At 61.8% G+C, this 45,062-nt stretch carries 43 protein-coding genes and 1 pseudogene (1 of these 44 cut by a window edge); 27 read left to right on the plus strand and 17 right to left on the minus strand.

Features of this window, described 5'->3' with window-relative positions; all coding sequences use genetic code 11:
* The 3 genes from GTP46_RS16060 to GTP46_RS16070 all read left to right on the plus strand — a co-directional run.
* Positions 1-430 carry the end of an ABC transporter transmembrane domain-containing protein gene (locus tag GTP46_RS16060; protein ID WP_161007639.1) on the plus strand. The gene continues 1,325 nt to the left of window position 1, outside the view, so only the last 430 of its 1,755 coding nucleotides appear in the window; its start codon lies off the left edge, out of view; its stop codon occupies positions 428-430.
* Positions 420-2,198 carry an ABC transporter ATP-binding protein gene (locus tag GTP46_RS16065; RefSeq protein WP_161007640.1) on the plus strand — a complete coding sequence of 593 codons (1,779 nt, stop codon included), beginning with the start codon at positions 420-422 and terminating at the stop codon, positions 2,196-2,198. The genes GTP46_RS16060 and GTP46_RS16065 overlap by 11 nt, the downstream gene beginning before the upstream one ends.
* A 180-nt stretch (positions 2,199-2,378) precedes the next feature.
* Complete coding sequence (locus tag GTP46_RS16070) at positions 2,379-4,439, plus strand: tetratricopeptide repeat-containing diguanylate cyclase (RefSeq protein WP_371869676.1); 2,061 nt, start codon at positions 2,379-2,381, stop codon at positions 4,437-4,439.
* Here GTP46_RS16070 and GTP46_RS16075 read toward each other — a convergent pair whose 3' ends face one another.
* Positions 4,440-4,712 carry an apolipophorin gene (locus tag GTP46_RS16075; RefSeq protein WP_161007642.1) on the minus strand — a complete coding sequence of 91 codons (273 nt, stop codon included), beginning with the start codon at positions 4,710-4,712 and terminating at the stop codon, positions 4,440-4,442.
* A 65-nt stretch (positions 4,713-4,777) separates the two neighbouring features.
* Positions 4,778-5,230 carry a hypothetical protein gene (locus GTP46_RS16080; RefSeq protein WP_161007643.1) on the minus strand — a complete coding sequence of 151 codons (453 nt, stop codon included), beginning with the start codon at positions 5,228-5,230 and terminating at the stop codon, positions 4,778-4,780.
* Between the two features lie 138 nt (positions 5,231-5,368).
* Between GTP46_RS16080 and GTP46_RS16085 the strand changes: the two genes are divergently transcribed.
* Positions 5,369-6,397 carry a M29 family metallopeptidase gene (locus GTP46_RS16085; protein WP_161007644.1) on the plus strand — a complete coding sequence of 343 codons (1,029 nt, stop codon included), beginning with the start codon at positions 5,369-5,371 and terminating at the stop codon, positions 6,395-6,397.
* Here the strand turns inward: GTP46_RS16085 and GTP46_RS16090 are convergent.
* Positions 6,394-7,320 carry a LysR family transcriptional regulator gene (locus GTP46_RS16090; protein ID WP_229258971.1) on the minus strand — a complete coding sequence of 309 codons (927 nt, stop codon included), beginning with the start codon at positions 7,318-7,320 and terminating at the stop codon, positions 6,394-6,396. The genes GTP46_RS16085 and GTP46_RS16090 overlap by 4 nt on opposite strands.
* Positions 7,321-7,419: 99 nt before the next feature.
* On the opposite strand from GTP46_RS16090, the gene GTP46_RS16095 reads away from it, so the two are divergent.
* Both GTP46_RS16095 and GTP46_RS16100 read left to right on the plus strand, forming a co-directional pair.
* Complete coding sequence (locus GTP46_RS16095; protein WP_161007645.1) at positions 7,420-8,259, plus strand: phytanoyl-CoA dioxygenase family protein; 840 nt, start codon at positions 7,420-7,422, stop codon at positions 8,257-8,259.
* Positions 8,259-9,074, plus strand: a complete 816-nt coding sequence (locus GTP46_RS16100; RefSeq protein WP_161007646.1) for a sugar phosphate isomerase/epimerase family protein — start codon at positions 8,259-8,261, stop codon at positions 9,072-9,074. The genes GTP46_RS16095 and GTP46_RS16100 overlap by 1 nt, the downstream gene beginning before the upstream one ends.
* Here GTP46_RS16100 and GTP46_RS16105 read toward each other — a convergent pair.
* Both GTP46_RS16105 and GTP46_RS16110 read right to left on the minus strand, forming a co-directional pair.
* Positions 9,065-10,987: a CHASE domain-containing protein gene (locus GTP46_RS16105; RefSeq protein ID WP_161007647.1), complete on the minus strand. Its 1,923-nt coding sequence runs from the start codon at positions 10,985-10,987 to the stop codon at positions 9,065-9,067. The genes GTP46_RS16100 and GTP46_RS16105 overlap by 10 nt on opposite strands.
* Before the next feature lies 1 nt (position 10,988).
* Positions 10,989-12,074, minus strand: a complete 1,086-nt coding sequence (locus GTP46_RS16110) for an HD-GYP domain-containing protein (RefSeq protein ID WP_161007648.1) — start codon at positions 12,072-12,074, stop codon at positions 10,989-10,991.
* A gap of 114 nt (positions 12,075-12,188) precedes the next feature.
* Between GTP46_RS16110 and GTP46_RS16115 the strand changes: the two genes are divergently transcribed.
* The 9 genes from GTP46_RS16115 to GTP46_RS16155 all read left to right on the plus strand — a co-directional run bounded on the left by GTP46_RS16115 (position 12,189) and on the right by GTP46_RS16155 (position 23,280).
* Positions 12,189-12,647: a MarR family winged helix-turn-helix transcriptional regulator gene (locus tag GTP46_RS16115; protein WP_161007649.1), complete on the plus strand. Its 459-nt coding sequence runs from the start codon at positions 12,189-12,191 to the stop codon at positions 12,645-12,647.
* 7 nt (positions 12,648-12,654) lie between these two features.
* Positions 12,655-13,395, plus strand: coding sequence for a 2OG-Fe dioxygenase family protein (locus tag GTP46_RS16120; protein ID WP_161007650.1), 741 nt, complete (start codon positions 12,655-12,657; stop codon positions 13,393-13,395).
* 53 nt (positions 13,396-13,448) lie between these two features.
* Positions 13,449-14,798, plus strand: coding sequence for a hybrid sensor histidine kinase/response regulator (locus tag GTP46_RS16125; protein WP_161007651.1), 1,350 nt, complete (start codon positions 13,449-13,451; stop codon positions 14,796-14,798).
* A 200-nt stretch (positions 14,799-14,998) separates the two neighbouring features.
* A complete protein-coding gene (locus tag GTP46_RS30365) occupies positions 14,999-16,228 on the plus strand; it encodes a GGDEF domain-containing protein (protein WP_161007652.1) in 1,230 nt (409 codons plus the stop codon).
* 143 nt (positions 16,229-16,371) lie between these two features.
* Positions 16,372-17,070 carry a CerR family C-terminal domain-containing protein gene (locus GTP46_RS16135; protein ID WP_161007653.1) on the plus strand — a complete coding sequence of 233 codons (699 nt, stop codon included), beginning with the start codon at positions 16,372-16,374 and terminating at the stop codon, positions 17,068-17,070.
* Positions 17,067-18,563, plus strand: a complete 1,497-nt coding sequence (locus GTP46_RS16140; RefSeq protein ID WP_161007654.1) for an efflux transporter outer membrane subunit — start codon at positions 17,067-17,069, stop codon at positions 18,561-18,563. The genes GTP46_RS16135 and GTP46_RS16140 overlap by 4 nt, the downstream gene beginning before the upstream one ends.
* Positions 18,564-18,578: 15 nt before the next feature.
* Positions 18,579-19,712: an efflux RND transporter periplasmic adaptor subunit gene (locus tag GTP46_RS16145; RefSeq protein WP_161007655.1), complete on the plus strand. Its 1,134-nt coding sequence runs from the start codon at positions 18,579-18,581 to the stop codon at positions 19,710-19,712.
* Positions 19,713-19,721: 9 nt separating this feature from the next.
* Entirely contained in the window at positions 19,722-22,847 is a 3,126-nt protein-coding gene (locus tag GTP46_RS16150) for an efflux RND transporter permease subunit (RefSeq protein WP_161007656.1), read from the plus strand.
* Positions 22,819-23,280 carry an AraC family transcriptional regulator gene (locus GTP46_RS16155; protein ID WP_161007657.1) on the plus strand — a complete coding sequence of 154 codons (462 nt, stop codon included), beginning with the start codon at positions 22,819-22,821 and terminating at the stop codon, positions 23,278-23,280. Before GTP46_RS16150 ends, GTP46_RS16155 begins: the two co-directional genes overlap by 29 nt.
* Here the strand turns inward: GTP46_RS16155 and GTP46_RS16160 are convergent.
* From GTP46_RS16160 to GTP46_RS16175, 4 genes are all read right to left on the minus strand, one after another.
* Positions 23,270-24,652 (minus strand): efflux transporter outer membrane subunit, encoded by a 1,383-nt coding sequence (locus tag GTP46_RS16160; protein WP_229258972.1) that lies wholly within the window; start codon positions 24,650-24,652, stop codon positions 23,270-23,272. The genes GTP46_RS16155 and GTP46_RS16160 overlap by 11 nt on opposite strands.
* Positions 24,649-25,845 (minus strand): HlyD family secretion protein, encoded by a 1,197-nt coding sequence (locus GTP46_RS16165; protein WP_161007658.1) that lies wholly within the window; start codon positions 25,843-25,845, stop codon positions 24,649-24,651. Before GTP46_RS16165 ends, GTP46_RS16160 begins: the two co-directional genes overlap by 4 nt.
* A 5-nt stretch (positions 25,846-25,850) precedes the next feature.
* A complete protein-coding gene (locus tag GTP46_RS16170; protein ID WP_161007659.1) occupies positions 25,851-27,473 on the minus strand; it encodes an MFS transporter in 1,623 nt (540 codons plus the stop codon).
* 130 nt (positions 27,474-27,603) lie between these two features.
* Positions 27,604-27,957, minus strand: coding sequence for a hypothetical protein (locus tag GTP46_RS16175; protein WP_161007660.1), 354 nt, complete (start codon positions 27,955-27,957; stop codon positions 27,604-27,606).
* 179 nt (positions 27,958-28,136) lie between these two features.
* On the opposite strand from GTP46_RS16175, the gene GTP46_RS16180 reads away from it, so the two are divergent.
* The gene (locus tag GTP46_RS16180) at positions 28,137-29,516 is read left to right on the plus strand and encodes a hypothetical protein (RefSeq protein ID WP_161007661.1); all 1,380 of its coding nucleotides are present in this window, start codon (positions 28,137-28,139) and stop codon (positions 29,514-29,516) included.
* 2 nt (positions 29,517-29,518) lie between these two features.
* Here the strand turns inward: GTP46_RS16180 and GTP46_RS16185 are convergent, their stop codons facing one another.
* Entirely contained in the window at positions 29,519-29,668 is a 150-nt protein-coding gene (locus GTP46_RS16185; protein ID WP_161007662.1) for a hypothetical protein, read from the minus strand.
* Between GTP46_RS16185 and GTP46_RS16190 the strand changes: the two genes are divergently transcribed.
* Both GTP46_RS16190 and GTP46_RS16195 read left to right on the plus strand, forming a co-directional pair.
* A complete protein-coding gene (locus GTP46_RS16190; protein ID WP_229258973.1) occupies positions 29,655-30,446 on the plus strand; it encodes a substrate-binding periplasmic protein in 792 nt (263 codons plus the stop codon). The genes GTP46_RS16185 and GTP46_RS16190 overlap by 14 nt on opposite strands.
* Positions 30,447-30,544: 98 nt before the next feature.
* Positions 30,545-31,666, plus strand: a complete 1,122-nt coding sequence (locus tag GTP46_RS16195; RefSeq protein ID WP_161007663.1) for a branched-chain amino acid ABC transporter substrate-binding protein — start codon at positions 30,545-30,547, stop codon at positions 31,664-31,666.
* Between the two features lie 3 nt (positions 31,667-31,669).
* On the opposite strand, the gene GTP46_RS16200 is transcribed toward GTP46_RS16195, so the two are convergent.
* On the minus strand, positions 31,670-32,650 hold the full coding sequence (locus GTP46_RS16200) for an isopenicillin N synthase family dioxygenase (RefSeq protein WP_161007664.1): 981 nt from the start codon (positions 32,648-32,650) through the stop codon (positions 31,670-31,672).
* Between the two features lie 385 nt (positions 32,651-33,035).
* On the opposite strand from GTP46_RS16200, the gene GTP46_RS16205 reads away from it, so the two are divergent.
* The 4 genes from GTP46_RS16205 to GTP46_RS16220 are packed head-to-tail and all read left to right on the plus strand — an operon-like array spanning position 33,036 to position 36,980.
* Positions 33,036-33,995: an ABC transporter substrate-binding protein gene (locus tag GTP46_RS16205; protein WP_161007665.1), complete on the plus strand. Its 960-nt coding sequence runs from the start codon at positions 33,036-33,038 to the stop codon at positions 33,993-33,995.
* A gap of 11 nt (positions 33,996-34,006) precedes the next feature.
* Positions 34,007-34,774, plus strand: coding sequence for an ABC transporter ATP-binding protein (locus tag GTP46_RS16210; protein ID WP_161007666.1), 768 nt, complete (start codon positions 34,007-34,009; stop codon positions 34,772-34,774).
* A complete protein-coding gene (locus tag GTP46_RS16215) occupies positions 34,771-35,565 on the plus strand; it encodes an ABC transporter permease (protein ID WP_161007667.1) in 795 nt (264 codons plus the stop codon). The genes GTP46_RS16210 and GTP46_RS16215 overlap by 4 nt, the downstream gene beginning before the upstream one ends.
* Entirely contained in the window at positions 35,562-36,980 is a 1,419-nt protein-coding gene (locus GTP46_RS16220) for an amidohydrolase family protein (protein WP_161007668.1), read from the plus strand. Before GTP46_RS16215 ends, GTP46_RS16220 begins: the two co-directional genes overlap by 4 nt.
* Here GTP46_RS16220 and GTP46_RS16225 read toward each other — a convergent pair.
* The 3 genes from GTP46_RS16225 to msrA form a co-directional block, all read right to left on the minus strand.
* Positions 36,968-37,984, minus strand: a complete 1,017-nt coding sequence (locus GTP46_RS16225) for a cupin-like domain-containing protein (RefSeq protein ID WP_161007669.1) — start codon at positions 37,982-37,984, stop codon at positions 36,968-36,970. The genes GTP46_RS16220 and GTP46_RS16225 overlap by 13 nt on opposite strands.
* A 51-nt stretch (positions 37,985-38,035) precedes the next feature.
* Positions 38,036-38,434, minus strand: coding sequence for a DUF1842 domain-containing protein (locus GTP46_RS16230; RefSeq protein WP_161007670.1), 399 nt, complete (start codon positions 38,432-38,434; stop codon positions 38,036-38,038).
* A gap of 108 nt (positions 38,435-38,542) precedes the next feature.
* The gene (gene msrA / locus GTP46_RS16235; RefSeq protein ID WP_161007671.1) at positions 38,543-39,046 is read right to left on the minus strand and encodes a peptide-methionine (S)-S-oxide reductase MsrA; all 504 of its coding nucleotides are present in this window, start codon (positions 39,044-39,046) and stop codon (positions 38,543-38,545) included.
* Positions 39,047-39,216: 170 nt separating this feature from the next.
* Between msrA and GTP46_RS16240 the strand changes: the two genes are divergently transcribed.
* The gene (locus tag GTP46_RS16240) at positions 39,217-39,621 is read left to right on the plus strand and encodes a response regulator (protein ID WP_161007672.1); all 405 of its coding nucleotides are present in this window, start codon (positions 39,217-39,219) and stop codon (positions 39,619-39,621) included.
* Between the two features lies 1 nt (position 39,622).
* Here GTP46_RS16240 and GTP46_RS16245 read toward each other — a convergent pair whose 3' ends face one another.
* From GTP46_RS16245 to GTP46_RS16255, 3 genes are read right to left on the minus strand one after another with little or no spacing between them, the layout of a single operon-like run.
* Entirely contained in the window at positions 39,623-40,279 is a 657-nt protein-coding gene (locus tag GTP46_RS16245; RefSeq protein WP_161007673.1) for an energy transducer TonB, read from the minus strand.
* Positions 40,276-40,428 carry a hypothetical protein gene (locus GTP46_RS16250; RefSeq protein WP_161007674.1) on the minus strand — a complete coding sequence of 51 codons (153 nt, stop codon included), beginning with the start codon at positions 40,426-40,428 and terminating at the stop codon, positions 40,276-40,278. Before GTP46_RS16250 ends, GTP46_RS16245 begins: the two co-directional genes overlap by 4 nt.
* A gap of 25 nt (positions 40,429-40,453) precedes the next feature.
* Positions 40,454-41,347 (minus strand): LysR family transcriptional regulator, encoded by an 894-nt coding sequence (locus GTP46_RS16255; RefSeq protein WP_371869677.1) that lies wholly within the window; start codon positions 41,345-41,347, stop codon positions 40,454-40,456.
* A gap of 112 nt (positions 41,348-41,459) precedes the next feature.
* Here GTP46_RS16255 and GTP46_RS16260 point away from each other — a divergent pair, with 112 nt between their 5' ends.
* From GTP46_RS16260 to GTP46_RS16275, 4 genes and pseudogenes are all read left to right on the plus strand, one after another.
* Positions 41,460-42,509 carry an FUSC family protein gene (locus GTP46_RS16260; protein WP_161007675.1) on the plus strand — a complete coding sequence of 350 codons (1,050 nt, stop codon included), beginning with the start codon at positions 41,460-41,462 and terminating at the stop codon, positions 42,507-42,509.
* A 99-nt stretch (positions 42,510-42,608) separates the two neighbouring features.
* Positions 42,609-43,685, plus strand: a complete 1,077-nt coding sequence (locus GTP46_RS16265; protein WP_161007676.1) for a DMT family transporter — start codon at positions 42,609-42,611, stop codon at positions 43,683-43,685.
* A gap of 126 nt (positions 43,686-43,811) precedes the next feature.
* Positions 43,812-44,170: pseudogene (locus GTP46_RS16270) on the plus strand (type II toxin-antitoxin system RelE/ParE family toxin).
* Positions 44,167-44,451: a helix-turn-helix domain-containing protein gene (locus GTP46_RS16275; RefSeq protein WP_161007678.1), complete on the plus strand. Its 285-nt coding sequence runs from the start codon at positions 44,167-44,169 to the stop codon at positions 44,449-44,451. Before GTP46_RS16270 ends, GTP46_RS16275 begins: the two are co-directional and overlap by 4 nt.
* The last annotated feature ends 611 nt before the right edge of the window (positions 44,452-45,062 follow it).

Raw genomic sequence — 45,062 nt, forward strand, 5'->3', positions numbered from 1 at the left:
AGTGGAACACGCGGCCAATCTCGCCGCCATCCACGACGATATCCGGCTGTTCCCGCAAGGGTACGACACCCAGGTCGGCGAGAAAGGCATCACGCTGTCCGGCGGCCAGCGCCAGCGCGTCGCCATCGCCCGCGCGCTGTTGGCCGATAACGATTTGCTGCTGCTCGATGACGCCCTCTCCGCCGTCGATACCGGCACCGAAACGCGCATTCTCCAGCATCTCGAAGAGCTGCGCGAAAAACGCAAAGGCCGCAGCGCAGTCATCGCCAGCCATCGCCTCAGCTCCGTGGTCAGCGCCGATGTAATCATCGTGCTGCGCGACGGCCGCATCACCGAAACCGGCAATCACGAACAACTGCTCGCACTGGACGGCTGGTACGCCAGCCAGTGGCGCTATCAACAATTGGAAGCCAGTCTCGATGAAGCCTGAATATCAATCCACATCCGGCCAGATGCGGCAGGCCATCGACCTGCTGCACCGCGCCGCCCGCCCCGACCAGCACCATCTCGGCTGGGCCATCCTATGGCTGGCCCTCGCCGCGCTGCTGGAAGTGATGGGGCCCATCATGGGCAAGGCGCTGATCGACGAGCACCTGCTGCCGCACCATCTCGACTGGCCGCGCATGGCCGGCCTGCTGGCCGGCGTGGTGCTGACCGGCTGGATCGCCAGCGGCTTGCGCTACCTGCAGCTGGTACGCTTGTCTGGCCTCGCCATGCGTTCGGTGATGCGCTTGCGCGAGATGGTCTACACCCACGTGCTGCTGCTGCCGATGGCCTTCTTCGACCGCGCCATCACCGGCCAGCTGGTGTCGCGCGTCACCAACGACACCGAAGCGGTAAAGAGCCTGTACATCCAGGTGCTGTTCGTGATGCTCGATTCAACCATCGTTTTAATCGGCACCATGTGCGCGATGGCGTGGCTGGACTGGCGCCTGATGCTGATCGTACTGGCCCTGCTGCCGGCGGTGCTGCTGATCGTCTGGCTGTACCAGCGCTGGAGTGCGCCGGCCGTCACCCGCGCCCGCGCACTCCGCAGCGAGATCAATGGCCAGATGGCGGAATCCATCGGCGGCATGAGCGTCCTGCAAGCCAATAATGCCGAGCAGCGTTTCGGCCAGCGCTTTGCCAGCACCAACCAGGACCACTACACCGCGCGCCTGTCCGAGCTGCGCGCCAATGCGTGGCTGCTGCGCCCAGCGCTGGACCTGTTCAACATCATCCTGCTGGGCGCCGTGATTTTCATGTTCGGCCACCGCGAGATGACGGCCACCGAAGTCGGCATCTTGTATGCCTTCATCAGCTATCTCGCGCGCGTGATTGAGCCGCTGATCCAGATCACCATGCAGTTCAGCCAATTGCAGCAATCAGTAGTGGCCACCGCGCGCGTGGCGACGCTGCTGGATGAAGGCGCGGCGCAGGAACACACGGACCATGCGGTGCACGCCGAAGCGGCCAACGACAGCAACGCTCCCGCCGTCGCCATCCGCCATCTCAACTTCGCCTACAACGAAGGCCAGCCGGTGCTGCATGATTTGTCGCTCGATATTCCGCAGGGCGATTTCGTCGGCATCGTCGGCCACACCGGCAGCGGCAAATCGACTTTGCTGTCGCTGCTGCTACGCTTTTATCCAGCGAAGCACGGCAGCATCATGGTGCACGGTATGCCGCTCGATGCGATCGACAACGAACGCTTCCGCGCCGAGTTGGGGCTGGTGCCGCAGGACCCGTTCCTGCTGGCCGCCTCCGCGCGCGAGAACATCGACATGGGCCGCGGCCTGACGCAAGCACAAATCGAAACCGCCGCCCGCGCCGCCCACGCGCACGACTTCATCGCCGCGCTGGACCAAGGCTACGACACGCCGCTGGGCGAAGGCGGTTCGCGCCTGTCGGTCGGCCAGAAGCAGCTGATCGCCATCGCCCGCGCGCTGGCCGGCACGCCGCGCATCCTGCTGCTGGACGAAGCCACCTCGCACATCGATTCGCAAACCGAGCAAATCGTGCAGCAGGCGCTGGATGAACTGCGCGGCAAGGTGACGGTGATCGCGATTGCGCACCGCCTGTCGACCATCCGCGACGCCAATCGCATCATCGTTCTGAATCATGGCCGCATCGCCGAAACCGGGCCGCACGAGCAGCTGATGCAGATCGACGGCGGCTTGTATCAACGTCTATATCTTTTGCAACAATTGGCAGCCTGAGGGCTGGTAAAAGGCCGCTGGAGGCCAGTAAATCTGTGCATTTTGCGCAAAAATTAAGCTAGCTTGAGGCTTTCTCGTCTGCAACAGGCATATAATTGTCTAGACATTGCAAGGCACTCCGGGGGCGTCAAGTTGGCAGGTTCTAGAAATGGCGGATGGTGGCAAACGAAACGGCGGGCCTTGGTTGTCGCCGTCGCGTTGACGCTGGCCCCTGCTCTGGCGCTGGCCCAGGCCACGCTCGACGACCGCATCCTCGACATCCGCGAGCAAAGCCGCTTCGTGCCAGACAAGGCGCTGGCGCAGCTGCTCAAACTGCAGCCGGAACTGGCTGCCGCACCGTCCAACACCCGCGCCGAATTCCTCAGCCAGATGAGCGCCGCGCGCATGCGCCTCGGCCAGAACGACATCGCCATGGAGACGGCCGAACAGGTCATCTCCTTCGGCAAATCGCTGCACGATAACGCCATCGTCGCCAAGGGCATGCTGGCCAAGGCCTATGTGCTGTCGGCGCAGGCCGATGTCGAAACAGCGCACCGCATCGCCTTCGACGCCGAGAAGCTGGCGCTCGCCACCACCGACACTGCGCTCAAGGTGCAGGCCACCATCACTGCCGGGCAAAGCTACGCGGAGCAAGGCAACTTCCCTGCAGCGCTGGTCAAGCTGCAGCACGCGGTCGACATGGCGCGTCCGCCGACGGGTGACGCCATCAGCCTGGTGGCGGCGCTGAATGCGCTGGCCACACTGCACGTGCAGATGAAGGAGTACGAGAGCGCTTCCGAAACACTGGACGAGCTGCTGGCAGAAACGGAAAAACTCAAATCGCCCGGCCGCATGTCAATGGCGAAGAATACCGAGTACGCGCTGTCGATCGATTCGGGGCAGCCGAAGCGCGCCTTGCGCGCGCTGCTGCAAAGCCTGGACCTTGAACGCAAGATGGGCGCCGAACGCATGGTCGGCATCACGCTGGTCAACCTGGCCGACAGCTACCTGAAAGAGCACGACTACGCACGCGCTGCGCAGTACGCGCAGGATGCGCTGCGCTCCACCGAGCAGACCAAGGATAAATCCGCCGAGGCGACAGCGCGCATCAACCTCGGGCAGGCTTACCTCGGCATGGGCCGGCTGGCCGAAGGCAAGAAGCATTACGAAGCCGGCATGACGCGCTACGAGCAGGAAAACAACCGGCCCGATTTACAAGCGGCCCTGCGCGAATATGGCGAAGCGCTGGAACGCGCCGGTGACCTGGCCGGTGCAGTATCGGCTTATCACCGCGAGCGCGCGATCTCCAATGAGCTGTTTGAAAAGCGCCGCCAGCAAGCCATGCTGGAACTGCAGGAAAAATACGAGACCGAGAAGAAGCAGCGCCAGATCGAACTGCTAAGCCGCGAGAACCAGGTCAAAGGTACGGAAATCGACAACCGCCGTTTGCAGCAGCGCGTGTGGTGGCTGCTGGCGTTGGTGTTTGCGCTAGCCGCTGCGGTGGTCGGGCTGTTGTACCGCAAGGTGCGGCACACCAACGCGCAGCTGGAGGTGAAGAACCTGGAACTGAAAGCACAGTCCACGCTCGATCCATTGACCTCGCTGTACAACCGCCGCCACTTCCAGGAATTCATGCGCGGCTTGAATATGCAGGAAAAGCGTTCCGACGATATCGTCGGTGCGCTGTTCCTGCTGGACGTCGACCACTTCAAGCATATCAACGACAACTACGGCCACGCGGCCGGCGATGCGGTACTGAAGATGATCGCCGAGAACCTCCGCATCGCGCTACGCGAGACCGACATGATCGTGCGCTGGGGCGGCGAAGAATTCCTCGCCTTTCTGCCGGCCATACCGCGCCATGGCGTGGATGAAGTAGCGCGCCGGATTTTGACGGGCATCTCGTCACAGTCGTTGAAATACCAGGAGCACCAGATTTCGGTGAATGTGTCGGTGGGCTTCTCGCCGTTCCCGCTGGTGCCGGGCGGCGAGCCGCTGCCTTGGGAGCGCGCGGTGAATCTGGTCGACATGGCGCTGTATCTGGCCAAAGCGCATGGCCGCAATCGCGCTTACGGTGTACGCGGTTTCTCAAACTTCCACCTGACTTCAATGGAAGTGATTGAGCAGGACCTGGAACGCGCGTGGCGCGGCGGCTTTGTGGATTTAAGCGTGGTGCTGGGCGGCGATCCGGGCACACACCCGACCACGCCGACCGAGCACACCAACGTGGTCTCCATCAAGCAGGCCACGCAGAAGCACTGATTATTTTTTCTCGTCTTTTTTCGAATCGCGCTCGTCGGCAGCGGCCTCGATCTTCTGGCCCGCCTCCTCCAGCTTGCGACCGGCTTCCTTGCTGGCTTCGTTGAGTTTATCGCTGGCGCGCTGGACCGAGTTATCCAGCTTCTGGCCAGCCTGCTCAGTGGCTTGATCCAGTTTGCGACCCGCGCGTTCCGCCGGACCGGCTTCGCTCGGATCTTTCTTCTGACAACCGCCCAGCAGCGCCAGCGCGGCCAACATCATCACCAGATAACGCATAAAATCTCCTGAAAGAATGAGTTCTTTCCACGAGCATACAACGTCCCGGCCACCGGCAGCGCACGTTATTCGGCGACGATTTTCTTTGGCGGTGCTGGCGGCGCGAAGTCGATGGTTTCGGATTGGGGCGCGCTGTCGAGGGCGTCGGATTTTTCCAGCCAGGTCATCAGCTTTTCCATGCGGCGAATCAGGATGCCTTTGTTGCTGATGTAGCCTACTTGCTCGAAATTCTCCGGCTTGCTGACCATCTTGGACACGGTCGGCAGGTTTTCCGCCAGCCGTTCAAACGCCTTGCGCGCTTTTTGCTCCCATTTGACGAGGTTGGACTCGTTGAAACGGTTGCTTTCGTAGTAGATGGTTAAGGTTCTGTCATGGTTGCCATAGCCGACGATAGCCGCGCCCATGCGCACGGCATCCAGCACATCACCCTTGATCGCCGCGGTCGGCACAAACAACGCTGCGCGCCCGGTGATATCCGGTCGCTCCAGCGGCAAATCCTGTCCCATTAATACGGTCATCTTGCTTCCTGTTGTTATTGCCATGAAGTTGCTGGTAGGCTATTTTTTAATTCTATATCGCTGTTCAGGGCATTACAAGGAGAAAGCGCAGGCAGGCCACCCCTTATAATGCAGGCTGATCCATCTGAGCCACGCATTATGACGTCCACCCTGCCCCCATCCACAGTCGATAGCGCCGAACGCAACCTGCGCGACACCCTGAACCACGCCATCGAGCACCGGGCGCCGCATGCCGCGCTGATCGTCTATGACACCCGCACCGAGCTGAATCGCGTGCTGACCGAGGCCTATCGCCGCGTGGTGCCGGATGCACAGTTCATCGATTTCGACAGCGTGGAACCGGCTGCGATCCTGGCTATTTTCGAGCGCATGCAGGCTGGTGATCTGGTGGTGCTGGTACAGTCGAGCAGCTTCCGCATGGACGCCTACCGCATTCGCATTGAATTGTTCAAGCGCGGGCTGAAGGTAATCGAGCATGTGCACTTATCGCGCATGCCCGGCGAGCAGGGACTGCATTACATCGATTCGCTGGCTTATGACCCGTCCTACTACCGTGGCGTGGGCCATGCATTGAAGGCGCGCATCGACAACGCGCAGCAGGGCGTGGTCGATAGCGGCAATGGCGAGCGGCTGGTATTTGCCTCGCCGTTCGAATCGGCCAAGCTGAATATCGGCGATTACAGCGGCATGACCAATGTCGGCGGCCAGTTCCCGCTGGGTGAAGTGTTCACCGAGGCGCAGGATCTGGAAGCGGTGAGTGGACGCGCGCGCATCTTCGTGTTTGGCGATACCAAATTCATGGTCAATCGTCCTGAAACGCCGATCACCATCATCGTCGAAAAAGGCCGTGTGGTGGGGACGGAAAACAGCACGCCGGAGTTTGAGAATATGCTATCCATCATCCGCGAGCATGAAGGTGAAGTATGGCTGCGTGAACTGGGCTTCGGCATGAACCGCGCGTTCTCACGCGAACGCATGGTGGACGACATTGGGACCTATGAACGCATGTGCGGCATCCACCTGTCGCTGGGCGCCAAGCATGGCGTCTACACCAAGCCCCAGCTCAAACGCAAAGACGCCCGCTTCCACATCGACGTCTTCGCCGTCACCGAAGGCGTCTACCTCGACGACCAGCGCGTCTACCAGAACGGCGCCTGGCAGATCTAAACTTTAGCCGCCCCAAGTTCTCGGTCCCACGGCGGGACCGGGTGGTATTCGGCGATCAGGAAGTCGATCAGGGCACGCACTTTCGGCGACGTTTTGCGGCTGGCAGGGTATAAGGCGCTCAGATGGTTCAGTGGCAGCTCCCAATCGCTCAGAACTGGCACCAGCGTGCCCTCTTTCAAGCTGCGCCACGCTAAGAACGTGGTGTTGTAGACGATGCCCAGTCCGCGCTGAGCGGCTTGGTGTAGCACTAGTCCATTGTTGGCGGTGAAGGCAACGGGGACGCGCACGGTTTGCTGCTCTTCGCCGCGCGTGAAGTGCCATTGGGTGCCGTCGGTCAGGTGGCTGAAGTGCAGGCAGCGGTGCTGCTGCAAATCCTGCGGCGTTTGCGGTACGCCGTACCGTGCCAGATAAGCTGGCGATGCACACAGCACGCCGCGGCACGGCGCCAATGGCCGCATCGCCAGCGCATGCACGTCCGGTATCCCGCCCACCCGTATCGTCAAATCAAAACCATGCTCAATCGGATCGAGCAGCGCATCGTCTACGTACAGCATCGGCTCCAGCTTCGGATGCAGCAGCGCGAAGCGCGCCACGGCATCGGCCAGCCACTCGCTGCCGAAACTCGACGGCGCCTGTATCCGCAACGGCCCGGCCAGATCATCGCCGGTTTGCGCCACCACCCGCGCCGCTTCCTGCGCTTGCGCCACGGTCGCCATGCACGGCGCCAGATACGCTTGCCCAACGTCGGTCAAACTCACCTCGCGCGTGGAGCGATGCAGCAGGCGCGCTTGCAGTTTCTCTTCCAGTTGCAGGATATGTTTGCTGACCATCGCCCGCGTTAGTCCAAGGCGTCGTCCGGCCTCGCTAAAACTGCGCTGCCGTGCCACCTCGACAAAAATCTCCATTGCCCGTAACTGATCCATGATCCGATTGTCTTCATTTCAGCGACAATGTGTCAACCTTTTTCCGATGTCAGTCGCTGTAAAATGGCACGCATCGAATATCCCATGATGGAGCCGGAAATGCTGACAGAAGCACAAAAACAACAATATCAACGCGATGGTTTCATCGTTATCCCCGGCTTCAAGAGCCCTGAAGAAATCGCCGCCCTGCGCGCCCGCGCTGCGCAGATTGTCAACGATTTCGATCCTGCCACCCAATCCGGCATCTTCAGCACCATCGAGCAGGAAAAGACCACCGACGACTATTTCCTCGGCTCCGACAACACCATCCGCTGCTTCTTCGAGGAAGAAGCCTTCGGCCCGGACGGCCAGCTGAAACAGGCCAAGGAACTGTCGATCAACAAAATCGGCCACGCCATGCACGATCTCGATCCAGCCTTCCGCGCCTTCACGCAAGACGCCCGCCTTGAAGAACTGGCGCGCGAAATCGGCCTGTCCGATCCCAAGGTCTGGCAATCGATGTACATCTTCAAGCAGCCCGGCATCGGCGGCGAAGTGCGCTGGCACCAGGACGCCACCTACTTCGACACCGATCCAGTCAGCGTCACCACCTTCTGGTTCGCGCTGGAAGACGCCACGCTGGACAACGGCTGCATGTGGGCCGAACCGGGCGGCCATCGCGGCCCGATGCGCGAACGCTTCCTGCGCAACGGCGACGACGTGCGCATGGAAAAACTCAGCGACATGCCATGGCCCGACAACAGCACCGCCGTGCCGCTCGAATGCAAGGCCGGTAGCCTGGTATGCTTCCACGGCCTGCTGCCGCACTACAGCGCGCCGAACCGCTCGCCGGTATCGCGCCACGCCTACACGCTGCACGTGACCGACGGCGCGACGAAGTACTCGCCGCAAAACTGGATCCAGCGCGACGACAAGCTGCCGGCGCGAGGCTTCCTGTAATGCAGATTCAAATCTTCGCCGCCCACTGGGGCCACCACGAACTGGCACCGCAAGTCTTCATCGACCGCGCCAAGGCCGCCGGCTTTGACGGTATCGAAATGTCGCTGCCGCTGGACGCCGCCGCACGCGACGACTGGACCAGCCGTATCGCCGACGCAGGTTTGGCGCTGATCGTCGGCCAATGGGAGACTGTCTTCCACAAGGATTTCGCACCGCACAAGGCCGCGCTGGCCGAACTGCTGCACAACGCCTGCGCCGCCAAGCCGCTGCACATCAATTCGCAGACCGGCAAGGACTTCTTCACCCCGCAGCAAAACCGCGAACTGCTTGACCTCGCCGACGACATCTCGCGCCAGCACGACGTGCCGATTTATCACGAGATCCACCGCAGCCGTTTCAGCGGCCATCCGATGCTGTTGCTGCCTTACCTGCAGCAGATGCCCAACCTGCACCTGACTGCCGACCTGTCCCACTGGTGCTGCGTGTGCGAGACGCTGCTGGAAGACCAGCCGGAAACGCTGGCCAAAACGCTGCCGCATGTGCGTCACATCCACGCCCGCGTCGGTCATGCACAAGGTCCGCAAGTGGCCGACTTCCGCGCGCCGGAATCGCAGGCCGCGCTGGAAGCGCATTTGTCGTGGTGGGATGAAGTGATACGCCTGCGCCGCGAAGCCGGTGCCGAGCGCATGACGCTGACGCCAGAATTTGGCCCGGTGCCATACACGCAAACGCTTCCTTACACGCAGAAGGAAGTATCGAACGCGTGGGAACTGAACGTCGCCATGCTGGCACTGCTGCGCCAGCGCTACGCCTGAAGCTTGTCTTCCTCCAGCCAAAGCGGCAGCACCAGCGTCACGCTGGTGCCTTCCGCCGGCACCGACTCCACGCGAATGGTACCCTTCAAGACGCCGGTGACAATGTTATAAACAATATTCATCCCCAGTCCTGAACCGCCCTGCCCCATCTTGGTGGTGAAGAAGGGATCGAAGATTTTATGCAGCACCAAGTCGGTCATGCCGACGCCGTTGTCCTTCAATTGCAGCAGCACCAGGTCGGGTCCTTCGCGGCGCGCACTAATCAACAGCGTACCGCTTTCGCGTCCATCGAAACCGTGCAGCAGCGCGTTGCCGATCAAATTGCTCAGCACCTGGCTCAAGCTGCCGGGATAAGAATCGAATACCAGGTCGGCCGGCACATCCACCGTCACCACGCAGCCGGCGCGCCGCAACTGCGCCGCGTAGGTGGCCAGCGTATCGTGCAGCACTTCGTCCAGCCGGAAGCGGCGCCGGTGGCCGCTGGCCTGGTCCACCGCCACTTGCTTGAAGGAGGTGATCAAGTCCGCCGCCCGCGTCAGGGAACTGCTCATGATGTCGCAGGCCTTGCGCGCATCGCTCATGTGCGCTTCCAGCGCCGAGCGTTTCAGGCCGCCGTCCGCTTTCAGGCGACGTTCGAAATCACGCACCATGTCGCCCAATGCGCTGGCGGTCAGCAGGCTGTTGCCGATCGGCGTATTCAACTCGTGCGCCACGCCCGCCACCAACGCGCCCAGCGACGCCATTTTCTCCGAGGTTTGCAAGTTGGTCTGCGCCTGCTTCAGCGTCGCCACCACCCGCGATAAATGATTGCGCGCTTGTTCCACATTGCTCTTCTGGAGTTCCAGTTCTTTCAGACTGAATTCCAGTCCATGCCGCGCATCCGATTCGCGCCGGTTGGTCACCAGCAGCGCCGCGATCAGCGCGGAGATGATGACGCCGGCGATACCGATCAACACCACCGGCAGCTGCGAACGGCCATAACGCGAGCCGGAACGCCCTTCAAATTTGATGACCCAGTTGCGCTGCCCAATCGGCAGCACGGTGCTGGTACCCAGTCCCGGCACCGGGTCGGCCCGCTCCTGGTGCGACTCCACCTGCCCGTCGCTGTCATACAGCAGCGTGTCGACGCCGGGTGCAGGCGGCTGGCCGGTCTGGAAGCCGGCATCCTCGATGCGCACGTGCAGGTGCTCCAGCAGCGCGGGATCGATGATCTCGCGCATCAAGGTATTCATGCGGAACACGATGGCGACAAAGCCCACCAGCGCCTCGCGCCGCTGCGCCGTGGTATCCAGCGGCAGGTCGTTGCGGTACACCGGCGCGCGCGCCACAAAGCCCGGCTCTCCGGTCACGTCCTGCACCAGCGTAATGCGCTCGGTGGCGACGATTTCGCCGCTGTCGCGCCCCATATCCAACGCCTTCTGGTGCGGCAGCAGCGCACCGAGATCAAGCCCGAAAGCGTTCTCGTTACCCTTGAGCGGCTCGGTGTATTCAATGATGTAGTGCGTCGGACGCACGCTGGCCGGGTGCACGTGGAAGTTCGGATAGCCGGCGGGATCGACGCTGGTGTCGCGCTTGACCCGTGCCACAAACGCCGGCAGCTCCGCATCCGGCACCAGCCGCACAAATTGCAGCGCCTGGAAACCGGGATAGCGGCGATCGATTTTCAACTCGGTGACAAAGCGGTGGAAATGCAGGCGGTCGATGCGGTCGTTGACCGCGTACACGCCACGCATGCCGTGCAGCGTATCGAAATAGATTTGCATGCGGTTCTGCGTATCGCGCGCCACCTTCTCGGCGTCGCGCTGGAAGCCGGCTTGCACTTGCAGCTTCTGCTGCTCTTCCATCACAAAGTAGCAGGTCCAGGCAGTCAGGCAGATCCCGACACAGAAAGCCAGGTAGCCGCGCCCGCGCATATCAGTGGGCCGGATCGCTGTAACGTTCGGCGATGGACATGAACTCTTCCTCCACCGTCAGCATGGCGTCGACCACATCGGGGTCGAAATGCTCGCCGCTTCCCTGCCGTATCATCTCCATTGCGGTTTCGTGGGTAAAGGCCGGTTTGTAGACGCGCTTGGAAATCAGCGCATCGTAGACGTCGGCCACCGCCATCAGCCGCGCCGACATCGGGATGGTGTCGCCAGCCAGGCCTTGCGGGTAGCCGGAGCCGTCGAATTTTTCCTGGTGCGAGTAGGCGATCTCGCGCGCGTAGCGCAGGAAGGTGTTGGTGTAGCCCAGCGCACTCTCGACGTTGACGATGGCGTCGCGGCCATACACCGTGTGCTTCTTCATGATCTCGAATTCGTCGTCGGTCAGGCGCTCCGGCTTGAGCAGGATGGCGTCCGGGATCGACACCTTGCCGATGTCGTGCAGCGGCGCGGCCTTGAACAGCGCCTTGATATTAGCGTCGCTCAGCTCTTCCTCGAAGCGCTTGTGCGATTGTAGCTGGCGCGCCAGCGCCACCATGTAGTGCTGCACGCGGCGCAGGTGATTGGCGGTTTCATACTCGCGCGTTTCGGCCAGCGAAGCCAGCGCCCAGATCATCGCATCCAGCATCTGGCTCAATTCCAGCGTGACCTCTTCCACCACGTCTTCCAGCAGATTGCGCTGCTGCTTGAGCAGTTCGCGCGAATGGCGCAGCTGCAGATGGGTGTCGACGCGCGCGCGCAGCACGTCGGCGATTACCGGCTTGGCTACCGTATCGGCGGCGCAAGCGTCGAAGGCGCGCTGCTCGTCGGCCTCGCGTTGCAGGATGATGACCGGGATGCCGGCCGTGTCGGGACTGGATTTGAGCTGCTGGCACAGGCTGTAGCCGTCGATCTGCGGCAGGTGGGCGTCAGCCACCACTAAGTGCGGGCGCGGCACGTGCTGCATGATGTCCAGCGCCGCGCGGCCGCTGTTGGCCAGCCGGACTTCGTACTGATCCTCCAGCATGCCGTTCATCAGGATCAGCTGGTCCGTAGCTTCATCGACGATCAGTACGATGGCCTTTTTGACATTCATCTGCCGCCACTCCCCGTGTATTCTCACCATCATCATAACCGAGCGGTGTGCTCGCCAAAACTATTTTCTCGGCTCTAGCTTGCAATTATATAGCGCACTACCTATACTGCAAGCATGGAAACGCACACTCAACCCACCTCGGGCGTCCCACAGCTGGACGCACAGCTCTGCTTCGCCCTGTATTCGACCTCGCTTGCCATGAGCAAGCTCTACCGCAAACTGTTGCGCGGCCTCGGCCTCACTTATTCGCAGTACCTGGTGATGATGGTGCTGTGGGAAAAAAACGAACTGACCGTGTCAGAGGTGGGCGAGCGCCTGTTCCTCGATTCGGCCACACTGACCCCGCTGCTCAAGCGCATGGAAGCAGCCGAACTGCTGACCCGCACCCGTGCCGCCAACGACGAACGCCAGGTCATCATCAAGCTGACCGAGCACGGCGACGCGCTGCGCCACGAAGCAGCCAAGCTGCCGCCCTCCATCCTGCAAGCCACGCAATGCACGCTGGACCAGGTAGTGGGCATGAAACAGCAACTCGATGAACTGCGTTCCAGCCTGATGAACGCTTCCGCCTGAAACGACGATGACGACACCTCTTTACACGCCGCTGGCCGATGCGGCCGCCGCGCTGCGCAACGACGGCTACGCCCTGCTGCAAGCCGAGGACGTGGCCACGCTGGCCCGCGTGCCGCTGGCCGCCCTCAATGCTCTGGTCCCGAGCTGGGACACGCTGGCACTGGACAACTACCTGAAAGACGGCGGCCGCTACCGCCGCCGCCGCCACTCCTGTTTTGTTCAGGAGGGAGCACACCTGACTCAGACCGCACACCGCGCTCACTGGCAGCCGCTGGAGTACAACGCCCTGCACGGGGGCATGAACCGCCTGTTCGAGCCGGTGCTGCCGGCTACCGTGACGCAAGCCGCATGGACGGCGCTGATTACCTCCATCGGCCAGGTCTGCAGCACGGCGCGTGGCAACGCCGAACCGTGGTATGTTGAAGCACACCAGTTCCGCATCGACACCACCGACGGCATCGGCCGGCCGACGCCGGAAGGCGCGCACCGCGACGGCGTTGACTTCGTGGCGGTGCTGCTGGTGGCGCGCGACGGCATCAAGGGCGGCGAAACCCGCGTGTTCGAAGCCGATGGTCCCAACGGCAAGCGCTTCACCATGACTGCGCCGTGGACCCTGCTGCTGCTGGACGATGCGACTGTCATCCATGAATCCACGCCGATCCAGCCGCTCGGCGCGCACGGCCATCGCGACACGCTGGTGCTGACCTGGCGCGCCGGTGCTTTCCAAGGCGACGGAACTTCCCAGTGAAGAGCTAATCCGATATAGTCTGTACAGCTAACTATGCACCAGGAGGGTGGTCTGTGGACACCAGCTACGAAATACAGCCCGATGAAATTGAAATACTGATCGTCGAAGACAGCCCCACCCAGGCTGAACGACTACGCCGTTTGATACAGTCCATGCGCTATGGTGCGCGCGTGGCGCCTAACGGCCGGCTGGCGCTGGAGGCGATCCGCGAGCGCAAGCCGCACCTGGTGCTGTCCGACATTGTGATGCCAGAGATGGACGGCTACACGCTGTGCCGCGCCATCAAGGCCGACGAAGAACTGCGCGACATTCCGGTCATCCTGGTGACCTCGCTGATGGATCCGAAGGACATCATCCGCGGCATCGAATGCGGCGCCGATAACTTTATCCGCAAGCCGTACGCGGAAGACTATCTGCTGAACCGCATCGGCCACATGCTGATGAACCAGAAGCTGCGCAAGAACCAGAACATGGAGATCGGCATCGCTCTTTATCTGGGCGAGCAAAAACACTTCATCAACGCCGACCGCCAGCAAATCCTCGACCTCCTGATCTCCACCTACGAGCAGGCGGTGCAGGTCAACAGCGAGCTGCAGGCGCGCGAGCGGCAAGTGATCGAACTGAATATGCGTCTGGCCCACCACGCCGGCGAACTGGAAACCATCAATCGCGAAATCGCGCTGAAGAACCTGGAACTGGCCGAAGCGAGCCGCATGAAGTCGGCCTTCATCGCCAATATGTCGCACGAACTGCGCACGCCGCTGAACGCCATCATCGGCTTCACCGGCGCGCTGCTGATGAAGCTGCCCGGCCCGCTGACGTCCGAGCAGGACAAGCAACTCAACACCATCCGCACCAGCGCGCGCCACCTGCTCTCGCTGATCAACGACATCCTTGACGTTGCCAAGATCGAAGCGGGCAAAGTCACGCTGGAACTGGAAACCGTGCTGTGCCAGGACGTGGTCAAGGATGTGGTGGACACGCTGCGCCCGCTGGCGCTGCAGAAAAACCTGGCGCTGGAAATGGAACTGGCCGATCCCGCCATCGTGCTGGAAACCGACCGCCGCGCCCTGACGCAGATCCTGCTCAACCTCGGCAACAACGCCATCAAGTTCACAGAAACCGGCACCGTGCGCATTACGCTGGCCGAACGCGTGGGCGACGCCAGCAAGAGCCTGATCGAATTCTCGGTGGCCGACAGCGGCGCCGGCATCCGCGAGGAAGACCAAGCCAAGCTGTTCCAGGCCTTCTCGCAGCTCGATTCGACCTCGACCCGCCACGCCGAAGGCGCCGGCCTGGGCCTGTACCTGTGCCAGAACCTGGCCAACCTGATTGGCGGTGCACTATTCTTCAAGAGCGACTTCGGCCAGGGCAGCATCTTTACGCTGGCCCTGCCTCGTTAATTGAAAGCATGTGCAACGCAACATAACTTGTTTGATCTTCTACTACTATAGAGAGATCATCAACGTAGTTTTACGGTATTGCGCCGCAACATAAAGAGGGGTATAGTTGGAACTGTCTCCTCCAACCGTTCGCTGAACATTGGAATTCAACCCGCACCGTGTGCGGGTTTTTTTTTGCCCGCAGCCATGCGTGAGAATTGGTGAGCCTTTCCATCACGCAAACATTTATACTGCCCGGCATGGATTCCTACACACTGGTCATTGTCTCCGCCCTGGCAAGCACCATCATGGCGGCGACGATGTACCTGCTGCACCGTGCCAGCCGCCGCACGCCCTGCCTGCTCGACTGGTCGGCCGCCGGCCTGTGTTTCCTTGCCTCCAATGCCCTCGCCCTGCTGGCCATGCACCACCCGCTGCCGTTCGTGGTGGCGCCAGGTATCGCCAATGCGTTTTACATCAGCGGCCACTATTTGATACTAGCTGGCGTGCGCCGCCACCTTGGCCGCCGTCCGCGCTACGACTGGCTGGCCGCGCTGGCCATCCTCATCGTGCTGCTGCACGCCAGCGGCGTGGCCGATGGCGCCGTCAGCCGCCGACTGATGCTGCTGTCACCGTTCGTGGTCGGTATCAACGCCAGCGTGGTGTGGCTGCTGGCGCGCCAACCCGACAGCCCGGCGCGCGGCTCGTATTTTCCGCTGATGATGGTGGAAGCAGCCTTTATGGGACAGATGGCGGTACGCGGCCTGTTCCTCGCGCTGGGCCAGCCGATGCAACTGACCTTCCTCGGCAACCAGATCCTGCAAACCGCCGGCTCGCTGATGGTACTGGCGTTCCTGTCGCTGGCCACCATGTGCTGCGCGCTGATCGTCATCCGCCACCAGGAACTGGCGCTGCGCAGCGCCTCGCTGACCGACAGCCTGACCGGATGGCTGAACCGGCGCGCCTTGCTGGATATGGCGGAACGCGAATTCCAGCGGCATCGCCGCAGCGGTGAGGCGCTGAACTTCCTCACCTTCGACATCGATCACTTCAAAGGCATCAACGACCAGTACGGCCACGCCGTGGGCGACGCCGCCATCCGCCACGTGACCACCGTGTCGGCGCAGGCGCTGCGCGGCTACGATGCGCGCTTCCGCATCGGCGGCGAAGAATTTGCAGTGCTGGTCACCGGCGAAGGCAACTACCAGGCGCGCCAGATTGGCGAACGCCTGCGCACCCTGATCGAAAATAGTCCGCTGCTGGTGGACGGCCAGCGCCTGACGCTGACCGTCAGCCTCGGTGTGGCCGGCTGCCAGCCCGACGACCTGCAATGGGACGACGCCCTGCGCCGCGCCGACCAGGCGCTGTACCACGCCAAACGCCACGGCCGCAATCGCCTCAGCGTGTGGGGTGAAGATTTGCTGCCCGCCGCCACCGCCCGCCTCGCGTAACGCCCTCCCCGGTTAAAAATTTTTCAAATGCTGCAATATTTGCGGCAGGCCATCGTCTACCCTCAGGCAGGATCTTTCAACAGTAAATTAAACGATCGATTTAGTTATATCAATTGTTTAAATTATGTGATGTAATGCCGGCCATGAACGCTAAACCACTCCAACACGATTCCAGCCAGCCAGCCGACGACGCCCGCAAGCCACGCTCGGACGGTGAGCAGTCGCGCGAGCGATTGCTGCAAGCGGCCATGCGCCTGTTCGGCGAACAGGGCTTTTCTAAAACCTCGACGCGCGAAATTGCGCAGGCAGCCAACGCCAATGTCGCGGCGATCAGCTACTACTTCGGCGACAAGGCCGGTTTGTATAAAGCCTGTTTTGACGCCATCTGCACGCCGGCCGAAAGCAATATCGCCATGTTCGACCAGCCGCATTTCACGCTGCGCGAAGCGCTGGACGGCTACTACCGCCAGATGATTGCGCCGCTGATGGCGGGCGAGGATGCGGAAGTGATCCTGCGCCTGTTCTATCGCGAAATGCTGGAGCCAACCGGCATCTGGCAGCGCGAGATCGAGAACAACATCAAGCCGGAGCACATGGCGCTGGTGGCTGTGCTGTGCCGCCACCTGGGCGTGAAGAAGCCCAACGACAGCGTGCATCGCCTGGCCTATGCGATCGCCTCGATGTGCGTGCAGATGCTGATCGGGCGCGACATCGTGGCGGTGATTACGCCGCACATGCTGGCGTCGCCGCAAGCGGTGGCGGAGTGGGCGCAGCACCTGACGGTGTTTGCCGAGGCGCTGGTGCAGGCCGAAAAAAACAAACTTCAACAAGGGAAAGCATGAGTATCTTTTTACGCGCGACGGGATTGGCCGTCGCGGTGGCGCTGGGCGGCTGTGCCGTGCAGGGTCCGGCGAAGCAGGTCGATGCAGCGGCGCCCCAGCAGTGGCAAGCGCCGTTGCCGCACAACGGCAGCCGGGCCGATCTCGCCACGTGGTGGCGTGGGCAGGCCGATGGCTTGCTGGTGGAGTTGATCGAGTCGGCGCAGGCGGTTAGTCCGACTGTGGCGTCGGCAGCGTCACGGATTGCGCAGTCGCGTTCCGAGCGCGTGGCGGCTGGTGCTGCCTTGGCGCCGAATGTAGATGCTGCCGGTGGCGTGAGCCGCTCGAACCAGCAATCGGCGCTGCCGATGGGGACAACCTCGCAGGTGGCCCTGAATGCCTCGTGGGAGATCGATTTGTTCGGCGCGAACCGCGCAGCGCGTGATGCGGCACAGGCGCGTTTGGAAAGTGCGCATGCAGGATGGCATGACGCGCGCGTGTCCGTTGCGGCCGAAGTGGCGAACCAGTACTACGGCTTGCGCGCATGTCAGCAACTGCTGACGGTCGCACAGCAGGACGCCTTGTCGCGCGCCGACACCGCCAAGCTGACGGAGTTGAGTGCCAAAGCAGGCTTCCAGTCGCCAGCCAGCCTGTCGCTGGCCCGCGCCAGCGCCGCCGACGGCAACAGCCGCTACATCGCCCAACGCGCCGCCTGCGACGTCGACGTGAAAGTCCTCGCCGCGCTGACCGCGATCAGCGAGCAGCAACTGCGCCAAAAACTCGCCGCAAGCGCCGGCGCGCCAGCCGCCCCGAGCGCGTCGTCGGCCGCCGTGAGCACGGGTTACGCTGCGCCGGCGATTGCGATTGCGGAGCTGCCGGCGCAGACTTTGAGCCAGCGGCCGGACGTGTTCACGGCTGAACGCGAAGTGGCGGCGGCCAGCGCGGATGTCGGCAACGCGCAGGCGCAGCGCTATCCACGCCTGTCGCTGTCGGGCTCCGTCGGCGTCGCCAACTTCCGCAGCGGCGGCGAGAACACCAAGACCGACACCTGGACCATCGGCCCGCTCTCACTCTCCGTGCCGGTATTCGACGCTGGCCGCCGCAGCGCCAACGTCGCCGCCGCCGGCACTCGCTACGACGCCGCCGTGATCAGCTACCGCGCCACCGTGCGCAACGCCGTCAGCGAAGTAGAACAGGCACTGGTCAACCTCGACGCCACCGCTGCCCGCACTGGCGACGCACAAACCGCACTGGAAGGCTACCGCGCCAACTACGCCGCCGTCGAAGACCGCTACAAGAACGGCATGGCCAGCCTGTTCGAACTGGAAGACGCACGCCGCACGCGCCTCGCCGCCGAACAAACCGTCATCAACCTGCAACGCGAACGCAGCGCCGCCTGGGTAGCCCTCTACCGCGCCGCCGGCGGCGGATGGAATCCCGCCGCAGCAACCGCCGACGCGCAGCCCACGCCATCGTCGCCGGCCACGCCGCAGCGTGCCGCCCTCGCCGCAAACTAAACATCTGAGCCAACTATGAAAACCAAACTCAAACCAGTCGCCTACATTTTGGCAGCCGCTTTTGCAGTAGCCGCCGCCGGCATCGCCGCCTACGCCCCGGCCACGCAAGCGGCCGATGAGAAAAAACCGGATGTGCCGAAAGCCGCCCTCACCGTCACCACCACCAAGCCATCCAGCGCCAGCCTGCCGATCAAACTGGCCGCCAACGGCAACGTGGCAGCATGGCAGGAAGCCAGCGTGAGTAGCGAATCCAACGGCCTGCGCCTGACCGAAGTGCGCGTCAACGTCGGCGACGTCGTCAAAGCCGGCGACGTGCTGGCTGTCTTCTCCGCAGAAACCGTCAACGCCGATCTGGCCCAAGCCCAAGCCGCCGTACACGAAGCCGAAGCCAACGCTGCCGACGCAGCCGCCAACGCAGCCCGCGCCCGTACGCTGCAAAATTCCGGCGCATTGAGCGCGCAGCAAATCAGCCAATACAACACCGCCGAACAAACCGCCAACGCCCGCATCGCCTCCGCCAAAGCCGCGCTGGCGAGCCAGCAACTGCGCCTGAAATACACCAAAGTGGTCGCACCGGACAGCGGCGTCATTTCCGCCCGCAGCGCCACCGTCGGCGCAGTCTCCAATCCCGGCACGGAACTGTTCCGCATGATCCGCCAGGGCCGCCTTGAATGGCGCGCCGAAGTCGTCGCCGCCGACCTGCGCAACCTGAAGCCCGGCGTCAGCGCCATCGTCAAAGCCGCCAACGGCAGCGAAGTCACCGGCAAAGTGCGCATGATCGCGCCCACCGTCGATCCGCAAACCCGCTCCGCGCTGGTCTACGTCGACCTGCCGCAGAACGCCGGCAGCAAAGACGCGCCATTCAAAGCCGGCATGTTCGCCAGCGGCCAATTTGAACTGGGTGCCTCCTCCGCCATGACCGTGCCGCAGCAAGCCATCGTCGTGCGCGACGGCTTCAGTTTCGTATTCCGCCTCAACGCCGACAAACACGTTAGCCAGATCAAAGTGCAACCAGGCCGCCGCCTCGGCGACCGCATCGAAGTGCTGGGTGGCCTGAACGCCGAGACACAAGTCGTCGTGCGCGGCGCCGGCTTCCTCAACGACGGTGACCTGGTCAGCGTAGTAGCCGACACCCTGGCAGCGAAATAAGGAAGCATCATGAACTTCTCCGCGCTATCCATTAAAAACCCCATACCGGCGATCATGCTGTTTGTGCTGCTGTCGCTGGCGGGCTTCATGGCCTACAAAGCCAATCCGGTGCAGGACTTCCCGGACATCGAACTGCCCATCGTCACCGTTACCGCCACGCTGGACGGCAGCGCGCCTGCGCAGCTGGAAACCGAAGTCTCACGCAAAATCGAAGACTCGGTGGCCACCCTGCAAGGCGTGAAAAACATCTACACCACCGTGCTCGATGGCGTCTCCACCACCACCGTTGAATTCATCCTCGAGAAGAATATCTCCGACGCGGTGAACGACGTACGTGATGCCGTCGCCCGCGTCAAAGCCGACATGCCGGCCGAACTGCGCGACCCAAGCGTGACCAAAGCCTCCACTGCCGGCCGCGTAGTACAAACCTTCACCGCATCCGCTGCCGAAGGCCACGGCGAGAAAATGGACAACCAGGAGATCAGCTGGTTCGTCGACAACACCGTTGCCAAGCGCCTGCTGGCCGTGCGCGGCGTCGGCGCAGTCAAACGCGTGGGCGGCGTATACCGCGAAATCCGCGTAGAGCTGGACGACGCCCGTATGGCCGCACTGCGCGTCTCCGCGCTGGACGTGTCACGCCAGCTGCACCTCGTGCAAAAAGAAGCACCAGGCGGACGTGGTGACGTCAGCGGCGCCGAGCAATCGGTACGCACCATCGCCACCGTCAAGACCGCAGCCGAACTGGCCGCCATTGACCTGCCGCTGCCGGACGGCCGCCGCGTGCGACTCGACCAAGTGGCCAACGTGAGCGACACCGTCTCCGAACCGCGCGCCCTCGCGCTGCAAAACGGCAAGCCAGTCATCGGCTTTGAAATCTTCCGCACCAAAGGCGCCAGCGAAACCGAGGTCGCCAAAGGCGCGCGTGACGCCATCGCCGAACTGCAAAAAAATAACCCGAAGGTGGAGCTGAAGCAGGTCATCGACAACGCCCGTCCGGTGGAAGAAAACTTCAAAGGCTCGATGGAGCTGTTGTACGAAGGCGCCATCCTCGCCGTGCTGGTGGTATGGTGGTTCCTGCGCGACTGGCGCGCCACGCTGGTCGCTGCGGCCGCGTTGCCGCTGTCGGTCATGCCGGCCTTCCTCGGCATCTACCTGTTCGGCTACACGCTGAACACCGTCACCCTGCTGTCGCTAGCCCTGGTGGTTGGCGTGCTGGTGGACGACGCCATCGTTGAAATCGAAAACATCGAACGCCACCTGCGCATGGGTAAAACCCCAATGGAAGCAGCAATGGAAGCGGCCGACGAAATCGGCATGGCGGTGATCGCTACCACCTTCGCGCTGGTCGCGGTGTTCCTGCCGACTGCCTTCATGAGCGGCATTCCGGGCCTGTTCTTCAAGCAGTTCGGCTGGACCGCCGTGATCGCGGTGCTGGCATCGCTGGTGGTCGCGCGTTTGCTGACGCCGATGATGGCGGCCTACCTGCTGAAACCTGCCATCCACAAGGAAGAACAAGACGGCTGGCTGATGACGCGCTACATGCGCGTGATGAAGTGGTGCCTGAGCCATCGCCTTGTGACCGCATGCGCAGCGGGCGCCTTCTTCGTCTGCTCCATCATGCTTACCGGCCTGCTGCCGACCGGCTTCGTGCCGGCCGCCGACCGCGCGCAAACGCAGATCAACCTCGAACTGCCGCCGGGTTCCACGCTGGCTGAAACCCGCGTCGTCGCCGAGCGTGCGCGCCAGGCTGCGATGGAAGTGAAATTAGTGAAGTCAGTATTCAGCTCCATTGGCGGCGGCTCCAGCGGCGACTCCTTCGCTCCCGGCGCAGCCGCCGAAGCACGCAGCGCCGTCCTGACGCTGACTACCGCGCACCGCACCGAGCGCAAGGAATCGATGGCCGACATCGAAGCCGAGATCCGCCACAAGCTGGACGCCATTCCCGGCGCCCGCTTCAAAGTCGGCCCACCGGACAACGGCGTCAAGATGCAGCTGGTGCTGCGCTCCGAAGATCCGGTGGCACTGAAGGAAGCGGCGCAAAAAGCCGAACGTGAACTGCGCACGCTGAAAGGCGTGGGCAATGTGCGCTCGACCGCATCGCTGGTGCGTCCTGAAATCATCGTCAAACCGGACTTCGCCAAAGCGGCGGACCTCGGCGTGACTGCAGCTTCCATCGGCCAGACCGTACGCGTCGCCACCGCCGGCGACTACGACACCGACCTGACCAAAATGAACCTGCCGGAGCGCCAGGTGCCGATCCGCGTCAAGCTGCCGGACGCCGTGCGCGCCGACCTTGACGCCATCGGCCGCCTCACCGTGCCAGGCAAGAACGGCCCGGTACTGCTGGCCACCGTGGCCGACATCACGATGGAAAGCGGCCCGGCGCAAATCAATCGCCTGAACCGCAGCCGCAACGTCACGCTGGAAGTGGAGCTGGGCAAACGTACGCTGGGTGAAGTCAATACCGAAGCACGCGCACTGCCGTCGCTGAAAAACCTGCCGCCGTCGGTGAAGATCGCGGAACTGGGCGACACGCAGGAAATGGCGTCGCTGTTCGCCAGCTTCGGCATCGCCATGCTGATCGGCGTGTTGTGCATCTACTGCGTGCTGGTCCTGCTGTTCAAGGACTTCATGCAGCCGGCGACGATTCTGGCGGCGCTGCCGCTGTCGATTGGCGGCGCATTTGTGGCGCTGCTGATCACGCACAGCGCGCTGTCCATGCCATCCATGATCGGCCTGATTATGCTGATGGGGATCGTGACAAAAAATTCAATCTTGTTAGTTGACTATGCTATTCTTGCGCGGCAGGCGGGCATGGGGCGTTTCGAAGCGCTGGTCGATGCCTGCCACAAACGTAGCCGTCCAATCCTGATGACCACCATCGCGATGGGCGCGGGCATGATGCCGCTGGCCTTGGGCTGGGGCGCCGACCCGAGCTTCCGTTCGCCGATGGCGATCACCGTAATTGGCGGTTTGATCACCTCAACGCTTTTAAGTTTGCTGGTGGTGCCTGCGGTGTTCACCTATGTCGACGATCTCGAACACTGGTTGAAGCGTATGGTGCGCAAAGTGCGCCGCGAACCGGCGGCCAAACAAGGAGACTTGCATGAAGTACGAAATAAAAGAACTGCCTGAAGTCCGCGTCGCTTATCTGCGCTACAAAGGTCCATTCGGCGCTGCCATCGGCGACTTCTGGAAAGAGGTATTCACGCCGTGGCAGAAGGCTTTCAGCCTGGCCGGCAAAGTGACCTACGGCGTGGCGCAGGATGATCCAAGCACCACGCCAGCCAGCGAAAGCCGCTACGACGCTTGCGTCGAAGTGGCGGCCGGCTACGCGGTGCAGCCACCGGCCAAGGAAGCAGTAATTCCGGCCGGCCGTTACGCCGTGTATTCGTTCAAGGGCACCGGCGATCAGGTGCCGGCGGCGTGGGGGGAATTCTTCGGCCAGCTGCACGCCGAGGGCAAAGCCGATGCCGGCGCATGCTTCGAACGTTACCCAGCCGACTACGCGATGGATCCTGCCACCGGCGTGTTCGAGTCGGAACTCTGCATCCCGGTCAAGGCTTAGTCCAGCCGCCACCCATGACGCGGTACAGGTCCACTGAGGCCACCAGTATCCGCGTCTTCAATTGCAAGCGCCCCACGTCCGCGTTGTACAGCGTACGCTGGGCGTCCAGCTCTTCCAGATACGAAGCGTAGCCGTTGTTGTAGCGGTTGTGCGCGATGCGCAGCGTTTCGGCTGCGGTGGCGCGGCGCGCGTCGTTCTGGATGGCTTGCTCTTTCAAGCGCACAATGGCCCCGAGGCTGTTGTCGGTTTCTGCAAACGCGGTGCGCACCGCATTCTCATACGCATAAAAGGTTTGATCGCGCTGCGCCGCTACGGCGTCGGTTTGATACTGTACGCGATCGCCCTCGAACACGGGTGCGGCCACTGCGCCGGTGAGTCGCCACAGCGCGGTCGGCGCGTTCACGAAGTCATGCCACTTCAGGTTTTGCACACCGCCCACCGCCGTTAATTTGAAAGACGGCAGCAACTGGTCGCGCGTCGCTTGCAGGTTGGCGTTGATGGCGATCAGGTTGTACTCGGCGCGCGCGATGTCGGGACGGCGGCGCAGTAGTTCGGACGGCAGGCCTGCAGGTACGGACGGCGGTTCCAGCTGCGCCAGTTCGATGCCGCGCGCGATCGGGCCAGGGTTGCCGCCGGTGAGGATGGAGAGCGCATTCTCCTGTTCGAAGATGGAGCGCTTCAGCTGCGGCACCTGTTCGGCGGTGGTCTGGTATTCGGCTTGCGCTTGCAGCCATTCGAGCCGCGAGCTGTAGCCGACTTCAAACTGCTTCTTGGCCAGCCGTGCGGATTCCTCGCGCAATTTGAGCGTGGCTTCGGTCAGCGCCAGCTGCGCATCCAGGCCGCGCAGGTTGAGGTAGCCCGATGCCACGGTGGCGGCGATCGACAGCGCAGCCGCATCGGCATTGGCTTGTTCGGATTGATAAGTGGCAGTGGCGGCGTCGGTCAGCGCAGCGAGGCGTCCCCACACGTCGACTTCATAGCTGGCCTGGAATTCGGCTTGGTAGACATTGGTCACGTACGGCACGCCGTTGTAGGCCAATTGACGCGTGCGCGTTGGCGCGCTATCGACGATGACGTTGGCCTTCTGGCCTGCCGCGGTTACGCCGACCAGCGCGCGATACTGCACCACGCGCGCACGCGCGATGCGCAGGTCGCCGTTGTTCTCCAGCGCCTTGGCAACCAGCGCTGTCAGCGCTGGATCGCCAAAGCCCTGCCACCACTCGCGCGCCACCGGCCCGTTGCCCTGCCCTTCCAATGCGCTGCGCCAGGCCGGCGGCGGCTGTAAAGTCGAAGCAGGCGGCGGCGCCACGGTCGCCGCGCATCCGGCCAGCAAGCCCGCCAGCGCAAGCGCCGACGCCTCCCGCCGCATCATGGCTTCGCTCCGGCGACAGTCTGCGGCTCGCTAGTCTCGCGCACCTGCACCGAGGTGTCGATGCTGACGATCACCGACATACCCGGTGCGAGACGGCGCGCCTTGGCCTGCCCTTGGTCGATCCGGATCCGCACCGGAATGCGCTGCGCGATCTTCACATAATTGCCGGTCGCGTTATCCGCCGGCAGCACGCTGAACTCCGAACCGGTGGCGGGCGAAATCCGCTCCACCACGCCGGTCAGCTGCGCACCATCCAGCGCATCAACCTTGAACGTGGCAGGCTGCCCAACCTGCACATTATTCATCTGCGTCTCTTTGAGATTGGCGATCACCCACAGCTGCTTGGGCACCAATCCCATGAGCTGCGCGCCGGTGTTCACATAGGCGCCCTTGCGCACCGTGACTTGCCCCAGCTGACCATCTTCCGGCGCAACGATGCGCGTGTTATCCAGATCCACCTTGGCTGCCTTGAGTGCCGCATCCGCCGCCGCCACTGCCGCCTCCAGCGACTGCTTGTTCACCGCCACCGAACGCACCTGCTGCTTTGCGATTTCAAGACTGGCACGCGCCTGCGACACCGCAGCCACCGTCTGCGCCTTCGCCGCCTTGGACGAATCCTGCTCGCGCAAGGACAGCGAACCATCCGCCGCCAGCGAATCGACGCGCTTCAGATCCGCCACCGATTTCGACGCCTGCGCCTCCGCATTCGCCAGCGCGGCCTCGTTCAACAGCACGCCCGCTTCCGCCGTGCGATGCGACTGCGCCCAATTATCCAGCGCCGCCTTCTGCGCTGCCAACTGTGCCACCGCCTGCGCATAACGCTGCTGGTAAGTGCGGTCGTCGATCTGCGCCAGCAACTCGCCCTGCTTCACGTACTGGAAGTCCTGCACCTTCACATCCACCACATAGCCCGGCAGCTGCGTACCAATCAAGGTCACCTGTCCGCGCACCAGCGCATTCTCAGTCGACACCACGGCGCTGCTGAACGGCGGCAACCGCCACGCATACAGCACGATTAGCACACCAACCAGCGCCACTAGCGAAAACACAATCGCCGAGATGATCTGCGAGCGCCGGTCCGGCGCAGGTGCGGTAGGCGCAGCTGCCGCTACCGCAGCCGCTGCCGCCGCTGCGGCCACCGCCGCCACGCGGGTTTCGGAAGAAGATGCATTGTCTGGCGTATTTTTATCCATGTTATTCAACGGGATCCAGAGTTATTGAGAGAGACATTCGCCAGGCCTGTCTGCGCATTGTGCGCAGGCTTGGCCTGGCATACCACGCACACAGTCCAAAGGTGGCGTGCCAGCAGCCAAAACATCGTCAGCAGCGCCAGCACGGTAATCGCGAGGAAGACATCGTTGTAGGCGAGGATATTGGCCTCACGCGTGGCCACGCCACTCAGCGAAGCAAGGCCGCGCGACTGAATACGCGCAGCCACCAACGGATCAAGCAAAGTAAGATGATCGACCAGGATGCTGGAGTGGTACTTCTCGCGCCACACCTGGAAGGTTCCGGTCAGCGCAGTGCCAAGCAAGCTGCCCAGCGTTTGCGTGATGCTGAACATGACCGAGAAACTTACCAGGTTATTCGGCGCCGCAATCACCGCGCCAAAGCCAGAGACGAAAGTCGGCCCCACAAACATCGCACCGCCAAAACCGAGCAGGAACTGCGAGACGTACAAATCGGAAGGCCCCGTGAGATTGGTCGCATCGGAATCCATATACGCACCCGCCGCCATCACCGCCAGCGAAAAAATCATCTGCGGCTGGATGCGCGCCGGCGTCATAATCAGCGCACTGACTACCATGCCAGCCACTGCGCCGACCATCACGATCCACCACAGTTCCAGCATCTGGTCATTGTTCAAACCCAGCGTCTGCAAGAAGCCCACCGTGCCGCTAGCCTCCGACTGCACCACGCGGATCAGCAGCACCGATATCGCCAGCCGCGCGATATTCGCGTTGGTCAACCAGCGCGTGTTCAGTAACGGGCGCGCGCGATTGTGCTCCACCGCCAGCGCCGCTGTAATCAACACGATGGCGCCGACCAAACTGTAACCCAGCCAACGTGACTCCAGCCACCACACCGTGCGGCCCAGCGCCAGCACTGCCGACAGCAGCGCCACACCGGGCGCGAACAGGCCGAAGGTGACGAAGTCCATTTTCTCGAATGCCTTGATGCGGTCACCCGGCGGCAGTTTGAGGAACAGCACGCAGGCCAGCGACAGCAGCGCCAATCCCAGTTCGAAGAAGTACAGGCCACGCCACTCGCCAAATTCCATCAGCTCCGACGAGAACAAACGCGCCATCGGCGTGGCCAGTTGCGAGAAACCGATCCCCAACACTACGCCCTTGAGGCGATGCTCAGCCGGGAAAGCCTGCAGCGTGTAGTAGAGGCCCAGCGTGGTCAGCGCCGCGCCGCTCATGCCGTGCGCTGCGCGTACCGCGATGGCTGATCCCAGTCCGTGCACGAACAAGTGGGCTACGGTGGCTGCCGCATACACCAGCAGGAATAATTCGGTGAACAAGCGCAAGCCATACTGCTGGCGGAATTTGACCAGCAACAGGTTCATGGAGACGTTGGCCATCACATAGGCGGCCGGCAGCCACTGGATCTCGGCCGAGTACACGCCCAGCGATCCTTGCAGGTATGGCAGGTTGACCGACACCAGCGCATTCCCCAAGCCGCCGGTAATCGCCACGATAAAACCGACTACTAAAAAGGCGACACGCTTTTCGAACGCATGATGGGGATTAGACGGCGATCCCGGCAAGGTCGGTCGCTCGTGCGGCTGCCAGACTTGAGGGGCGTAAACGTCCATGCGTCAGGTGAAGGGAAAAAAGCGGTATGACGAGCATATCACTATGCTCGCCAGAGTTGAACACTTCAATGGGATAGATATTTTTACAACGGTGTAGCAGAGGTGTCGCGATTTTTTACTGATGGTTATATCATTTGCTGCTGCGTGAGCCCAGCAGTTTGGACAGGCCATAGCCCGCAGCCGCAGCCACCAGCACGGAAATCACTGGGCTGGCTCGAACGTGATTGCGGCTCGACTCAGTCAGATTTTTTGCGCTGGTAGCCAATTGCTTGCCGCGCGCTGCCAAACGGTCGGAGGTGCTTTCCACAGTATCGGCCACTTTGTCGACGCCATTGTGCGCCTTGGTGGCCAGGCGGTCGGTGGCCGGCGGCACCTGCTCAGCAACCTTGTCGATGGTGGCGTGGGCATCGCTACGCAGATCTTTGCCGATTTGGGTAACGCCGTCGCGGGCTTGATTGATTTTGCTGTCGATGCTGTTTTCCATGATGAGATCCTCTCGTTGTGTGTGCAGGGTAGGAGCGACTACGATAAGCTGATCGGACGCACCTGACGGTGCGGAAGCTAACCAAGCACAAAATGACCCGCTATGTGAACTGGCACACGGACGCGCAAGGTGCGGCGGCGCATGCTCGGCCTGATATCCAGTCTTTTCGGGAGGACGTCATGTTCCCTATCTCTTCCTTGACCCAGACTGCGCCCGCGCAGCCGGTCAACAGTACCAATAGCGCCAACGTGAATACGGTCGGTTCGGCTACCGAGGCGCCAGCTTCGGTGACGGTTGATCTATCGCCGGTGGCTAGCTTCCTGCTGACGGTAACGCAATCGCAGGAGCAACTGGCGCAATTGCCGTCCAACGGCGACCGCGCGGGGCTGGTGAATACGGCGACGCAAAACGTAGTCGATGCCTTCAACCGGCTGCCATCGACGGACTTTGACCAAGGGCAGGCGCTGCAAGCGTCGCTGGTCAACAATCTGGTACAAGGCCTGCAGCAGCAGGGAACGGACGCACAACTGGCACGGGTAGGCGTGACGCTGCAGCCGCCATTGCTATCCGATTCTACTGGCGGTTTGTCGCTCGACCAGGAGGTGCTGCGCGCGGCGTTCAATCGCGATGAAACCGGCGCCACGTCCACCCTGCAGCAAACGCTGGCAACCTTCCGCCAGCAGGCGACTGCGCTTGCCGAGCAATTGAGCGCGGCCGGCAGCGCGCAAGTGCAAGCGCTGGCATCGGCGCCTGTGTCGGCGCTATCACCGCAAGATGTGGCAGCCAATGCGCGACTCGACCTGGCGCGCGCCGAAATAGAAACGCTGGCCCGCACAGCGCTGCCCGACACCGGCGCCGACCGCCTTGCCGCCCAGCGCGCGGCACTCGAACGGCCGGCTGCCACCTCGCCGCAAACTGCATCCCCTCTCGTCAATCCAAAGCAAACCGGCACGCAAATGCAAACAGCGAATGCAACGCAGCCTGGGGCGCAAGCCGGCATTGCGCAAAACGCTGCCGCGCAGCTGGCTGCTGCCAATGCCTCAGCCAGCGCTGCGGCAGCGCAAGCGCAAGCAGCGCAACATGCCGCCGATGCGCTGGTGACCCAAAATGCCGCAGCCGCCGCAGCTCTCGCGCAGGCGCGCGCGGTGCAGGCCGATGCGACGACAGCGGCAGCCATGACTGCCGCTAATGCAGTAGCCGCCCAGCAGGCCGCAGCGGCGCAAACCACCGCCGGCAACCTCGCTGCCGCCAATGCTGCTGCCGCCAGCGCAGCACAGCAAGCCAATGCTGCCGCCAGCGCCGCCCAGCAAGCTGCTGCTGCGCAAGCGACAGCGGAACGCGTCAACGCCGCGCAAACAGTGGCCGCACAGACTGCAGCACAAGCGCCGACCGATCCACTGCGCGCCAATCCGGCGTTGGCCGCTGCCATCGCGGCATATAACATCAACGATGTGGCGGGCGTCCATACCCGCGCCGGAGTAGCCGCCAATACTCTCATCCCACCGGTAGGCGCCGTGACTGCTACTGCCGCCACCCGCACCATCGGCAGCGCACCGTAACATCACCGCCCGCGTGCCGTATCGACCGCAATGCAGCGAATGCCGGGCAACGGGCGCAGCGCGGCAGTCTCTGACGCGAACATCCGGATGTGAAACTGGTTTTTCAGCGCGTCCGGCATTTTCTGCAATAATCGGGAAATGCCAACTTCCATGCCGCTATCGCGCGCCTCACTCACGGGCTTCCTGTTCGCCGCCTTGCTTTGTGGCGCGCCGGCGCCGCGCGCAGTGGCCGGCCCGGCCACCATCCCCCTGATCATCGGCGACACGCTGGATGAACAAGGCAAGCCCAAACCGCTGGCGCCGCTCAAGCGCAAACTACTGGACGCCATCGAACGCGAACTGGGTGTGGTGTTCGAACTGCGCATGTACCCGTGGGCGCGCGCCGAGCGCTACGCCATCGACGGTGCAGGCCTGATCCTCGGCTTGCCAAAAAACGCCGACCGCCTGCACGCCCTGCACTACTCCGACGTCGCCGCCTACAACAAGCTATGGATCGTCACCCGCAGCGATGCCACCTTCCGCTTTAACAGCATTGAGGACCTGCGCGGCAAATCCATCGGCATGGTGCGCGGCTATAACTACGGCGAAGAAGTGGAACGCGCACGCGCCGCCAAAATTTTCCGCACCGATGAAGATATCGCCTCGCGCAGCACCCGGCTCACACGGCTGATGCTCAAGCGGGTTGACGCCGTGCTGCTGTTTCAACCCAGCCAGCAAAGCCCGCGCGACATCGAGATCGAAATCAATGCCTTCATGGAGCCGCGCCTGCGCACCATCGGCGCCGCCGCCGATGCCGGCTACAGCGTGCTGCCCAAGCCACTAACCACTGACGGTGGTGTATTTTTTGCCATCGCCCGCAACAAGGACGATGGCATCATCGACCGTATCAACGCTGCGCTGGCCCGCATCCGACAGCGCACGCCGAATTAAATTTTGAGCACCCGCCCCCAACACGCACGATAATATTCTGCGATTTTGGCGATAATCACCGCATCATCAAAAAACCGTAGTTCGAATCAGGAGATCGCATGAAATTGAAGCATACCGCCGCCGCATTGGCCCTGCTGGCCGCCTTCGGCGCCCAAGCGCAAGACACCGTCGTCAAAATCGGCCATAGCGGCCCGCTGTCCGGCTCCCAGTCCTTCTCGGGCAAGGACAACGAAAGCGGCGCGCGCCTGGCGGTGGAAGAACTGAACGCCAAGCCGATTACCGTGGCCGGCAAAAAGCTGAAATTCGAACTGCTGTCGGAAGACGACCAGGGCGACCCGAAAGCCGGTGTCGCCGCCGCCCAGAAGCTGATCGACAACGGCGTACGCTACGTGGTCGGCCCGTATAACTCGGGCGTGGCAATTCCTGCCTCGCGCGCCTATAACGACGCCGGCGCATTGATCGCCACCGTCGCCACCAATCCGAAACTGACGCAGCAAGGCTACAAAGGCTTGTACCGCGTGAACGCCAGCGACACCCAGCTGGGCTCCAAGATGGCGCTGTACGCGGCCAATGAGCTGAAACTTAAAAACGTCGCCGTCATCGACGACCGTACCGCCTTCGGCCAGGGCGTGGCAGAAGAGTTCAAGAAGCAGGCCAAGGCCGCCGGCATGACCGTGGCCGGCCACGAGTTCACCAACGATAAAGCGTTCGACTTCACCTCCATCCTGACCAAGCTGAAAACCAAGAAGGTGGAAGCCATCTTCTTCGGCGGCTATGCACCACAAGCCGCACCGATGGCACGCCAGATGAAACAACTGGGCATCAACGCCAAGCTGCTGGGCGGCGACACCATCTGCACCGCAGAAATGGGCAAGCTGGGTGGCGACGCCGTTGGCGACAACGTCCTGTGCTCGCAGGGCGGCGCCATCCTGGACAAGGCATCGGCCGGTCCTGCTTTCAAGGCCAAGTTCAAGGCCCGCTTCAAGCAGGAAGCCGACGTGTACGCGGCCGCCTACTACGACGCTGTGATGATGTACGCACAAGCGATGCAGAAAGCGAATTCGATCGACGTGCAGAAAGTGCAAGCGATCATCAGCGCCGGTTCCTACCAAGGCGTGGCCGGTACTTATGCGTTTGACGCCAAAGGCGATATGAAGCAATCGCCAGTGACCATCTTCACCTTCAAAGCCGGCCAGCCTTCGCCGCTGAGCAGCTATTAATTATCAATAGGCTTTGAAGTTGGCGTTCACGCGCTGCTTCAAATAAGCCTCTGCACTGATGGCCGGGTACTTCTTGCCCGGCCCTTCAATCATCACATCGCGATTAGCCTGGCAGAAGAACGCCAGGCTGTAACGCGGCCCTTGGTACTCATGCGGCAGCGGGTTCTTCACGCGATGGAAATTGGACGGCAACTGGTCGTCGCTCCAGCGCATCAGCATATCGCCGATATTGCAGGTGATGACATCATCGGCCGGCTCGATGCTGGTCCACTCCTGCGCATCCATCTCCTTGCCGGGGCAGACTTGCAAGCCGCTCTGGTTCTTCTGCTGGAATAGTAAAGTCAGACAATCGAAATCGGTGTGCGCACCGGCGCGCCACAGATCCAGCTTGTCTTTCATCGACGGATCGATGGCGTAGTAATGCAGCAGCCGCAAGGTGCTTTGATAGCTGGCCTGCTGAGGATCGTGCGCCTGCGTGAAAAAGTCGCTGTCGAATCCCAGCTTGTCGGCAAAGCAGGACAGCAGACGCATGCCGACCTGCCAGCACTGCGCTTCAAATTCCAGCATGGTTTGTTTAAAGCCCGGCAGCTCCTCTTCGCTCGGCCACAGCACGTCCATGTGCGGACGCGTGATCTGGTAGGACTCCTTTTGATCCGCCGTGCCGGTCGACGGCCGCACTTGCGCCTTGCTCTCCCAGCCGGCGTTGTCGGCTTTGCGCAGCGGGTACTGCGCCTTCACCGCATCCGGCAGCGCGAAGAAAGCTTCGGCAGCGGCAAAAGCGGCACGTACTTTGGACAGATCGATGCCGTGATTGCGCACCTGAAAAAAGCCCACGTCCACCGACGCGGCCCACAGCTCGTCGGCGATTTGCGCCTTGCGGTGGTTGAAGTCAGAGAGATCGATGCGGCGAATTTCGCGCTTGCCGGTCTCGGTGCCGAGCGTACCCATACGGGTTTCTTTGTTCAACTCATTGAGTGCGTACATAAGCGTTCCTCTTGAATGGATGTTGGATTCAAGAGCAATTCCCTGCCGGCGGGCGCCGGCTGAACGCTTATACTCTCGCAGCTTGAAGATGCAAATAACAGGCCAGCAAAAAAGCGCACATTCGCGGCGCGTGCGCACCATTTTCGTCGCAGTGCGCATCAAGGTGGTGCGCGACGCGTGCCACGTATGTGCAAAAAACTGGGCAAAAACCGTGGCACAGGATTTGCATCACACAAGGCTAAGAGTATAAGCGTTCACCTGCGGTCCGCCGTAGCCGGGAAATTGCTCTTGAAGCTGCGCCAGTGCGCATCTTCAGGAGACGCTTTATTCTTCATGAAGGTGCGATTGCGGGCGCGTTATCAACGCTCTCTATAAGAAGACCATCATGCGATTGCTCACTCTCTGCCTCAGTCTCTGCCTAAGCGTTCCTGCGCTGGCCGCCGATAAAGTCACCTTCCTCACCTCGTGGTACGCACAAGCCGAACATGGCGGCTTTTATCAAGCCGTCGCCACCGGCATCTACAAGAAGTACGGACTCGATGTGACCATCCGCATGGGCGGCCCGCAAGTCAATGGCGTGCAAATCCTCAGCAGCGGACAGGCCGACTTCCTGATGGGCTACGACCTGCAAGTGCTGAAGAGCGTGGAAACCGGCGTACCGATTACCACCGTCGCCGCCAGCTTCCAGAGCGAACTGCAAGGCATGATGACGCACGATGACGTCAAGAGCCTGGCCGATTTGAAATCGCGCACCGTGCTGGTCTCCACCTCCGGCCGCACCACGTGGTGGCCGTGGCTGAAGAATAAATACCAGCTGAGTGAAGAGCAGTCGCGCGTCTACACCTTCAACCTGCAGCCCTTCTTTGCCGATCCACGCTCAGCGCAGCAGGCCTACGCATCGTCGGAAGTTTTCTCGGCCAATAAAGGCGGCGTGAAGACGCGCTTCTTCCTGTTCGCCGACGACGGCTATCCGCCATATGGCACTACCATCGTCGCCATGCAGAAGACCGTGAAAGAGAAGCCGGAACTGGTGGCACGCTTCGTCAAAGCTTCAATGGAAGGTTGGAAGAGCTACCTCGAAAATCCAGCACCGGGCAATGCGCTGATCAAAAAAGATAATCCCACTATGCAGGACGACCAGCTGGCATGGGGCGTGGAAAAGCTCAAGGAATACCGCATGATCAGCAGCGGCGACGCCGCCACGCAGGGCATCGGCACCATGAGCGACGCGCGCTGGCAAAAGACCCGCGACTTCATGGTCGGCGCCGGCCTGCTAAAAGCGGACGTCGACTGGAAGAAAGCCTACACCACGCAGTTCGTCAAAGACCTGCGCGTGCTGCCTTAAAGGAGAAAACCATGGCCGCCATGCTGCCCGAGTTGTACGCCAATCAGGTAGAGAAGACCTACCCCAACGGCACCCTCGCGCTGGAGAGCGTGAAGCTGGGCATACAGCCCGGCGAATTCGTCTCGCTGCTGGGGCCATCCGGCTGCGGCAAGAGCACTCTTCTCAAACTATTCGCGGGACTGGAGCAGCCGTCGGCCGGCCATATCCGCCGCGCCGAAGGCCGCAAGCTGGCGATGGTGTTCCAGGAAGCGACGCTGATGCCGTGGGCACGCGTGACCGACAATGCACGCCTGCCGCTGGACCTGGCAAAGCTGGATCGTGCCGAAGCCGATGAGCGCGTGGCGCGCGCGCTGAAACTGGTGGGGCTGGAAAAGTTCGGCGCTGCGTATCCACGCGAACTGTCGGGCGGCATGCAGATGCGCGTCTCCATCGCCCGTGCGCTGGCCACCAATCCAGACCTGCTGCTGATGGACGAACCATTCGGCGCGCTGGACGAATTCACTCGCAACAAGCTCGATACCGACCTGCGCAATCTGTGGGCCGAACGCGGGCTGACAGTGCTCTTCGTCACCCACAGCATCTACGAGGCGGTCTACCTGTCTAGCCGCGTAATCGTGATGGCAGCGCGACCCGGTCGCGTGATCGCGGACGTGGCCATCGACGGCCCCGATCTGCGCGACGACGCATTCCGCGTCTCGCCAGCCTTCATGCGTCACTGCGCAGAACTCTCCTCGCTGCTGACGCAAGCGAACACCGAGCACGAAAGGAACGCCGCATGAATCCTCCCCTCCTCTCCCGTCCCGCCGTGCAGCGCGTGACCGCGCCGCTGGCGGTTGGCGTCATCCTGCTCGGCATCTGGCAGGCGGTATGCATGGCGTTCGCCGTGCCGGACTACCTGGTGCCCGCGCCCAGCGCCGTCACGCGCGCGCTGATCGAAGACTGGTCGCTGCTGTCCGATTCGTTATGGGTGACGCTGCGCATCACGCTGATGGCGTTTGCGCTGGCCATCGTGGTCGGCTGCGCGGCCGCCTTCCTGTTCGTGCAAAGCCGCGTGATTGAAGCGAGCCTGCTGCCATATGCCATTCTGCTGCAGGTAACGCCGGTAGTAGCGATTGCGCCGCTGATCATCATCTGGGTCAAGGATCCCACTATGGCGCTGGTGATTTGCGCGACGATGGTGGCGGTATTCCCCATCATCTCCAACACGGTACTGGGCCTGCGCAGCGTGAATCCCGGCTTGCTCAACCTGTTCCGCATCAACCACGCCAGCAAATGGGACACGCTGCGCCGCTTGCGCATCCCAAGCGCGCTGCCCTACTTCTTCGGCGGCTTGCGCATCTCTTGCGGACTGGCGCTGATCGGCGCCGTGGTGGCAGAATTCGTGGCCGGCACCGGCGGCACCGGCGCGGGACTGGCCTACCAGATTTTGCAGGCCGGTTTTGCGCTGAATATCCCACGGCTGTTTGCCGCACTCTTTTTAATTACGCTCAGCGGCGTGGCGCTGTTCGGCGTGATGGCGATGGTGACACGCCTGACTTTGTCGCACTGGCACGAAAGTGAATTGGCATGACCCAAGAATCTATCCTGATCCGCAACGCGAGCGCCATCATGACCGGCGCGCGCGGCGCAGGCGAACGCCATGCAGGCCCGGACATCCGCATCACCGATGGCGTCATCGCGGCGATGGGCACACTGGCGCCACAACCCGGCGAGCGCATTATCGATGCGCGCGATTGCGTGGTTTATCCAGCGTGGGTCAACACCCACCATCACTTGTTTCAATCGCTGCTCAAGGGCGAGCCGCAAGGCCTGGACCTGACGCTGACGCCGTGGCTGGCCGCCACGCCCTACCGCTTCCGTGCCGCCTTCGATGAACACAGCTTCCGGCTGGCTGCGCGTATCGGGCTGGTGGAGTTGCTGCGCAGCGGCTGCGGCACGGTGGCTGATCACAACTACCTGTACTACCCCGGCATGCCGTACGACGGCTCCGCCATCCTGTTCGAGGAAGCGGAAAAACTCGGCCTGCGTTTTGTACTGTGCCGTGGCGGCGCCACCCGCACGCGCCAGCTGGAAAGCGAATTGCCGCAGGCATTGCGTCCCGAATCGCTGGACCACTTCCTTGCCGATTGCGAACGCCTCACCCAGCGCTATCACCAAGCCGCACCGGACGCCATGCGGCGCGTAGTGATGGCGCCGACCACACCGTTGTACTCCATGTCGCCGGAAGAGCTGCGCACCTGCGCGCGCGAGGCACGCCGCCTCGGCATCCGCCTGCACAGCCACTTGTCGGAGACGGTGGAATATCAAAACTCCGCGCGCGAAAAATACGACCGCTCGCCGGTCGCCTTCTGCGGGGAATATGAATGGCTGGGGCCTGACGTCTGGTTCGCGCACCTGGTAAAGCTGGACCGCGACGAAATCGGTCAACTGGGTGCAACCGGCACCGGCATCGCCCACTGCCCGCAAAGTAACGGACGCCTGGGCAGCGGCATCGCCGACATTCCCGCGCTGGAAGCGGCCGGCGTACCGGTTTCGATCGGCGTAGATGGCGCAGCCTCCAACGAAGCCGCCGACATGATCTCGGAAACGCACGCCGCATGGCTGATGCAGCGCGCGCGGCGCGGTGAGCTGGCACGCAGCCGCGCCAATGGCGGCAACACCGAAGGCGGTGCAGACGCGGCTCGCATCGAAGACGTGGTCCGCTGGGGCACGGCAGGTGGCGCAGCGGTGCTGGGCATGGACGCTGTCGGTACGCTGGAAGTCGGCAAGGCTGCAGATATTGCGATCTACAAGCTGGATGATCCACGCTACTTCGGACTGCACGATATCGCCATCGCACCGGTAGCCAGCGGCGGCCGGCCGTCGCTGCGCGCGCTGCTGGTGGCGGGCCGTGTGGTGGCGGAACATGACGCCATCCCCGGCCTCGATCTGGCGGAACTCAACGCCGCCGCACGCGCAGCGGTGCAGCAGCTTCAGAAATCCTGATTGGCCGGATACCAGGTGTAAAAGTCGTTGTCCCACCTGAAGTGGGTGGTGGAGATGGTGATGGTGACATCCAGCGCCTCGACGAAGTGCCACCAGCCCACCGGCAGGAACAGGATTTCGCCTGGTTCCAGCACGCAGTCGATGACCCGCACATCAGCCATCAGCGGGAAGCGTTCAAGGTCGATGTCGCGGCCATCGACCGGCGTGTAGCAATGACGCTGATTATACAGCTTGGGCGTATCGCACGGCGCGATCAGGCGCAGGCGTTTGCGGCCTGCCACCTGGATCATGAAGTTATTGGTCAAGTCATGATGGAACGGCGTGATGGTGCCGGCCGGGCCAAACCAGAAAAAGCCGCTGCTGCCTTCTTGCAGATACTCGGTGAGCGGCGGCAGGTCGCTCATCAACTCGCGCAGCGCTTCGCGATTGTGACCGTCGTTATTGGCGGTCATGTAGAAATCGTTGGTGACGCCGGCGTCGCGCACCAGCGCCACGTAGTCGCCGAACGGCATGCGGCGCCGGTGCTGCACGCTATTCATTTCATAATGGGGATCGGCGTCGCGGCCGAACTGCACTTCCACTTCACGCTCGCCCAGCTGCGCGGACAGGTAGTCGAAAGTCCACTTGCTGCGCGCCGCGCAATCATCCAGCATGCCGGTGATGATGACCGGCTGGTTGCGGCGATAATACTCATTGAGGAAGTCGTCGCCGGACAGGCGCGCACGTCGCGGCACCTCGAACAATGCCAGCTTATTGAGGCGTGATTGAATGCCCAGCACCCAGTCACGCTTGGCCACGCGGTTGTGCATCCGCACCGCACCGCGCAGGTAGGGACTGCGCATGGCCGCCTCCAGCTCCACGCGCGCACTGTGCTCGGCGATACCCGATTGAATCATGACGCCAAGCAACGCCTGCGGTTGACCGCCCAGTATCAGGTTTTCAGCAATCCAGCCACGCCATGAGTCATTGATTTCCGTCGGCGGCGTGGCATGTGTTTGACTCATCGTCTCACTATCCTTTTCACATCGGGCTGGTCTGGCCCCCAGTGTACAGGATTAATACACCGCCGCCGGCAGCACGGCACGGGCCTTGCCGTCGCGAATATCGATGACACGGGGAAATATCTTGCCGATGCTCATCTTGTAACAAGCCTGCCCTTCTTTCCACGCACTCGGCAGCACCATCAGCATCTGGAACGAGGCCGGCGCCTCGTCCAGTATGGAAAATGCCGGCGGCGTGCCGGCCAGTACGATGGCTTCCAGCGGTTCGTCGCTATCGATTTCCAGATGCTGGCCGCGCACCGGCATTTCGTGGGTTTCCCCGGTAACGGTGGCCAGCGCGGCCGTGCCGACCACGCCGGCGGTGTCGCGGTTGACCACCAGGTTCAGGCGCAAAGACGGGCGGCCGATGGTGGCGCTGGCGATTTCATAAACGGCGGCAAATAACTGGCTCATGGCATTCCTAACGTGAAGAAGTAAAACAGGACTTCACTCTAGACTTGTCGCGCCGAACTTACCTTCCGAATACCTTCCGCGTCATAAGCTGCTGTTTATGAAAGGTTTTTACCGCTTCGGCAAGACCCAGTCCGGACGCACATAATGGCAGGTGTAGCCGTTGGGTATGCGTTCGAGGTAATCCTGGTGCTCCGGTTCCGCCTCCCAGAACGGACCGGCCGGGGCCAGCTCGGTCGCCACCTTGCCCGGCCACAAGCCAGAAGCATTCACGTCGGCAATAGTGTCCTTGGCCGTCTCTTTCTGCTGGTCATCAACGTAGTAGATTGCAGAACGATAGCTTGTGCCGAGGTCATTGCCTTGGCGGTTAGGGGTGCTCGGATCGTGGATCTGGAAGAAAAATTCCAGGATCTTGCGGTAGCTCAACACTGCCGGATCGTAAATAATTTCGATCGCTTCGGCGTGGGTGCCGTGGTTGCGGTAGGTGGCATTCGGCACGTCGCCACCACTGTAGCCGACGCGCGTGCGCTGCACGCCCGGCATCTTGCGGATCAAATCTTGCATGCCCCAAAAACAGCCGCCGGCCAGGATGGCTTTTTCAGTATTGGTGCTCATTATCAATTCCTTTCGATTAGTGTCTGTAGGCAATTTGGAGACAGATACAGATTTCTTCAAGCAAGCGTCTGAAATGCAACTATAATTGCCTGACGCGCCCTACTAACGCCGCGTCCCTTTTCGCCGGCCTGGACCCAGCCGAACGTAACGTTACTCATTCGTTCAACATTATGGACCAGACCATCAACACACGTATTCTTGTTGTCGACGACAACACCGACGCGGCCGACATTTCCGCCGAACTACTAGAACTCCAGGGGTATCAAACCGCCGTGGCGTATTCCGGCATGTCCAGCCTGGAGACCGCGCGCACCTTCCAGCCGCACGCCATCCTGCTCGACCTCGGCATGCCGGGGATGGATGGGTATCAGGTGGCGGAAGCCTTGCGCGCCGTACCGGATTTCGACCAAGTAGCGCTGATCGCCTTCACCGCCTGGGGCGACGTGGTGACCCAGCGGCGCGTGATTGCCACTGGCTTCGATGAGCACGTGGTCAAGCCGGCCAACCTTGAACGTATCCTGGCAGCGGTGCGCAATGCGCTGGAGAAGCGCGCGCAGCTCAGCGCCACGGTCTAACTTATCGCAGCACCACCCGGCCAAACGCGGTATCCGTGTGTTCGGCCTTGTTGTTTGGGTCATAGGCGAAGCGGCAACTCTGCAGATAGGCTGCGGCCTGTTGTGCCAGTTCCGGCGGCTGGCCGGCGGCCTCGGCCACGATGCGCGCCGGTACGCCCTCGGGCGTGAGCAGGAAGCGCAGCAAGATGCCGTCCTTGCCGCTCGGACGCGGATCAGCCTCGCGGAAAGCGGCAAAGCGCTCCGATGGCTGGCAGCTGCCCGCCACCAGCAGCGGATGCGCTGCAGGCGCATCATCAAACTTCCACACATATTGCAACGGGAACACCGTGCCGTCGCGTGCGGCCGGCAGCTTGGGCTGGAAGCGGCATTGCGCGATGCTGTGGAGCGCGGCCTCATCCAGGATCTGCCAGCCGCTGCTACGGGTGATGGCAGCATTCTGCACCGCGCCGTCCATGCCAATTTCAAAACGGAGAGTGGTGGCGCCTTCGATTTCATAGCGGCGCGCCTCGGCAGGCCATTGCGGCTGCACGCAGCTGGCGTCGCCGACCAGCGCCTGCAGCGGCGCCCGCTGCGGCCCGGACTGGGCGGAACGAGGCACCAGGTTGAGTGCAGCAAAAATCAGCGCGACAGCGGCAAGGGCAAGCAATTTCTTCTTCATGCCGCGATCATAGCGCGCTTACTTGTCGCCGACCAGTCGAACCAGGTGCGGCTGCCGCGCTGGTCGCGCGCGTCATTCAGGTATTTGTTTTCCATGAAGGCGTAATCGGGCAGCACTTTTTTCTTGGCCAGCGTCTCTTGCTCAAGCATAGGCTGGGCGGCACTGCTGGCTAAATCAGCGCCGGTGGAACTGGCGCACCAGTTCGGTGAAGTTATTCACGGTCACGGATTTGTCGCGCGGGCGGGTGACCAGGGCGATGGCGGTGCCAAGGTCTTTATTACTAATGACCTGGTAGGTCACGCCCTCGGCGCGGAACTGCGCGATCGATTCAGGAATGATGGCTACGCCGAAGCCCGCCGCCGCCATATTCACGCCCGACGAAATCTGCGGCGACTCCATCTCGATGCGCGGCGAAAAACCAGCCGTGCGGCAGGCGCTGATGATGGCGTCGTGTAGCTCGGGATTGATCGCGCGCGGGTACAAAATGAAAGGATCGGCGGCCAGCTGCTTCAAGTCGATATTGCGGCGGCGCCCCAGTGCATGGCCGCTCGGCAGCACCGCGATCATCTTCTCCTGCACCAGCGGCGTGACCTTCATCTCGCCGCAATCGAGCGGCAGGCGCACCATCGCGCAATCGACCTGCGCGTCGGCCAACTTGCCAAGCAGCGCCACACTATTGCTTTCCTCGGTGCGGATTTTCACACCCGGGTACTCTTCGCGGAAGCGGCGCAGCAGCCGCGCCACGGTCGGATGAAACACCGTCGAACCAGCAAAGCCGATCGACAGGTTGCCGCTCTCACCGCGGGCTGCCATCTTCACGTGTTCCAGCGCGTCGTTAGCGTCGTCCAGCACGCGCTGGGCGCGTTCGCGGAAGATCATACCGGCCTCAGTCAGCTCCACCCGGCGCGGATGGCGGATGAATAGCTTGGTGCCGATCTCCCGTTCCAGCTTGATGATCTGCTGACTCAGGGGCGGCTGTGCAATTCCTAGCCGCTCCGCCGCTACCGTGAAGTGCAGGTGCTCGGCCACCGCCAAAAAATATCGTAGCTGGCGAAATTCCATCGACATCCTTTCATCTCAAAATACGTTACAGAAGCGCGTTGCGATATCTTTTTCGTCTTGAAGAGACTATCACGAAATATTGGATTCATGGGCGGTGCTCTTTTAAGCTGTAGTCATCATGCTCAAATCCATGCTCACTACCGCCGCTGCCAAAGCCAACCTGATGGACGGCATACGCGCAGCTTCCGCCTCCGCCATCATGCTGCTGGTGGGCTGCGTGCTGCATGCGCCGGATTTCTCGTGGGCCGCGATAGGCGCGTTCTGGACTTCGCTGGCGACCGCGCCGCAGACCGCGCGCAGCCAGCTGGCGTCGATGCTGTCGTTTGCCGTGCTGTCCACGCTGGGCGGCGGCCTGACCATCTACGCCGCCAGTTTTGGTTTCGCCGCCGCTGCACTCACCCTGTTCGCCTTCGTCACAGTGGCCGGGCTGGCGCGTGTCTGGGGCGAGCAGCCGTATCAAGTGGCCATCCTGGCGGCGACGGCTTGCGTAGTGATGGTCGATCATCCATCGACCGGCGGTGCAAACGGGATGGCCTATCTTGGCCTGTATTTGCTGGGCTGCCTGTTCGCGGCGGCGCTCAGCATGGTGCTATGGCAGCTCCGTCCATTCGCGCCTGAGCAGCTGCACAATCGCTGGCACGAAGCGGCAGCGCAAACGGCGCGTGACGCCCTGCGCCAGTTGCGCGATCATGCATCGCTGTCGAGCGACGGTGTGCACTTCGCACTGCGCCTCGGCATCGCCACTACCGCCGCTTATCTGACCGTACATTTGCTGCAGCTACCTTGCGGTTACTGGGCGACGATGGCCGTGCTGCTAATCCTCCAGCCATCGGCCGCCGGCACCCTGCCGCGCAGCGTTGAGCGCGCGCTGGGCACGGTGGTCGGTACGCTGATTGCAGTGGCCATCGGCGAACTGGCGCAAACGCCGCTGACGATAGCACTGGCCGTGTTTCCGCTGATCGGCTTGACGATGGCCTTGCGGCCAGTGGGTTACAGCGTGTTCGTGGCCTTCCTCACGCCGTCGTTTGTGCTGGTGGCCGACTACGCGATGCCGGCCATCGACTATAGCTACGCAGTGATACGGATGGAAAACAACCTGCTGGGAAGCGCCATCGCCGTGGCGGCGACCATAATCCTGTGGCCGCTGACAGAGCGGTTAAAAAAATAGCGACAGCCTGTGCGCGTGTAGATTGGCAGGAGGGAGCTGCGCTCCTGAATCTATATAATGCCATTTCACCTCATCGATCTACCGCTGGCGTTCAACAGAATGAATCAAACTTCCAATCGCAGCGCCGGACTCCATCAGGGAGTTGTCTACGCGCTGCTGGCTGCCGCCTTGTTCGGCGCCAGCACGCCGTTTGCGAAATCGCTGCTCGATCACGTCGAGCCGGTGGTTTTGGCAGGCTTGCTTTATATGGGCAGCGGATTGGGCTTGCTGATGCTCTACCTCGCACGCCGGTTCGCACGATCAGGTGACGCCGAAGCAGGACTGACGCGTAAAGACTTGCCATGGCTTGGCGGTGCGATTGCAGCAGGCGGCGTGGCCGGTCCGGTGCTATTGATGCTGGGCTTGGCAAGCACACCCGCGTCTTCCGCCTCGCTGCTGTTGAATATGGAAGGTGTGCTGACATCGATGCTGGCGTGGTTCGTCTTCAAGGAAAACTTCGACCGCCGCATCTTCATCGGCATGCTGTTGATTGTGCTGGCGGGCGTGCTGCTGTCGTGGGATCAGGCGGCGGCGCGGGGACTGCCACTCGGCGCACTAGCCATCATCGGCGCCTGCCTGTGCTGGGGCATCGACAACAACCTGACGCGCAAGGTATCAGCCAGCGATGCGGTGCAAATCGCTTGCGTCAAAGGATTAGTGGCCGGTAGCGTCAACCTGGTGATTGCGTTCACGCTGGGTGCTTCATTGCCGGCGGCATCAACCGCCATCACCGCAGGCCTGATCGGCTTCTGCGGCTACGGATTGAGTCTGGTGATGTTCGTGCTAGCCCTGCGCCACTTGGGCACAGCGCGCACTGGCGCCTACTTCTCCGCCGCCCCATTCGTCGGCGCCGCACTGTCGCTGCTGATGCTAGGCGAACAGCCCGCACTGATGTTCTGGCTAGCCGCAGCACTAATGGCCGCCGGCATCTGGCTCCACCTCACAGAAAGCCACGAGCACGAACACGAGCACGAACCGCTGGGCCACAACCACACCCACAGCCACGACGCCCACCATCAGCACAATCATGAGTTCGAATGGGATGGCTCAGAGCCACACACCCATCCCCACCACCACGCACCACTCAAACACTCGCACAAGCACTACCCGGACATTCACCACCAGCACAAGCATTAAGCTTGAGCGCTGCGAGATAAACCTATCTTACCTGCTCAGTATCAAAGCGTATCTGTGCCTGATCGATATCTTGGACCAACCGCCGTATTCTGCACTAGTTCAACTTATCTATATCTGGACAACACCATGTCAGAGCTTAAGCCATTGCATTGGATCGGATCGGCGAAAAAAGACTGGAAAGCCATGCCAGAGGCTGTGCAGGACTTTTTTGGCTATGCGCTACTGCTGGCACAAAAGGGAGACAAGCACCATAGAGCAAAACCACTGACTGGTTTCGGCGGCGCGGGCGTGCTTGAGGTCGTCGATATCCATCTCGGCAATGCGTACCGAGCTGTGTACACAGTACGCTTTGTCAACGCGGTTTATGTACTACACTGCTTCCAAAAGAAGTCAAACAAAGGTATCACAACACCCAGCGGCAAATCGATCTTATCAAGACCCGCTTAATGATCGCAGCAGCGCGAGAAAGGAGTGACTGGGCATGAACAAAATCTTCGTCAACGGGGTCCCCATTGAAATAGGCACTGGGAATGTCTACGCAGACCTAGGCTATCCAAACGCGGAGGAAATGCTGGTCAAGGCCGGACTTGTACATCAGATCCAGCAAGCAATAGACAGTCAAGGGCTCACGCAACAGCAAGCTGCAGAGCAGATGAACGTGCAGGAAGCCTGGCTGTCGGACCTGCTGGATGGAAAATTCAGAAATATCGATACGTCCACCCTCATGGAATATCTAGTGCAATTCCAAACTCCAACCAGAAAATAACAAGTCGAGAATCTCGGCTGAGGTGGCATAGTGTCCCTCAATCGCCGTAGATCTGTAACGTGCTAAGACTTTAAGGACAACAAAAAACCCGCTTCCTCCTAGGAGAAAGCGGGTTTTCTGATTATTCCGGGCTTGCCGGAATCGAATACTCTATGACGATCCACCCCAGGGACACGAAATGTCCCTCGGCGGTCCCTCAAGCGAGCTCTTGTTCGCCGGTACGGTTCCGGAAGTGCTCGCCATCAATTGAATTGGATCAATTTCTCGGGTCTGAGTGCATTGGACTGAAGCCCAGAAAGAAAGTTCAATTTTTCTTTGCCTCTCTTCCATATGGTGACAATTAACGCATCTTTCAAAACGGCAAGATGTTATCCTAAGAGCATCGGCGAACTCCGGCCAAGAGCAGTCAGTGGCAGCACGCTCTACCTACTAAAATCAAACTGAGCGAAGTATGAATTTACAAGAAATTGTTCGTTTGCTCGATGAATTGATAATCATCTAGCCGTCCTCCCTTCGGCCGAGCCGAGGAATAAAGTCACGGTACGAATCCGAACTTTATCGAGGAGGACGTCATGTTATTTTGTGGCATTGATCTTCATTCCAACAACTGT

This window comes from Duganella flavida (assembly GCF_009857445.1).
In the GTDB taxonomy this organism is placed as follows: Bacteria; Pseudomonadota; Gammaproteobacteria; order Burkholderiales; family Burkholderiaceae_D; genus Rugamonas; species Rugamonas flavida.

What these genes read in the sequence shown, in the direction of transcription:
- GTP46_RS16225 (WP_161007669.1), bottom strand. Translation starts at nt 37,984, where the DNA reads ATGAGTCAAACACATGCCACGCCGCCGACGGAAATCAATGACTCATGG.
- GTP46_RS16150 (WP_161007656.1), top strand. Translation starts at nt 19,722, where the DNA reads ATGAACTTCTCCGCGCTATCCATTAAAAACCCCATACCGGCGATCATG.
- GTP46_RS16200 (WP_161007664.1), bottom strand. Translation starts at nt 32,650, where the DNA reads ATGTACGCACTCAATGAGTTGAACAAAGAAACCCGTATGGGTACGCTC.
- GTP46_RS16080 (WP_161007643.1), bottom strand. Translation starts at nt 5,230, where the DNA reads ATGACCGTATTAATGGGACAGGATTTGCCGCTGGAGCGACCGGATATC.
- GTP46_RS16105 (WP_161007647.1), bottom strand. Translation starts at nt 10,987, where the DNA reads ATGCGCGGGCGCGGCTACCTGGCTTTCTGTGTCGGGATCTGCCTGACT.
- GTP46_RS16075 (WP_161007642.1), bottom strand. Translation starts at nt 4,712, where the DNA reads ATGCGTTATCTGGTGATGATGTTGGCCGCGCTGGCGCTGCTGGGCGGT.
- GTP46_RS16230 (WP_161007670.1), bottom strand. Translation starts at nt 38,434, where the DNA reads ATGAGCCAGTTATTTGCCGCCGTTTATGAAATCGCCAGCGCCACCATC.
- GTP46_RS16250 (WP_161007674.1), bottom strand. Translation starts at nt 40,428, where the DNA reads ATGCTTGAGCAAGAGACGCTGGCCAAGAAAAAAGTGCTGCCCGATTAC.
- GTP46_RS16215 (WP_161007667.1), top strand. Translation starts at nt 34,771, where the DNA reads ATGAATCCTCCCCTCCTCTCCCGTCCCGCCGTGCAGCGCGTGACCGCG.
- GTP46_RS16115 (WP_161007649.1), top strand. Translation starts at nt 12,189, where the DNA reads ATGGAAACGCACACTCAACCCACCTCGGGCGTCCCACAGCTGGACGCA.
- GTP46_RS16240 (WP_161007672.1), top strand. Translation starts at nt 39,217, where the DNA reads ATGGACCAGACCATCAACACACGTATTCTTGTTGTCGACGACAACACC.
- GTP46_RS16135 (WP_161007653.1), top strand. Translation starts at nt 16,372, where the DNA reads ATGAACGCTAAACCACTCCAACACGATTCCAGCCAGCCAGCCGACGAC.
- GTP46_RS16245 (WP_161007673.1), bottom strand. Translation starts at nt 40,279, where the DNA reads ATGAAGAAGAAATTGCTTGCCCTTGCCGCTGTCGCGCTGATTTTTGCT.
- GTP46_RS16275 (WP_161007678.1), top strand. Translation starts at nt 44,167, where the DNA reads ATGAACAAAATCTTCGTCAACGGGGTCCCCATTGAAATAGGCACTGGG.
- GTP46_RS16260 (WP_161007675.1), top strand. Translation starts at nt 41,460, where the DNA reads ATGCTCAAATCCATGCTCACTACCGCCGCTGCCAAAGCCAACCTGATG.
- GTP46_RS16265 (WP_161007676.1), top strand. Translation starts at nt 42,609, where the DNA reads ATGAATCAAACTTCCAATCGCAGCGCCGGACTCCATCAGGGAGTTGTC.
- GTP46_RS16180 (WP_161007661.1), top strand. Translation starts at nt 28,137, where the DNA reads ATGTTCCCTATCTCTTCCTTGACCCAGACTGCGCCCGCGCAGCCGGTC.
- GTP46_RS16100 (WP_161007646.1), top strand. Translation starts at nt 8,259, where the DNA reads ATGCAGATTCAAATCTTCGCCGCCCACTGGGGCCACCACGAACTGGCA.
- GTP46_RS16220 (WP_161007668.1), top strand. Translation starts at nt 35,562, where the DNA reads ATGACCCAAGAATCTATCCTGATCCGCAACGCGAGCGCCATCATGACC.
- GTP46_RS16155 (WP_161007657.1), top strand. Translation starts at nt 22,819, where the DNA reads ATGAAGTACGAAATAAAAGAACTGCCTGAAGTCCGCGTCGCTTATCTG.
- GTP46_RS16090 (WP_229258971.1), bottom strand. Translation starts at nt 7,320, where the DNA reads ATGGATCAGTTACGGGCAATGGAGATTTTTGTCGAGGTGGCACGGCAG.
- GTP46_RS16145 (WP_161007655.1), top strand. Translation starts at nt 18,579, where the DNA reads ATGAAAACCAAACTCAAACCAGTCGCCTACATTTTGGCAGCCGCTTTT.
- GTP46_RS16255 (WP_371869677.1), bottom strand. Translation starts at nt 41,347, where the DNA reads ATGTCGATGGAATTTCGCCAGCTACGATATTTTTTGGCGGTGGCCGAG.
- GTP46_RS16210 (WP_161007666.1), top strand. Translation starts at nt 34,007, where the DNA reads ATGGCCGCCATGCTGCCCGAGTTGTACGCCAATCAGGTAGAGAAGACC.
- GTP46_RS16205 (WP_161007665.1), top strand. Translation starts at nt 33,036, where the DNA reads ATGCGATTGCTCACTCTCTGCCTCAGTCTCTGCCTAAGCGTTCCTGCG.
- GTP46_RS16065 (WP_161007640.1), top strand. Translation starts at nt 420, where the DNA reads ATGAAGCCTGAATATCAATCCACATCCGGCCAGATGCGGCAGGCCATC.
- GTP46_RS16170 (WP_161007659.1), bottom strand. Translation starts at nt 27,473, where the DNA reads ATGGACGTTTACGCCCCTCAAGTCTGGCAGCCGCACGAGCGACCGACC.
- GTP46_RS16085 (WP_161007644.1), top strand. Translation starts at nt 5,369, where the DNA reads ATGACGTCCACCCTGCCCCCATCCACAGTCGATAGCGCCGAACGCAAC.
- GTP46_RS16185 (WP_161007662.1), bottom strand. Translation starts at nt 29,668, where the DNA reads ATGGAAGTTGGCATTTCCCGATTATTGCAGAAAATGCCGGACGCGCTG.
- GTP46_RS16195 (WP_161007663.1), top strand. Translation starts at nt 30,545, where the DNA reads ATGAAATTGAAGCATACCGCCGCCGCATTGGCCCTGCTGGCCGCCTTC.
- GTP46_RS16120 (WP_161007650.1), top strand. Translation starts at nt 12,655, where the DNA reads ATGACGACACCTCTTTACACGCCGCTGGCCGATGCGGCCGCCGCGCTG.
- GTP46_RS16110 (WP_161007648.1), bottom strand. Translation starts at nt 12,074, where the DNA reads ATGAATGTCAAAAAGGCCATCGTACTGATCGTCGATGAAGCTACGGAC.
- GTP46_RS16160 (WP_229258972.1), bottom strand. Translation starts at nt 24,652, where the DNA reads ATGATGCGGCGGGAGGCGTCGGCGCTTGCGCTGGCGGGCTTGCTGGCC.
- GTP46_RS16165 (WP_161007658.1), bottom strand. Translation starts at nt 25,845, where the DNA reads ATGGATAAAAATACGCCAGACAATGCATCTTCTTCCGAAACCCGCGTG.
- GTP46_RS16175 (WP_161007660.1), bottom strand. Translation starts at nt 27,957, where the DNA reads ATGGAAAACAGCATCGACAGCAAAATCAATCAAGCCCGCGACGGCGTT.
- GTP46_RS16095 (WP_161007645.1), top strand. Translation starts at nt 7,420, where the DNA reads ATGCTGACAGAAGCACAAAAACAACAATATCAACGCGATGGTTTCATC.
- msrA (WP_161007671.1), bottom strand. Translation starts at nt 39,046, where the DNA reads ATGAGCACCAATACTGAAAAAGCCATCCTGGCCGGCGGCTGTTTTTGG.
- GTP46_RS16190 (WP_229258973.1), top strand. Translation starts at nt 29,655, where the DNA reads ATGCCAACTTCCATGCCGCTATCGCGCGCCTCACTCACGGGCTTCCTG.
- GTP46_RS16140 (WP_161007654.1), top strand. Translation starts at nt 17,067, where the DNA reads ATGAGTATCTTTTTACGCGCGACGGGATTGGCCGTCGCGGTGGCGCTG.